The following is a 57,671-nucleotide window of genomic DNA, read 5'->3' on the forward strand; positions in this document are numbered from 1 at the left end:
GTTTTGAGAAAACCCTAAACTTGGCTCAGCAATCGTTGGTTACATCTTTGATTTCTCGCGGAGTAACTTGTGATGCTGATAATCTGTTGACTAGCAGTCTGACTCCACAAGCACCCACACGAATTGCTTGATTCAGTTGTTAAAGAGCGGTTGGTTAAGATCTTTCGTCTCAACCGAGGCGCGCATTCTACAGCAGCCTCATTTGCTGTCAAGTGGTATTTTTCAGAAGCTTTCAAAGTTTCCCTTGTAACTTCAACCACTTGCGCTTCAGATCTCTCATCAGCGGGAGGCGAATTCTACAGCGTTACACGCTGCTGTCAACACCTCTTTTTCAACTCCCTTTTGGCTTCGATGACCTGAAGCAACCTGCTGCCGAAAACTGCATAACTCATTGTTTACCAAGGAGTTTTCCGTTTCGACTGCGCCGGAAGTGGGGCGAATTATAGGCTTCTAAAATTCGCCGTCAACCCTTTATCTCAGCTTTATTCGGATTTGAGCGTAATACGCGCAAATGCCTTCTTCCCGGCCTGGCAAACATGGGTCGCGCCCAGTGCATATATAAAGGTGCGATCGACAACCTCACCATCTATACGCACACCACCGGAACCCAGGAGATCTCGCGCCACCGCCGAGTTCTTGACCAACCCTGCCTTATTAAGGACAGCAGCGATCGGCATATCCTCGGTAGCAGTCAATTCGATTTCCGGCAGATCTTCAGGCAGCTCGCCATCCTTCATACGGTTACCGGCAGCACGATGAGCACTGGCCGCAGCCTCCTCACCATGGAAGCGTGCAACGATCTCTTCAGCCAGCTTGATCTTGATATCGCGCGGATTGGCACCCGCCTCCACATCAGCGCGGAACGCATTGATCTCATCCATGGAGCGGAAGCTGAGCAACTCGAAGTAACGCCACATCAGCGCATCCGGAATGGAAACCAGCTTGCTGTACATCACACCCGGCGCTTCCTGTATACCGACGTAGTTGCCCAAGGACTTGGACATCTTCTTCACGCCATCCAGGCCTTCAAGCAGCGGCATGGTCAAAATGCACTGGGCCTCCTGACCATAACCACGCTGCAGTTCACGCCCCATCAGCAAGTTGAACTTCTGATCGGTGCCGCCGAGCTCGACGTCTGCGCGCAGGGCTACCGAGTCGTACCCTTGAACCAGCGGATAAAGGAACTCATGAATGGCGATTGGCTGATTGGTTGTGTAACGCTTGTCGAAGTCATCGCGCTCGAGCATGCGAGCCACGGTGTACTGCGAAGTCAGGCGAATGAAGTCGGCCGGCCCCATCTGATCCATCCAGGTGGAGTTGAATGCCACTTCGGTCTTTGCCGGGTCCAGAATCTTGAAGACCTGAGTCTTGTAGGTCTCGGCATTCTCGAGGACCTGCTCGCGAGTGAGCGGCGGGCGCGTAGCACTCTTGCCGCTCGGATCGCCGATCATCCCGGTGAAGTCACCTATAAGGAAGATCACCTGATGCCCCAGCTCCTGGAACTGGCGCAGCTTATTAATAAGCACGGTGTGACCCAAGTGCAGATCCGGAGCCGTTGGATCGAAGCCCGCCTTAATACGTAGCGGCTGGCCACGCTTGAGCTTTTCAATCAGCTCGGACTCGACCAACAGTTCTTCCGCACCACGTTTGATCAGCGCTAGCTGCTCTTCAACCGACTTCATAACAGACCCGCAAGGCTCAGATTCAAAGGGAACCAACCATACAAGATCGCGCGTCAAATACAAGGTTTGCCCGGCGCACGGACGCCAATCCGCAGACAGAGCGCCTGCGGACTTGCTTCAGAGATGATTTGGTTATATTTTATACAGTTATTTCATCTTCATCATGTCATTCATCTTTTCCAATTCATCTTTTTCAAAGTCAAAACCACTTATGACCACAGAATCGTCTAAAGCGCCGCCGCTTTACCCGAAGACCCACTTGCTTGCCGCAAGTGGCATCGCCGCCCTTCTCAGTCTGGCGCTCCTGGTATTCCCTTCCAGCGATGTTGAAGCCAAAAAGACAACCCTGAGTCTTGAACTGGAAAGCCCTGCTGAACAACTGACACAAGATCAAGACGCTGCTGACACCGTTCAAGCCACAAATGAGCCAGCAACCTCCCCCTTCGCGCAGATCGACAACAGCGCCGAAGACACTCAGGAAACCGCTCAAACCGAACCGGCGCCGGTCGTCGAAGAAAAGAAGCCGGCAAGCCACAGGGAAGTGATCGTCACCAAGGGTGACACCCTCTCTACACTGTTCGAGAAGGTCGGTCTCCCAGCCACCTCAGTGCATGAAATACTGGCCAGCGACAAGCAGGCCAAGCAGTTCAGCCAGCTCAAGCATGGGCAAAAACTCGAATTCGAACTGAGCCCTGACGGCCAGTTGACCAACCTGCACAGCAAGCTCAACGACCTCGAAAGCATCAGCCTGACCAAGAACGACAAGGGCTACACCTTCAACCGCATTACCGCCAAACCGAGCGTGCGCTCGGCTTACGTTCATGGCGTGATCAACAGCTCGCTGTCGCAGTCCGCGGCCCGAGCGGGCCTGTCTCACAGCCTGACCATGGACATGGCCAGTGTGTTTGGCTACGACGTGGACTTCGCCCAGGATATTCGCCAGGGCGACGAGTTCGACGTGATCTACGAGCAAAAGGTGGTCAACGGCAAGGCCGTCGGCACTGGCCCGATCCTGTCGGCGCGCTTCACCAACCGCGGCAAGACCTACACCGCCGTACGCTACACCAACAAACAAGGCAACAGCAGCTACTACACCGCTGACGGCAACAGCATGCGCAAGGCGTTCATCCGCACACCGGTGGACTTCGCCCGCATCAGCTCGAAATTTTCCATGGGCCGCAAACATCCGATCCTGAACAAGATCCGCGCCCACAAAGGCGTCGACTACGCAGCACCGCGTGGCACGCCGATCAAGGCTGCCGGTGATGGCAAGGTCTTGCTGGCCGGCCGCCGTGGTGGCTACGGCAATACCGTGGTTCTCCAGCACGGCAATACCTACACCACGCTCTACGGCCACATGCAAGGCTTCGCCAAAGGCGTGAAGACTGGCGGCACGGTGAAACAGGGCCAGGTGATTGGCTATATCGGCACCACCGGCCTCTCCACCGGGCCGCACCTGCACTACGAGTTCCAGGTCAATGGTGTGCACGTCGACCCGCTGGGCCAGAAACTGCCAATGGCCGATCCGATTGCCAAGGCCGAACGCCCACGATTCCTCGCCCAAAGCCAGCCACTGATGGCGCGCATGGAACAGGAAAAAGCCACTCTGCTAGCTTCGAGCAAGCGCTAAGTCATGGCGCTCTATATAGGTGTGATGTCCGGGACCAGCCTTGATGGCCTGGACATCGCACTGGTCGAGCAAGCCCCGGCGATCAGGCTGATCGCCTCTCACTACATCCCGATGCCCGATTCCCTGCGCGCCGAGCTGCTCGGCTTGTGTGCCAGCGGCCCGGACGAAATCGCCCGCTCCGCCATCGCCCAGCAGAACTGGGTGAAACTGGCAGCCCAAGGGATTCATGCCCTTCTCGCTCAGCAGCAACTGAAGCCTGACGACATTCGTGCGATCGGCAGCCATGGCCAGACCATCCGCCACGAACCGGCACGCGGTTTCACCGTGCAGATCGGCAACCCGGCCCTGCTGACGGAGCTGACCGGCATCACCGTGGTCAGCGACTTCCGCAGCCGTGACGTCGCTGCCGGCGGACAAGGTGCACCGCTGGTTCCTGCCTTCCACGAGACACTGTTTGAAGAACGGACCGGCAATCGTGCCGTGCTGAACGTCGGTGGATTCAGCAACCTGAGCCTGATCGAACCCGGTAAGCCTGTTGCCGGTTTCGACTGCGGCCCGGGCAATGTCCTGTTGGACGCCTGGATTCATCAGCAACGTGGCGACAACTATGACCGCGACGGCCAATGGGCCACCAGCGGCAAGGTTGAACCGGCTCTATTGAATGAGCTGCTCAGCGATCCGTTCTTCGTAACCAAAGGCCCGAAGAGTACCGGACGGGAAGTATTCAACCTACCTTGGCTGACACAGCACCTGGCACAACTGCCAGCCTTCGCCGCCGAAGATGTTCAGGCGACGCTGCTTGAGCTGACCGCGCTGACCATCATCGAATCACTGCAAAGCGCCCAGGCAGACACGCAGGAACTACTGGTCTGCGGCGGCGGGGCCCACAACACCGCGTTGATGAACCGCCTGGCCAGCCTATTGCCAAACGCCAGTGTCAGCAGCACTGCCACTTACGGCGTAGACCCCGACTGGGTCGAAGCCATGGCCTTCGCGTGGCTGGCTCATTGCTGCCTCGAAGGTATTGCGGCCAACCGCCCGAGCGTTACCGGTGCCCGCGGCTTGCGCGTACTGGGCGCCATCTACCCCGCATAAATTCTCCACACAGTAAAACGCCGCAGGGCCCTGAGGCCATGCGGCGCTTTGTAATGCAGGCGCGCTGATCAGATCGAGAACGAAGAACCGCAGCCACAAGTGGTGGTCGCATTCGGGTTCTTGATGACGAAACGCGAACCTTCCAGACCTTCCTGGTAGTCCACCTCGGCACCTGCCAGGTACTGAAAGCTCATCGGATCGACAACCAGACTCACACCTTCGCGCTCGACGATGGTGTCGTCATCGGCCACTTCTTCATCGAAGGTGAAGCCGTACTGAAAACCTGAACAACCGCCGCCCGTAACGAATACGCGCAGCTTCAAGCGATCATTCCCCTCTTCATCGACCAGGCTCTTCACCTTGTGCGCGGCACCGTGGGTGAATTGCAAAGCCGTGGGGGTGAAGGATTCGACGCTCATGCTGACTATCTCCCGGCGTTACGCCGTCATATTGCGTGATGACGCGCATTATCCGCTTCTCCTAGAAAAGCGGTCAACTATTGTTATGGTATATCAACCAATCCAATCGCCGGCCCGGAATGCAAAAAGGCCCGTCAGACGGGCCTTTTGCTGTACGCGATAAAGCTTACGGCAGCATGCCGGCGTGGGACAGGCCCAGACGCTCATCCAGCCCGAACAGAATGTTCATGTTCTGCACCGCCTGACCCGAAGCGCCTTTGACCAGGTTGTCGATCACCGACAGCACAACCACCAGATCACCATCCTGAGGGCGATGCACGGCAATACGGCAGACGTTGGCACCCCGTACGCTACGAGTCTCCGGATGGCTGCCGGCCGGCATCACATCGACGAACGGTTCGTTGGCATAACGCTTTTCAAACAGCGCCTGCAGATCCACCGAGCGATCAACAACGGTTGCGTAGAGCGTGGAATGAATGCCACGAATCATCGGAGTCAGGTGCGGAACGAAGGTCAGACCGACGTCCTTGCCTGCTGCACGACGCAGGCCCTGGCGGATTTCCGGCAAATGACGGTGCCCTTTGACCGCATAGGCCTTCATGCTTTCCGATGTCTCGGAGTACAGCGAGCCTACGGAAGCACCACGACCGGCGCCGCTGACACCGGATTTGCAGTCAGCAATCAGATGCGCAGTATCGGCCAGGCCGGCTTCGAGCAATGGCAGGAAACCCAATTGCGTTGCAGTTGGGTAGCAGCCCGGCACAGCAATCAGGCGCGCTTTTTTGATCTGCTCGCGATTGACTTCCGGCAAGCCATAGACCGCTTCGTCCAGCAACTCCGGTGCACCGTGCGGCTGGCCGTACCACTTGGCCCACTCATCCGCGTCTTGCAGACGGAAGTCCGCCGACAGGTCGATGACCTTGGTCCCGGCCGCCAGCAACTCGCCCGCCAAGGCATGGGCAACACCGTGCGGTGTGGCGAAGAACACCACATCGCAGGCACCCAGGGTCTTGATGTCCGGAACGCTGAACGCCAGGCCGTCGTAGTGGCCTCGCAGGTTCGGGTACATGTCGGCCACGGCAAGGCCAGCCTCGGATCGGGAAGTGATGACAACCACCTCAGCTTGCGGATGTTGCGCCAACAGACGCAGCAGTTCGACACCGGTGTAACCCGTGCCGCCGACGATACCGACCTTGACCATAAACCTGCCCTCAACGAACCCACTGGAAAGCCGTCGATAATAGGGGCCGCGCGCCCCTGCGACAACCGTCAAGGTGACGTGCGGAGCTTCTAGCCTCTACTATTCCCGCTACCGTGAACCTGGGAATAACTAAAAATGCTTTATCTGTGGCTCAAAGCACTTCACATCATCAGCATCGTTTGCTGGTTTGCCGGCCTGTTTTACTTGCCGCGGCTGTTCGTCTATCACGCTCAAAGCGAAGATACCGTCAGCAAGGAACGCTTCAGCGTCATGGAGCGCAAGCTGTATCGCGGCATCATGGGGCCGGCAATGATCGCTACGCTGATCTTCGGCGGCTGGCTGATCAGCCTCAACCCGAGTGCGTATTTCACTCAGGGTGGCTGGATGCACGCCAAGCTGACGCTGGTGGTGATTCTGATCGGCTACCACCACATGTGCGGTGCCCAGGTAAAACGTTTTGCCCGTGGCGAGAACACCCGCAGCCATGTCTTTTATCGCTGGTTCAATGAAGTGCCGGTTCTGATATTGCTGGCTATCGTAATTCTGGTCGTCGTTCGGCCGTTCTAAATCCACCAGGCACCACTCACCGGGGTACTTCCAATGTCGCTGCCCGCTCTGCTCGAACAACGTTTGCGTCTGCCCGTGGTGGCGGCGCCGATGTTCCTGATTTCCAATCCGCAATTGGTACTCGCCTGTTGTCGCCAGGGCGTGGTCGGCAGCTTCCCGGCGCTGAACCAGCGCGAAAGCAGCGGTTTCAAGGCCTGGCTGGAAGAAATCGAAGCCGGGCTGGCGACACTGGAAAACCCCGCGCCTTATGCCGTAAACCTGATCGTCCATAACAGCAATCCACGGTTACAGGCGGATCTTGAGATCTGTGTCGAGCACAAAGTGCCGATCGTGATCACCAGCCTCGGCGCCGTGAAAGAACTGGTCGACGCGGTCCACAGCTACGGCGGCCTGGTGTTCCATGATGTGACGACTCGTCGTCATGCCGAGAAAGCGGCCGAAGCCGGCGTGGATGGTTTGATCGCCGTGGCTGCCGGCGCCGGTGGACACGCCGGGACCTGGAGCCCGTTCTCGCTGATTGCCGAAATCCGCCAGTTCTTCGACAAGACCCTGTTGCTGGCCGGCTGCTTGAATCATGGCCACGAAATTCTTGCCGCCCAACTGCTCGGCGCGGATTTGGCCTACTTTGGCACACGATTTATCGGCACGACCGAAAGTCACGCGCCCGACGCCTACAAAGAAATGCTGCTGACATCCAAAGCGGCAGACATCATCCATACTCCAGCCGTGTCAGGTGTCCCCGCGAGTTTCATGCGCCAGAGTCTGGAAGCAGCCGGTTTCGACATGGCCGCCTTGCAAGGCAAGGGCGAGATCAACTTCGGCTCCAAGCTCAAACCCGTGAGCGATGAGGCCAAAGCCTGGAAAACCGTTTGGTCTGCCGGCCAGGGCGTGGGAGAAATCGAGGACTTGCCGAGTGTCGAGCAGTTGATTGCACGTCTCGACGCGGAGTACCGCAAGGCCCTGGAGCAGGCTGCCCAGTTGACCAAACGCTGGCCGAGCTGACAGCAAACCTTGGCCAGTCTTGCCCGGCTGGCCTTACTCTCGCCCGGGCACAACATTCTTCTTTCAACCTCTCGCGACAAGGATGCTTCGCACATGGGCGAAAATCATTTCAAGATCGTATTCGAGGGCGCCTTGCTGCCCGGTGTCGACATCACCACGGCAAAGCTCAATCTCGCCGACTTGTTCAAAAGCGATGTCACGGCCATTGAACGCTTGTTCACCGGGCGTCCGGTAGCGCTCAAACGCAACCTGTCGCAAGCCGATGCCCAGACCTATCTCCAGGCGCTGAGCAAAACCGGTATCGACGCCCGCATCGAAGCCGAAACGCCGATCGAACTGAACCTCGCCGACGTTCACGACCACCCTTCGGCCAGTAGCCAGGCTGCCCTGGCAGATCCGCAGTCCCCTTACGCTCCGCCTCGCGCGCCCGTCGGCGAAGCCGTGGCGGAATTCGCCACGCTCAAGCCCTTCAGTTTCGATGGCCGGATCGGCCGCTTGCGTTACCTCGCCTGGACGCTGGTGCTGTCAACTGTGCTTCTGGCCGTTTGCGGGGTGTTTGCCTTGGTCGCCCTGGCTCTCATCGGCGCGGATTCGACCGCCGGCCTGATATTGGGCAGCTTGCTGGCCTTGATCCTGTTCGTCGGATTTGTATTCGTCAGCATCCAGATCACTGTTCAACGCTTGCACGATGTCGGCTGGTCCGGCTGGCTGTGGCTGCTGAACCTGGTGCCGTTCGTTGGCAGTTTCTTTCCGTTCATGATCATGGTCGTACCGGGCAACGACACCGCCAACCGCTACGGCCCGCCGCCTCCGCCGAACAGTACCGCGGTCAAGGTATTGTCTTCGCTGTGGCTGATCGTTATCGCGCTGGTTCTGTTCGGCTCGCTGGCCGGTGGTCTCACGGCGATACGGGAAGAATACAAAAGCGCCGCCCAGAGCAGCTACGAAAGCAGTTCGGTCACCACCGATGAAATCGAAGTCGAGATCGAACCGGTGCCAAATTCCACCGACGATGCAGCCGAAGAGGCCCGGCCCCCTGTAGACTCTGCGAAAGAATGAACAGCGCTCCTGGCCCGTGACACCTGCGTCGCGGCGCGGAGCTGTTGCGATGGAGAACTGCATGACCCGTTACGCTCTGATCACTGGCGCCTCCAGCGGCATCGGCCTGGCAATGGCCGAAGCGCTGGCCCGGCGCGGCCGCAGCCTGATTCTGGTGGCCCGACAACGTGATCAGCTGGAAAGTATTGCGATTGAACTGACCCAAAGGTTCGGCGTGGAAGTGTTGTTCCGTGCCTGTGACCTGGGCGAACCGCTGCGCCTGTCCGGATTCCTGCTGGAGCTGGAAGAAGGCGACCGGCAGATCGATCTGTTGGTCAACTGCGCCGGTATCGGTACCTGCGGCCCGTTTCTGGCCCAGGACTGGATGACCGAGCAAGACCTGATCGAAGTGAACATCCTCGCCCTCACCCGCCTGTGCCACGCCATCGGCAACAGCATGGCCCTGCAAGGCGGCGGGCAGATTCTGAATGTGGCCTCGGTGGCGGCGTTTCAACCCGGGCCGTGGATGAGCACTTATTACGCCAGCAAGGCGTATGTGCTGCACTTTTCCGAAGGATTGCGCGTCGAGCTGAGAAAATGTGCGATCAAGGTTTCGGTGCTCTGCCCCGGGCCGACCCGCACGGCGTTTTTCCGTACCGCACAACTCGACAGCGACAAACTGGCCAACAGCAAACTGCTGATGAGCCCCGAGGAAGTGGCGCTCTACACCGTGCGCGCACTGGAAAGGAATCAAGCGATCATTATTCCCGGGCGGCGCAACCGCTGGTTCGCCTTCCTGCCGCGGCTCGGCTCGCGCTGGCTGACGCGCACCATCGCCGGCATGATCAACAAGGCGTACTGCCCGCGCTGATCCAATTCAAGGTAAAAAGCTGGGCGCTGGCATACGCCATGAGTACACTCAGGCCAGCCCAAATAACGGAGAAAACAGCTGTGGATACTCTGTTCACCAAGATCATCAACCGGGAAATCCCGGCGAAGATCATTTACGAGGACGACCAGGTATTGGCCTTCCACGACATTGCCCCACAGGCACCGGTACATTTTCTGGTGGTCCCGAAGAAACCGGTTCGCACCTTGAACGACCTGACCGAGGACGACAAGACGCTGGCCGGGCATATTCTGTTCACCGCGCAGCGCCTGGCTCTGGAGTTGGGCTGTGAAGAGGGTTTCCGGGTGGTCATGAACTGCAATGAACTGGGTGGGCAAACCGTCTACCACATTCATATGCACGTGCTGGGTCAGCGCCAGATGCACTGGCCACCGGGCTGATTGACCACCCCACCCTGTAGGAGCTGGCTTGCCAGCGAACAAAGCGACGCGGTTAACCTGATTCACCGCGCTATCGTTCTTCGCTGGCAAGCCAGCTCCTACAAGGATGACTGACCCAGCGCAAACCTTCCCCGGCCGATTGGGTTAAACTGGCCGCCGAAATTCCCCCGGAGGTCAGCATGACTACCCAACGTCACTACTCGCCAATTGACCGCCTACTGCTGCAAGCCGATGCCGCGATGCGCACCCTGCTGCCCTTCAGCGGCCAGCCGTACCGTCCGTCGCCTGCCATCGTGCAGCCGGATGCGAAAATGAGCGACGAAGACACACGCCACGTTGCCGGCCTGATGCGCATCAACCACACCGGCGAAGTCTGCGCCCAGGCGCTGTATCAGGGGCAGGCGCTGACCGCCAAACTGCCGCAAGTGCGTGCCGCGATGGAGCATGCCGCCGAAGAAGAAGTCGATCACCTGGTCTGGTGCGAACAACGCATCCATCAGCTGGGTAGCCACACCAGCATCCTCAATCCGCTGTTTTATGGCATGTCGTTCGGGATTGGCGCAGTGGCCGGCCTGATCAGCGATAAAGTCAGCCTGGGGTTCGTTGCGGCAACGGAAGACCAGGTGTGCAAACACCTGAACGAACATCTGGAACAATTGCCGGCCGAGGATGAAAAGTCCCGGGCGATTCTTGAACAGATGCGCATCGATGAAGAACAGCATGCCGAAAGTGCGCTGGAGGCTGGCGGGTTCCGCTTTCCGGCACCGGTGAAGTTCGGGATGAGTCTGATGGCCAAGGTGATGACCAAGAGTACTTATCGGATCTGATCTTTCGGTTGCCTGGCAGGGACTCTTCGCTGGCAAGTCGGATAGCCGCAACGCAGCTCCTACAGGGAATGTATCCGGCAATAAAAAAGGCGACTGCCGTGAGGGAGTCGCCTTTTTTGTGTTCGAGAGTCTTACGCCATATTGCGCGCGTAGAAGATTTCGAGCATTTCGTGTTTCACCCGCTCGGTCACCTGGGCACGTTGCTCAGAGGACAGGTTGTTGGTGGCGTCGCCGAACAGGTAGTTATCCAGTTCGAAGTTCTTCAGCAGCATCTTGGTGTGGAACAGGTTTTCCTGGTACACGTTCACGTCGGTCATCTGGTACGCGTCGTAAGTGTCATCGGAGAGGTAGTTCTGGATCGAATTGATCTCATGGTCGATGAAGTGCTTTTTGCCTTCAACGTCACGGGTGAAGCCGCGCACACGGTAGTCCACGGTCACGATGTCCGAATCGAACTGGTGAATCAGGAAGTTGAGCGCTTTAAGCGGTGAAATGACCCCGCAAGTCGACACGTCGATGTCCACACGGAAGGTTGCAATACCGCTGACCGGATGGATCTCCGGGTAGGTGTGCACCGTGATGTGGCTCTTGTCGAGGTGGGCCAGAATGATTTCGGGCAGTGGGCCCGGGGACTCTTCGATCTGACTGTCGGTCGGGGTTACGGGCTCTTCCGAGATCAGGATCGTGACGCTGGCGCCCTGCGGCTCATAGTCCTGACTGGCAATGTTCAGGATGTTGGCACCAATGATATCGACAACTTCCGTGAGGATCTGCGTCAGGCGTTTCGCGTTGTACTCTTTATTGATGTACTCGACGTAAGCCTGCTGGTCTTGCGGGGTTTCCGCGTAGCAGATGTCATAGATGTTGAAGCTCAAGGTCTTTGTCAGGTTATTGAACCCGTGGAGCTTGAGTTTGCTTTTCACCGTTAAAAACTCTCTATGTGTTTGCGGCCCGGCCGCGTGATCAAGCATGCCCGTCAAATGCGAACAACGCACCTGCGTAGGACGGTTAACACCTCTTCGCGATGGCGATTTTGGTTGTCTGCTCGGGTGCGAGGCCTGTCGGCTGACGGGCCACTACCCTGAAAAAAGTGGCGCATTATGCAGACGTCAGCTTGTGTTCGCCAGAGTCTGCACTGCTTTTATGATAGTTGAATGTCGATTCAACCGAGCTCGATGATCTCGTAGTCGTGGGTAATTGCCACGCCTGCCGCGCCGAGCATGATCGAGGCCGAGCAATACTTCTCGGCAGACAATTCGATGGCGCGCTTGACCTGGGCTTCTTTCAGCCCACGGCCCTTGACCACGAAATGCATGTGGATCCTGGTGAAAACCTTTGGATCTTCGGTCGCACGCTCGGCTTCAAGGAACGCTTCACAGCTTTCGACCGCCTGGCGGGACTTCTTGAGGATGCTGACCACATCGAAATTGCTGCAACCGCCGACACCCAGCAGCAGCATTTCCATCGGCCGGACACCCAGGTTACGTCCGCCGGCATCGGGCGGACCGTCCATGACCACGACATGACCACTACCGGATTCGCCGAGGAACATGGCTTCGCCAGCCCATTGGATGCGTGCCTTCATCGCCAAGACTCCACTGTATAAAAAAGGGTCGCCAGCTTAGCACAGGCCCCGTGACTGACGGCGCCCGGCGTCCTAGGACATATCCCACCGCCTTGTAGGTAAATGCTCGAATATTGCAGGAGGTGTCTGTTAAGCTGACGCCAAATCAATGGCGCATTGCCAGCTTTCCCCCAGCGTTCGCTATTCATAAAAAAACCAAACACACCGTGCAGTCTTTTCGGGATACAACCATGGTTGCGATTGCCCCCAACCCCAAGATCAAGAACCTCGACAAGCTGTTGATGCATTGCCAGCGCCGCCGCTATCAGGCCAAGAGCAACATCATTTGTGCCGGCGACCGTTCGGAAACGCTGTTCTACATCATCAAAGGCTCAGTCACCATCCTGATCGAAGATGACGACGGCCGGGAAATGATCATTTCCTACCTGAACACCGGGGACTTTTTCGGCGAGTTGGGTCTGTTTGAGCAAGCTGGCCTGGAGCAGGAGCGCAGCGCCTGGGTGCGGGCCAAGGCTGAATGCGAAGTCGCGGAAATCAGCTACGCGAAATTCCGCGAGTTGTCCCAGCAGGATCCAGACATTCTTTACGTCCTCAGCGGACAAATCGCACAGCGCCTGCGCAACACCACGCGCAAGGTCGGTGACCTGGCATTCTTTGATGTAACCGGTCGAGTCGCCCGCTGCCTGCTGGAGCTATGCAAACAGCCAGATGCCATGACTCACCCCGATGGCATGCAAATCAAGGTGACCCGTCAGGAGATCGGGCGGATAGTCGGTTGTTCCCGGGAGATGGTCGGTCGCGTCCTCAAGGATCTGGAAGAACGCGAACTGGTGAACGTCAAAGGCAAGACCATGGTGGTTTTCGGTACGCGATAAGCTCGAAAACCTAGCCGCTGAACATCTGCACCAGCACCAACCGGTAGAGATAGTCGAGGCGCGCCAGGGCATCGTGCGCCGCGAACTTCTCATGCAGCGCGATGTGGCTTTCGGCGCGTACGCGTTGCTCCAGACCGCAGGCCTCGTTGAAACGATTGACCGCGGCGACCATAGACTCTCGCTCGTTATCCAGCAGCAACGCCCCATGCACCAGTCCTACCGGACGCTGCCCACCCTGACTCTGGCGCCAGCGCTGGGCGGTGCCGACCATCTTGCGACCATCGAGGTTGACGTTGAAGCGACCGTCACAGAAGGCGCCTTCGATTTCACCCAGGGACGAAGTGCCACCTAACTCATCCAGCAACTGACAAATCGGATCGCACAAACGGTGGTAACCGGTTTCGATGCGATTCAGATCCCCTTCGCTGCGCGGCGGCGCATATACCAATGCGATGTTGATCGTTGAGGCCGATTGCGGCACTGGCTCGCCACCGGTTTCACGCAACAGCACTGGCCAACCGGCCGCCGCCGACACTTCACATGCCACCTCGAAACCCGCCAAGCGGTTCAAACGCCGCGGCATGACCAACGCCCGATCGCTCGGCTGCCAGAACAGCAGGCCGAACTCCGCGTCGCCGGCGCAGACCGAGGCCAACAGATCCTGCTCGGCTTGTAGGCCGGCTTCGATGGTGAGGGAGATTGGGGTCATGAGGTAATCCGTAAGACATTCAGCCTGAGGTGCATCTTATGCCGTCATCGCGAGCAGGCTCGCACACATTGGATCTTTGACATTAGCAAATCCCTTGTGGGAGCGAGCCTGCTCGCGATGGGGTCGACTCGATCTGCGAGTAATCAGTCGAGTGTCGAACCGCTGACCGGCACGCCGCGCTCAGGGAAGAACAGACGCTGCAACTCGGTACCCGGGCTTTCGGCGCGCATGAACGCTTCGCCGACCAGGAACGCGTAGACGTCGCTGATTTCCATCAGTTCGACATCGGCGCGGTTGAGAATGCCGCTCTCGGTGATGACCAGACGATCGCGCGGAATACGCGGCAACAGGTCGAGGGTGGTTTCCAGGCTGACATCGAAGGTGTGCAGATTGCGGTTGTTCACGCCAACCAGTGGAGTGTCGAGGGTTTTCAAGGCCCGCTCCAACTCGTCGCCGTCGTGGACTTCCACCAGCACATCGAGGTTGACGCTTTTGGCCACGGCCGCCAGTTCGGCCATTTTCACGTCATCCAGCGCGGAAACGATCAACAGCACGCAGTCGGCACCCAAGGCACGGGCTTCGACGATCTGGTATGGATCGATCATGAAGTCCTTGCGGATCACCGGCAGCTGGCACGCCGCGCGGGCCTGTTGCAGGTACGCATCCGCGCCCTGGAAGTAGTCGATGTCGGTGAGTACCGACAGGCAGGTCGCGCCGCCCTTCTCGTAGCTTCTGGCGATGTCGGCGGGAACGAAGTTCTCGCGGATCACACCTTTGCTCGGCGAGGCTTTTTTGATTTCGGCAATGACTGCCGGCTGCTTCAGCTTGGCCTGAGCCAGCAAGGCCTTGGCAAAACCACGGGGTGCATCGGCCGTCTTGGCCAGACTTTCCAGCTCGGCGAGGCTGACGCGAGCGCTGCGCTCGGCGACTTCCTCGACCTTGCGCGCCAGAATCTTTTGCAGAACCGTCGGTACACTCATCCCTCATTCTCCACTTTGAATACCGCGGTAAACGCACCCAGCTCCTCGAGCTTTTCCCGAGCGAGGCCGGTGTGCAGCGCATCGTGCGCAAGTGCAACTCCCTCTTTCAAACTGCTGGCATGGTCGGCTGCGTACAGCGCAGCACCGGCATTGAGCATGATCATCTCGGCCGCTTTCTGACCGTTCTCGGTCTTGCGCTTGCCCAGGGCATCGCGAATCAGTTCCAGGGACGCCGCCGGGCTATCCACCGCCAGGCCATGCAAGCTCTGGCTCTTCATGCCCAGGTCTTCCGGCTCGACCCAATACTCGGTGATCTGGTCGTTTTTCAGCTCTGCCACGAAGGTCGGTGCTGCCAGGCTGAACTCATCCAGGCCATCCTTCGAATGCACCACCAGCACATGCTTGCTGCCCAGACGCTGCAACACTTCCGCCAGCGGCCGGCACAATGCCTGGGTGAACACGCCCACCACTTGATGCTTCACACCGGCCGGATTCGTAAGCGGGCCGAGCATGTTGAACAAGGTCCGCAGACCCAGTTCGCGGCGCGGGCTTGCAGCGTATTTCATCGCAGAGTGATGGGTCTGGGCAAACATGAAACCAATACCAACGTTGTCAATGCAGCGCGCCACTTGCACCGGTGTCAGGTTCAGGTAGATACCGGCCGCCTCCAGCAGATCGGCACTGCCGCTCTTGCCCGAGACTGCACGGTTGCCGTGCTTGGCCACGGTGCAGCCAGCAGCGGAAACCACGAACGCAGCAGCGGTCGACACGTTGAAGATATTGGCGCCGTCGCCGCCGGTGCCGACCACATCGACCACACCGTCGAGTGTCTTGAGTTCGACTTTGTCCGCCAGCTCGCGCATCACCGACACCGCGCCGACGATCTCGTCGATGCTTTCGCTCTTCATGCGCATGGCCATCATGAACGCGCCGATCTGCGCGTCGGAGCATTGCCCGGTCATGATTTCGCGCATGACATCGCGCATTTCATCGGTGCTGAGGTCGAGGTGATCGACGATTCGGCTCAGGGCTGTCTTGATATTCATGAAAAGTCCTTAGCGCGTGCCGCCGGTTTGTTTGAGGAAGTTGGCGAACAGTTCGTGGCCCTGTTCGGTGAGGATCGACTCAGGGTGAAACTGCACGCCCTCGATGTTCAGCGTCTTGTGACGCAGGCCCATGATCTCGTCGACCGAGCCGTCTTCGAGCTGGGTCCAGGCGGTCAGTTCCAGACAATCTGGCAGGGTTTCGCGCTTGACGATCAATGAATGATAGCGCGTGACCGTCAGCGGACGATTCAGGCCCTCGAATACACCCTTGTCCTCGTGAAATACCGGGCTAGTCTTACCGTGCATCACTTGGCGGGCGCGCACCACATCACCACCAAAAGCCTGGCCGATGGACTGGTGGCCGAGGCAGACGCCAAGAATCGGCAGTTTGCCGGCGAAATGCTTGATCGCTTCAATCGAGATGCCGGCTTCGGTCGGCGTGCAAGGACCGGGGGACACAACGATGCGCTCAGGGTTGAGGGCTTCGATTTCAGCGATGGTCAGTTCATCGTTGCGCACGACCTTGACTTGGGAGCCGAGCTCGCCCAGGTACTGCACAACGTTGTAGGTAAAGGAGTCGTAGTTATCGATCATCAGCAACATGGCGTTTAGAACCTCTTGAATTCACTGACTTTTAAGATGGCCTTCGAATGATTTACCCGCAGAGCGCTGCGCTTTGTCTGGTGCTGGAGCAGCGCCAGCAAAGCGGCATTTCAAACAGGTAAAGAAGGCAAAGCGATACAGGTCCGGCAAGGCCGGCAAAAGAATTCAGGCGCGCCAACGCCAGCGGGCGTGTGCCTTGATGACTTGATCCAGGAGTTTACTGATGATCAACACGGGGAAGGTCTCGTTCGTACGTTCCGGCACAGTAACTTAGCTGGGCAGAGCGCGCAATATCGCCGGGGGTGCTGCCCGCGAAACTATCAAAGGCTTCGCGACAGATGGCAAAAGGCCGAAAGTTTTTGGTACTGTCGTTTCGTTCACTACAACAATAAATAAACGGACTTGCTCATGATCAAACAGTCGTTGTTTGTACCACTCGCAGGATGCTTGCTCGCGATCGCATGCGCCCAGGCGAACGCCGCACCTAATCCTTATACAAGTTTCATTGTCTTCGGGGACAGCCTCAACGACGCTGGGACCTTTGCCGACACGGGCGGGCCTGCCGGGGCGACGCAGCGCTTCACCAACCGGACGGGGCCGGTGTACCTGGATGGCAGCGGCGAAGTCCGCTCGCTCAACGCCACGCAGATTCTGGGCGGAAAACTGGGGTTTTCACCAGACCAGACGGCATCCTCTGCTTCAGCAGTTCGCGCCAACGAAGGCCTGCCTGATGGTAACAACTGGGCTGTAGGCGGCTACCGTACCGACCAGATTCTTGATTCGATTACCAGCACCTCCGCCACCGGCGAACGCACCCGGGCCGGCTATCTTCCATCCAATAACTTCCGTGCCGACCCGAACGCACTGTATTACCTGTCGGGCGGCGGTAACGACTTCCTGCAAGGTCGAGTCACCAGTCTGCCCCAGGCCAGTGCCGCCGCCGACCGCCTGGCCGACAGCGTGCAGACGCTGCAAACCGCCGGCGCCAAGTACGTCATGGTCTGGTTGCTGCCCGATATCGGCTTTACCCCGGCGTTCAACGGCACCCCGCTGCAAGCGTTCACGTCCCAACTCAGCGCCCAGTTCAACACTGAACTGGTAAGCCGACTGCAAAACATCAATGCCGAAGTCATCCCGCTCAACATTCCGGTACTGCTCAAAGAGACGTTCGCCAACCCGGCACAGTTTGGCCTGGCCACCGACCAGAACCTCATCGCCACCTGCTTCAGCGGCAACGGCTGCACCGAGAACGCCCGCTACGGCATCAACAGCGCCACGCCGGACCCGACCAAGCTGATCTACAACGACTCGGTGCACCCCACCGAAGCCGGGCAGCGCCTGATTGCCGATTACGCCTATTCCCTACTGGCGGCGCCGTGGGAGCTGACCTTGCTGCCGGAAATGGCCCAGGGCACCGTGCGTGCGCATCAGGATGAATTGCGCAATCAGTGGCTGGCCGATTGGGAAAACTGGCAAGGCGTCGGCCAATGGCGAGCCATTGTTTCCGGCGGCGGACAGCATCAGGACTTTGACGGTCAGGACAGCGTGGCAAGCGCCGACGGTAACGGAGCCAACCTGAACATTGGTGGCAGCTATCGTCTCGACGATGCCTGGCGTGTCGGCCTGGTGGCCGGTTTCTATAACCAGAAACTCGAAGCCGGCAACAACGATTCCGACTACAAGCTCAACACTTACCTGGGCACGGCATTCGCCCAGTACCAGCAAAACCGTGTGTGGGCTGATGCGGCGTTGACGGCCGGGCATCTGGATTACGATAGCCTCAAGCGTAAATTCCAGCTGGGCGTCAACGAACGCGGCGAAAAAGGCGATACCAGCGGCTACGTCGAAGCCTTCAGCGCACGCGTGGGTTACGACATTGCGCAACAAGCCAGCAGCCCCTGGCACCTGTCTCCGTTTGTCAGCGCCGACTTCTCCAAGGTACAAGTCGACGGTTACTCGGAGGACGGCAACAATTCCACGGCGCTGACTTTCGTCGATCAGGAGCGTATTTCCCGGCGTCTGGGCGCTGGCCTGCAGGGCAAATACCAGATCACCCCGCAAACCCAGGTTTTCGGCGAAGCGGCAATCGAGCGTGAGTACAACGACGACACTCAGGACGTGGGTATCAACCTCAACAGCCTGCCGAACAATCAGTTCACGCTGGAAGGCTACACCCCGCAAAGTCATTTGCAACGTGTGAACCTTGGGGTGAGCCACAACCTCACCAAGGACCTGGCATTGCGCGCCAGCTACAGTATTCGCAAGGACGACGATTTCACCCAACAGGGCATCAACCTAGGTGTTGCGCTGGACTTCTGATGTGCAGGCAATAAAAAACGCGGCACCCTCACAGGCGCCGCGTTTTTTTATGGTGGTGTAACCCCTGTAGGAGCGAGCTTGCTCGCGATAGCGGTGGGTCAGACAACATCAATGTGGCAGTGATGGCCCCATCGTCGGAACGCCGCCCGGAGCAAGCTCGCTCCTATAGGGTTTTGCGTGAAATCAGGCTTTCGGGGTTTGTTCGGCCAGGGCAACGGCGCGGAACATCGCGCGACGCTTGTTCAGGGTTTCTTCCCATTCCAGCGCCGGCACCGAGTCAGCCACAATGCCGCCACCGGCCTGCACGTGCAGTTCGCCGTTCTTGATCACCGCCGTGCGGATCGCAATGGCGGTGTCCATGTTGCCGTTCCAGGCAAAGTAACCGACCGCACCGCCGTAGACGCCACGCTTGACCGGCTCCAGTTCGTCGATGATTTCCATTGCGCGAATCTTCGGTGCGCCGGACAAGGTGCCCGCCGGCAGAATCGCTCGCAGTGCGTCCATGGCCGTCAGCCCTGCTTTCAGTTGCCCGGTGACGTTGGACACGATGTGCATCACGTTGGAGTATCGCTCGATGACCATCTTCTCGGTGAGCTTCACCGAACCGATTTCCGATACGCGACCGGTGTCGTTGCGACCGAGGTCGATCAGCATCAAGTGTTCGGCGATTTCCTTGTCGTCCGACAGCAGGTCTTTTTCCAGCGCCAGGTCGGCCTCTTCGTTGGCGCCCCGCGGACGGGTGCCGGCAATCGGGCGCACGGTGATCAGGTTGTCTTCGACCCGCACCAGCACTTCCGGAGAACTGCCGACGACGTGGAAGTCGCCGAAGTTGAAGAAGTACATGTAAGGCGTCGGGTTGAAGCAGCGCAGCGCGCGGTACAGATCGATCGGCGCCGCCTTGAAGTCGATCGACATGCGCTGGGACGGCACGACCTGCATGCAGTCACCGGCCAGAATGTATTCCTTGATGGTGTCGACGGCTTTTTCGTAATCGTCCTGGGTGAAGCTGGAGCGGAATACCGGGTCAGCCGATTGTTGTTTGCTGAAGTCCAGGCCACGGCGTGGGGTGATCGGCTGACGGAGTTTTTCCAGCAGCTCTTCCAGGCGTGCGCGACCTTGTTCGAAGGCGTCTTCCTGCGCCGGGTCGGCCAAGACGATGGCGTGCATCTTGCCGGCCAGGTTATCGAACACCACCACCGCGTCGGAGACCATCAGCAGAATGTCCGGCACGCCCAGCGGATCCGGGTTCGGGCACTTGCCCAGACGCTTTTCCACGTAACGCACGCAGTCGTAACCGAAGTAGCCCACCAGGCCGCCGTTGAAGCGCGGCAGGCCGGCAATGGTCGGCACGTTGTAGCGGGCCTTGAAGGTTTCGACGAAGGCCAGCGGGTCTTCCACATCGTGGCTTTCGGTCTCGACGCCATCGACGGTCACACTGACGTGATGATCGTGAACCCGCAGCACGGTGCGGCACGGCAAGCCGATGATCGAGTAACGGCCCCACTTCTCGCCGCCCTGTACGGACTCCAGCAAGTAGGAATTGGGCTCGTCGGCCAGCTTCAGGTAGATCGACAGCGGCGTGTCGAAGTCGGCCAGGGTTTCGCAGGCAAGCGGGATGCGGTTGTAGCCGGCAGCGGCCAAACGCAGGAATTCTTCGCGGATCATGAGGTGCCTCGTGGCTTGAGGGTCGAACAGTCAGGTATGCAAACGCGCCGGATAACCGGCCAGAATCAAGTCAGGCGCGCCAACGCCAGCGGGCCAGGGCCTTGATGACTTTCATCCAGAGTTTGCGAGTGACCACCACGATGGCGTTTCCAGAAGGGGGTTTGACAGCGTCGGCCAACGTTATCTCAGCGGCCGGATCCAGGCAACCGGGAATTAGTTTGCGCAGGTCGTCGATCACCAGCGCCGGCGACTCTTCGGCAATTGGCCGACCGTGGTTATAGCCGTAGCTCAGGGCCACGCACTTGACCCCCGCCGCTTTCGCCGCCAGCACATCGCTGCGCGAATCGCCGACAAACAACGACTGCGAAGCCGGAATGTTGGCCATTTTCATCACGAAAAACAGCGCGGCCGGATCGGGTTTTTTCTGTGGCAGGGTGTCGCCGCCGATGATCCAGCGGAAGTAACGACCGATTTTCATCTGATCCAGCAGCGGCGCGACGAAACGCTCCGGCTTGTTGGTGATCAGTGCCATCTCGACGCCCTGCTTTTGCAGCCACTTGAGGAAGTCGCGCACACCGGGATACACCACCGTCAACTCATGGCTCTCGCCATAAGCCTGCATGAAATACTCCAGCGCCCGTTCGGCCTCGTGCTTATCGACCGCCGAATGATCGATAGCGCCAGCCAGCGCACGACGCACCAATACCGGCGCGCCGTTGCCGACCCATTCGCGTACTGCTTCCAGACCGGCGGGCTTACGACCGAGTTTGAGCAGCATCTTGTCCACAGCCACTGCCAGGTCCGGGACCGAGTCGATCAAGGTACCGTCCAGATCGAACATCACCAGCCGCGGCAGTTGCCCCGGGAACAACTGCTCAAAGCCACTCATGGGCGAGCCAGCGCCAGTTCGGAACGCATCTTGTCGATGACTTCCTGATAGTTCGGCGCATTGAAGATGGCCGAGCCGGCGACGAAGGTGTCGGCACCGGCCGCTGCGATTTCGCGGATGTTGTTCACGTTCACGCCACCGTCGATTTCCAGGCGAATATCACGGCCGGAGGCATCGATCAGCGCCCGCACTTCACGCAGCTTGTCGAGGGTGCCGGGGATGAACTTCTGCCCGCCGAAGCCCGGGTTGACGCTCATCAACAGGATCATGTCGACCTTGTCCATGACGTACTTGAGCACATCCAGCGGGGTCGCCGGGTTGAACACCAGGCCCGACTTGCAGCCGCCTTCGCGGATCAATTGCAGGGAGCGGTCGATGTGCTGGGTGGCTTCCGGGTGGAAGGTGATGTAAGTAGCGCCGGCTTCGATGAAGTCGCCGACGATGCGGTCCACCGGGCTGACCATCAGGTGCGCGTCGATCGGCGCGGTCACGCCGTACTTGCGCAGTGCCGCGCAGACCATCGGGCCGATGGTCAGGTTGGGCACGTAGTGGTTGTCCATGACATCGAAGTGCACGAAGTCAGCGCCGGCGGCCAGGACATTGTCCACTTCTTCACCCAGGCGGGCGAAGTCGGCGGAGAGAATCGACGGAGCAATTACGAAGGGCTGCATGACGCACCTTTTCTGAGCAGAATCACGATGGCGCGCATTGTATACCTCATGCTTTGACGTGCGCACCGTGAGCGCGATGATTGGACCTTGCCATCATCCATCAACGGCAGAAGCCCTAATACGCCGCGCGATAGATCTTTTCGATATCGGTGGCACTCAATTTGCGCGGATTGTTGCGCATCAAGCGCTCGATCCCCGCCGCTTCCACGGCCATGGACGGGATGGCGTCCTCGGGCACACCGAAACTGCGCAGGCCCTGAGGAATTTCCACGGCTGCACACAGCTCGCTCATGGCTTGCACGGCTTTGTCGGCCGCTTCGTTGATGCTCAAATGAGCGGTCTTCACACCCATGGCCTCGGCGATATCCTGCATGCGTTCGATGCAGGCCATCTTGTTCCAGGTCATGACATGGGGCAGTAGCAAGGCATTACTGACCCCATGGGCAATGTTGAAACGCCCGCCCAGCGAATACGCCAGCGCATGCACCGCGCCGACCCCGGCATTGCCGAACGCCATCCCGGCCATCAGGCTGGCAGTGGCCATGTCTTCCCGGGCTTGCAGGTTCGACGGGTTGGCGTAGGCCTTGGGCAAAGCCTTGGCGATCAACTTGATGGCGCCGATGGCCAACGCATCGGTAATCGGCGAGGCGTTGACCGACAGATAGGACTCGATAGCGTGCACCAGCGCATCGACGCCGCTGGCCGCCGTGACGCTGCGCGGACAGGTCAGGGTCATTTGCGGACTGACCAGCGCCACATCCGGCAACAGGTAGTCGCTGACAATGCCCTTCTTCAGTTGCGCGACCTTGTCGGAAAGGATGGCGACGTTGGTCACTTCCGAGCCGGTGCCGGCGGTGGTCGGGATGGCAATCAGCGGCGGGCCCTTGCGCGGGACCTGGTCGATACCGAACAGATCCTCCAGCGCGCCGTGGTAACCGGCATAGGCCGCCACGCTCTTGGCAATGTCGATGGCACTGCCGCCGCCCAGGCCGATCAAGCCGTCATGCCCACCGTCGCGATAGGCACGCATGCAATCTTCGACGATGGCGATTTCCGGGTCTGGCAGTACCCGGTCGAAAATCTCGTAACTGCGTTCGCCCAACTGCGCCAGTGCCAGTTCTACCGTGCCGGACTTGACCAGGGCGGCGTCGGTGACGATCAGCGGGTTGTCGATGTCCAGGCGTGTCAGCTCGGCGGCCAGTTGCTCAATGGCACCTGCGCCGGTGATCAGCTTGTGAGCGATTTTGAAAGAGGAAAGACTCATGTGCGCAGCCTCTTATAGGTAGGGGAGCTGGGCACAATAGTAGCTGGGGATTGCGGGTTGTCTTCCATTCAGGTCATGAATGACCGTAGGAGCTGCCGAAGGCTGCGATCTTTTGATTTTGAAAATCAACTTCAATAGATCGCAGCCTTCGGCAGCTCCTACAATGGACCGCGTCAGACCTGCGCCGTACGCAGTTTCTCGCTACGACCGCGCAGCCATTCCAGAGTCAGCAGCAGGATCACCGAGAAGGCAATCAGCAGCGTCGCGGCGGCAGCGATGGTCGGGCTGAGGTTTTCGCGGATGCCGCTGAACATCTGCCGTGGCAGGGTCGCTTGTTCAGGGCCGGCGAGGAACAGCGTCACCACCACCTCATCGAACGAAGTCGCAAAGGCAAACAGCGCCCCCGAGATCACGCCCGGAGCGATCAGCGGCAAGGTCACCCGGCGGAACGTGGTCAACGGCGAAGCGCCCAGGCTTGCCGCGGCCCGTACCAGGTTCTGGTTGAACCCCTGCAAGGTCGCCGACACTGTGATGATCACAAACGGCACACCGAGCACGGCATGCACGACGATCAGCGAGGTGTAGCTGTTGCCAAATCCCAGTGGAGCGAAGGTCAGGTAACTGGCCACACCAATGATCACCACCGGCACCACCATCGGCGAAATCACTAGCGCCATCACCAGCGGCTTGCCCGGGAAATCGCCTCGGGTCAGGCCGATCGCCGCCAGCGTGCCGAAGATCATCGCCAGTACCGTCGCTGCCGGGGCCACGATGATGCTGTTCTTCAACGAACGCATCCATTCAGCCGAGGCAAAGAAGTCCTGGTACCAGTGCAGCGAAAAGCCTTGCAGCGGATAGACCAGAAAACTCCCCGAGTTGAACGACAGCGGAATGATCACCAGTACCGGCAGGATCAGGAACAACAGAATCAAGCCGCAGAGAATCCGCAAGCTGTAGAACCACACCCGTTCGATGGGCGACATATAAGGACTCAGCATTTCGTTCTCCCCTTAGCTCAGGCGCAGGCGGCTGGCGCCCACCAGCCAGCTGTAAATCAGATAAAGCACCACAGTCGCCAGCAGCAACAATCCACCGAGTGCGGTCGCCATGCCCCAGTTGATGCTGGTGTTGGTGTAGAAGGCGACGAAATAGCTGACCATCTGATCGTTCGGGCTGCCCAGCAATGCCGGGGTGATGTAGTAGCCGATGGCGAGGATGAACACCAACAGGCATCCGGCGCCGACACCGGCATAGGTCTGCGGGAAGTACACCCGCCAGAAACTGGCGAACGGATGGCAGCCGAGGGAAATCGCGGCACGCATATAGGTCGGCGAGATGCCTTTCATCACGCTGTAGATCGGCAGGATCATGAACGGCAGCAGGATGTGCACCATCGAGATGTAGACACCGACGCGGTTGAACACCAGCTCGATCGGCTTATCGATGATGCCCATGGCCATCAGGCCGCTGTTGATCAGGCCACCCGATTGCAGCAATACGATCCACGCCGCGACCCGCACCAGGATCGAGGTCCAGAACGGCAACAGCACCAGAATCATCAGCAGGTTGCTCTGCCGTGACGGCAGGTTCGCCAGCAGGTAAGCCAAGGGGTATGCCAGCACCAGGCAGATCACGGTGATGATCAGGCCCATCCAGAAGGTGCGGGCGAAGATGTCGAGGTAGATCGCCTGATCCGGGGTGGCCGGAGCGATTTCGCCGAGGTCGTCGATGCGATGATCGACGGCCGCCAGCAGGTAATACGGGGTGATGCTGCTGGTGTTGCGGCGTACCGCTTGCCAGTAGGCCGGGTCGCCCCAACGTTCATCGAGACCTTCCAGCGCTTCTTTATAAGAAGCCGGCTCAGTGGCGAGCGGCAAGGCGCGGGCGGTTTTGGTCAGCAGGCTGCGGTAGCCGGCCAGTTCCATGTTCAGGCGCTTGGACAAATCGCCCAGGGTCTGGTTCTTGCGAGCGTCGGCGAGATCTTCGGCCGCCGCTTTGTAAACTGGTTCAGCGGGCAGGCCGCGGCCGTCCCAACTGGCGATGGCGGTCACGGTGCGCGGCATGCCGCCGACCACTTCCGGGTTGCCAACGCTTTTGTAGAGCAGCGCCACGATCGGCACCAGGAACACCAGCAACAGAAACAGCACCAGCGGCGCGATCAACGCCTGGGCCTTCCAGCGGTTGACCCGCTCGGCGTGCTTGAGCCGCTGCTTCAAGGTGGGGCTGGTGCCCTCGTTCAGGGGAACGGCGATAGCCATGACGTACTCCGGGAATCTTTGATCGTTACAGAGGCGGCGAACCGCCCCTGTTGTGTTGAAACACCGCAACTTGTAGGAGCGAGCTTGCTCGCGATGAGGCCATCACATTCAACATCCATGTTGATTGATCCACCGCTTTCGCGAGCAAGCTCGCTCCTACAGCGTAAGCCCGCGGTGCGGTCTTACTTGGCAGCCCAGGCGTTGAAGCGCTGTTCCAGTTGCTCGCCGTTGTCAGCCCAGAAGCTGACGTCGATCTGCACCTGGTTGGCGATGTTTTCCGGGGTGGTCGGCATGTCTTTCAGGACATCCTTGGACAGCAACGGTACGGCTTGGATGTTGGCCGGGCCGTAGGCGATGTTTTCCGAGTAGGTCTTCTGCTGTTGTGGCATCACCGAGTAAGCGATGAACTTCTTCGCCGCTTCGGCACGCGCCTTGTCCAGGCCTTTTGGAATGGCCCATGCGTCGAAGTCGTAGATGCCGCCGTTCCACACCACTTTCAGGTTGCTTTCTTTCTGCACGGCAGCGATCCGGCCGTTGTAGGCCGAGCTCATGACCACGTCACCGGAAGCGAGGTATTGCGGCGGTTGTGCGCCGGCTTCCCACCACTGGATGTTCGGCTTGAGCTCATCGAGCTTCTTGAACGCGCGGTCCTGACCGTCTTTACCGGCCAGCACTTTGTAGACGTCTTTCGGCGCAACGCCGTCGGCCATCAGTGCGAATTCCAGGGTGTACTTGGCGCCTTTACGCAGGCCACGCTTGCCCGGGAACTGCTTGGTGTCCCAGAAATCCACCCAACTGGTCGGTGCGCTTTTCAGCTTGTCGGCGTTGTAGGCCAGCACGGTCGACCACACGAAGAAACCCACGCCGCAAGGCTGGATGGCGCCCTTGACGTAGTCTTCGTTCTTGCCGAACAACTTCGGATCGAGCTGCTCGAACATGTCTTCGTCGCAACCACGGGACAGTTCCGGCGACTCAACCTCTACCAGATCCCAGGACACGCTTTTGGTGTCGACCATGGCCTTGACCTTGGCCATTTCGCCGTTGTACTCGCCGGCCACGATCTTGCCGTTGCCTGCCGCTTCCCACGGTGCGTAGAAGGCTTTGACCTGAGCCGCCTTGTTCGCGCCGCCAAAGGACACCACGGTCAGGTCCGGGCCGGCCGCCATTGCGTGTGCCGCGCCCATCATGCCCAGTGCCAAAGCGGTGAATTTCAGGGATCTCAACATTTATTGTTCTCTCCACGTGCAGGGTTGGTGTTGGTATTGCGGGGCGATCAATTCGCCTCTAGAAGAGGGTCGAGCGCGCGAACGTGTTCGACCTGCCAGCCAAGCGGTACCACGTCACCGACGGCGAGCGATGGATCAAGCTCGGCAATCGGCTGTTTCACGAAGAAGTCGGTCTTGCCGCAGACTTCCATGCGCACCCGGACGTGGTCGCCCAGATAGATGAATTCTTCGACTCGCCCGGAGAAGCGGTTGACGCATTGGTCGCTGGAGCCATTGAGGCTCACTCGCTCCGGACGAATGGACAGGGTCACCGGCTCACCGGTCTGGCCGACGTTAACCGCCAGGGCTTCGACCTTTTCACCGCGTCCGAGCTCGACAATGCAACGGTCGCCGGTTTGGCTGTGCAGGCGGCCATTGAGGCGGTTGTTCTCGCCGATGAAGTTGGCGACGAAGGTGTTCTTTGGCTCTTCGTAGAGGGTGCGCGGCGGCGCGATCTGCTGGATTTCGCCCTGGTGGAACACCGCCACACGGTCGGACATGGTCAAGGCTTCGCCCTGATCGTGGGTCACGTAGACCACGGTGACGCCCAGGCGCTGGTGCAGGTGCTTGATCTCCATCTGCATGTGTTCACGCAGTTGTTTGTCGAGTGCGCCGAGGGGTTCGTCCATCAGCACCAATTGCGGCTCGAACACCAGTGCGCGGGCCAATGCCACACGCTGTTGCTGACCACCGGAGAGCTGCGCCGGGTAGCGTTGGGCGAAGGCATCGAGCTGGACCATGCTCAGGACCCGCTTGACCCGGGCACTGACGTCGCTCTTGTTCATGCCGCGTACGGTCAGCGGGAACGCCAGGTTCTCGGCCACCGTCATGTGCGGGAACAATGCGTAGTTCTGGAACACCATGCCGATGTCGCGCTTGTGCGGCGGCACGTTGTTGATGGCGCGCCCGGCCAACAGGATTTCGCCCGCGGTCGGCGTTTCGAAACCGGCGAGCATCATCAGGCTGGTGGTCTTGCCGGAACCGGACGGCCCGAGCAACGTGAGGAATTCGCCTTTGCGAATGTCCAGGTTGAGGTCTTTGACGATCAGGTTCTCGCCGTCGTAGCTCTTCTGCACTCCACGAAAGCTGACCAGAACATCATTGGCCCCTGCGCTTGAATCGACCTGGCTCATACCCACACCTTTGTTATTGATGACTGCTGTGGGAATAAGCCTAGTGGACACTGGGGACCACGCAAATCGGGGGGCAAGAGAGATTCGCCTCAGCAGGATGGAAGGCTTTGGGTAGGGATTGCCCTACAAGGATGGCGCAAATGGACAAGGCAGCTACAAGTGTCGAGCTGCAAGCCGTAAAAACTAGCAAAACGGCTGTCGCTATTGGATATGCCAGCCATCCCAAACCAGACGGAGATCCCTTGTAGGAGTGAGCCTGCTTGCGATGGCGTCCTGTCAGTCAACATTGCATTGACTGATCCACCGCGATCGCGAGCAGGCTCACTCCTACAGTTTTGATTGCGGTGTTGTTTAGAGGAGTTTGTGCTCCATCGCATACTTCACCAGTTCCGCCAACGAGGTGATGTTGAGTTTCTGCATCAGCCGCGCCTTGTGGGTGCTGATGGTTTTGCTGCTCAGCGCCAGTTGCTGAGCGATATCGTTGACGTTGGCGCCCTGGGCCAAGCGTTCGAACACAGAAAATTCGCGCTCGGAGAGCAGCGAATGCAAAGGACGCGAGTCGGTCAGGCCGACCTCGAAGACCATGCGGTCTGCCAGTTCCGGGTCGATATAACGCCCGCCCGACGCCACTTTGCGAATGGCCGTCAGCAACAGCGCCGGGTCGCTGTCCTTGGTCGCATAACCGGCAGCGCCTACCTTCAACGCACGGGCGGCCATTTGCGCTTCATCGTGCATCGACAACACCAGGATCGCCGGCGGATTATTCAGGGCGCGAATCCGCGGAATCGCTTCCAGACCGTTGACACCTGGCATGGAGATGTCCAGCAACACCACTTCGCAGGGCACATGACGCAAGGTGTCGAGCAACTGCTCGCCATTGCTCGCCTCCCCCACCACCAGCAAGTCCTTGGCCAGGCCGATCAACTGCTTGATGCCTTCGCGAACGATGGTGTGGTCTTCGGCTACCAGTACACGAATCACTTGCCCCTCCTCATTGATTACGACTGTCGGCGGTCCAGCGGCACGCGCACACTCAGGGTCGTGCCTTCACCCGGTTCACTCTCAAGGGATAACTCACCACCCATGATCAATACCCGCTCACGCATTCCGACGATCCCAAAGGACGCTGGCCTGCCAAGCGCGGCGACAAATCCTACACCGTCATCGCTGACCGTCAGACACAACTCGTCGCCTTCCAGCGCCAGCGTCAGTTCAACAGTATGCGCCTGGGCGTGGCGCATGACATTGGTCAGCGCTTCCTGAAGGATCCGGAACAGGCCGATAGCCTTGGCGTCGCTGAGCACCGGAAGATTGTCCGGCACTTGCACCAGACACGGGATCTGCGTGCGCGCCTCAAACCGTCGGGCCTGCCATTCGATGGCCGAGGCAATACCCGCATCGAGAATCGGTGGGCGCAATGCAGTCGCCACGTCGCGAACCAATTGGAAGAGTTGAGCGATCAGGCGCTTCATGCTGCCCAGGCGCTCATTAAGGCCTGGATCGAGTTGCGCGTAAGCCAGTTCACACATGGAGGTTTCCAGCTTGAGCACGGTCAGCATCTGACCCAGCTCATCGTGAACTTCCCGGGCGATGCGCGCCTTTTCTTCTTCGCGCACGCTTTCCAGGTGCGCGGACAACTCACGCAGTTGTTCCCGGGAGCTGGCCAGTTCAAGCTCGATGCGCTTGCTCTCGCTGATGTCCCAGACGATACCGTCCCAGACATAGGCTCCGTCTTCCAGCCGGCGGGTGATGGCCTTGATTTCTGCCCAGCGCTGTTCGCCCTGGCGCGTGAGAATTCGACCTTGCCACGACCAGTCGCTGTCGGTATCCAGCGCATGATCCTGGGTCTGGTGATAGCTGGCCTTGTCATCCGGATGCACGAGGCTGCGCAGGCCTTTGTCGCGATGCGCCAGCGTGGCCGGCGAATAACCCACCAGGCTTTCGCTGCCTTCGCTGATGTAGGCAAAGTCGATCTGACCGGTCACCGGCGCCCGCTCCAGGCGGAATACCAGCCCCGGAACATTGGCGGCGATGCCTTGCAGCCGCGCCTCGCTTTCCTGCAAGGCGGCCAGGGCGCGGCGCCGCTCGGTGACGTCGTTGAGGTAAACCACCAGGTATTCGCCATCGCGAAAGCGCAGAAAGCTCAACGAGACATCGGCCGGCAGGATGCTGCCATCGGCCCGCACGCAATTGGATTCGAAACTTTGCGGGCCGTCTTCACTGGCCCGGGCGCGCTTCCACAGGTTCAGCCAACGGTCCATGTGCAGGCCAGGCTCGAAGTCGATCAGGGGTCGATCGATGATCCCTCCGGCCGGATAGCCCAGCATGCTTTCCGCCGCGCGGTTGGCGTAGCGCACGTGGCTGTCCCAGTTGACCCAGAGGATGCCGACAGTGCTCTGGTCGATGGAAAACTGGGTGAGCTGTAACGCCTCTTCGCTGGCGGCGCGCAAGGCGATGTCTTCCTGCGCGGCCAGCAGGCGTTGTTCCAGGTTGTGTTGCTGGCGACGCTGCCAGAACACGATGGCCATGCAGCTTAACGTCAGCACAGCCAGTAACAGGCAGAGGTTCTGCCAAAAGCCCGGAGACTCGGAGAGCCGCGGATACTTGGGCTGCAGCCATTGATTGTGCAGTTGCTCCAGATCCTTGGCCGGGATCGCCCGCAATGCGCTTTCGACGATGCCCGCCAGTTCCGGCTTGTCGCGGCGCGTGGCCACCCGCAGCAGCTGCGGCAGGCCGACATCCCCCACCACCACCAACCCCGCGAACTCCGTCTCGACCGACAAGCGTCCCAATTGCGCCTCATCAACCACCGCATAACCCGCCTGCTGGCCAGTCAGTAATTGCAATGCCTGACGCTCCATCGGGACGCCTTGCAGATTCAGGTGCGGATAGTTGCTACGCAGGTAATCGGCGATGGCGCTGGGCATGCGCACGGCGACGCGGGTCTGGCTATCGAGCTTTTCCAGCTCGACAGCGCCGGCGCTTTTCTGGTCGCTGACCACCAGTTGCGGCACTCGCATGTAAGGGTCGGAAAACTGCCAGAGGCGTAATCCGCCAGGGGTTTGGGTCAGCCCCGGGGCGATGTCGATTTCGCCCTCGCGTGCAGCCGCCTCCAGTTGTTCAAGGTCGGGAAAGTTACGCCAGCTCAGTTCGACGTTGAGGGTCTTTGCCAGCCACTTCATCAAGTCGACATTCACCCCGGACAGGCGCTGCAAGCGGCGATCATATTGCGCATAGGGCGCCTGCAACACCACGCCGACCCGCAACTCGTCCTGCTGCGCCAGCCAGTGTTGTTGTTTCGGGGTCAACTGGGCAACGTGCTCCGGGGGCATGGCCGCCGCCCAACCCATCAAGGGAAACCACAAACAGCCGATAACCCACAGGCAGCGTAAACGCATCATTGAACTCTCACACACTGACAAATACTGACCAACCCATTAGGCTGCCGGAACAACTTCTGGCCTGGAATATCCAATGCCCCCTGTCTACCGCCTGGCACTGCCAGCATTGTGCCTGTCGCTGATCCTGCCATGCGTTTTTTCCGTCGAGGCGGCCGACCCGGCGCCTGCAGCAGCAGAAAAAACCGCCGAAGAAAAACCACTCGAGCGTCAGCCGTTGCCTGAGCGTAGTAAGGAAGAAGCGACTGCACTTGAGCGAAAAATCCCGGCTCAGGAACAGCAACAACTGCAAGTGGGCACCGACACGTTTCTGGCATTGTGGAAACCTGCCAATACCGCCGGCCCCAAAGGTACGGTGATTATCATCCCCGGCACCGGCGAAACCGTTGACTGGCCGCAAGCGGTTGGCCCTTTACGGCGCAAACTGCCGGACACCGAGTGGAGCAGCCTGAGTATCACCTTGCCGGACCTGCAAAGCGATGCCATTGCGCCACGAGTCGTGGAAGCAGCGCCGGCTCCCAAGGCCCCCGAAACCGGCAGCAAAGACTCGACCACCGCGGCCCCCATCGAACAAGTGGCCGGTGGCGAGGCCGACGTGGCCGACAAGGCCATTGCCGAGACCACTGAGGAACAGTCCAAGGCAGATGCCGAGCGCATCTTCGCCCGGATCGACGCCGCGATCGCCTTCGCCGAACAGCAAAGCGCCCGCAGTATCGTGGTGTTGGGGCATGGTTCCGGCGCCTATTGGGCCACGCGTTACCTGAGCGAGAAGCAGCCGTCGCAAGTCGAAAAACTGGTAATGGTTGCCGCCCGGACACCTGTGGCAGCCACACCCGGGCTGGCAGAGCTGACCCCGTCCCTGAAACTGCCGACCGCGGATATTTTCTACAAGGACAAAGCGCTGGATCGCGACGCAGCACTGGAGCGCCTGCAGGCCAGCAAACGCCTGAAGTCATCGGCATTCAACCAGGTCGCACTCAAGGCGTTACCGGATACCAAGGCTGAACAGGAGCAATTGTTCCGTCGGGTGCGGGGTTGGTTGAATCCGCAGAACCCGGTTGACTGATAGACCGAGGCGCCTTCATCGCGAGCAGGCTCGCTCCCACATCAGATCTCCAGCGTTAGAAGATCCCCTGTGGGAGCGAGCCTGCTCGCGATGGGGCCGCCACAAACAACGCAAACCTTCCTTACTAGCGAAAATCCCGCCGCTCCCGAATCAGCGTGTAGGCGTTATGCAGCTCACGCGTTCGCTCGGTAGCCTCACGCACCTGCAACGCCGTCGCGCCACTGCCGGCAATCTTGTCCGGATGATGGCGACTGAGCAGACGCCGATAGGCACGCTTGATCTGCGCCGGTTCAGTGGTGGCCGACACCCCCAAAAGCCTTAACGCTTCCTGATAACTTGGCACGCTGCTGCCCAATGGCCGCTTCTGCGGCTCATAGTCATGGGCCAACGCCTGTACCTGGCGCGGCGTCCAGCCCAGCCACTGGCCCCATTGGCCGATCAACTCACGCTCACTGCTGCCGGCACGACCATCGGCCCAGACCATTCGCCAGCAGGCGCGCAACACGCCTTCCGCCGCATGGGGCTGGGCACTCAGGCGACGCAGATAACCACGTAGCTGGTCGCGGCCTGACTTGCCGCGATTGAACGCGGCTATCGCACGACGCCGGGCCGGCTCGGACATGTCCAGCGCACGCATTTCCGCTCGGGCCTGATCGATGTGCCCGGCCATCACCTGGCCGTCGCACTTGGCCAGGCGCCCCAACAGGACAAATAGCAATTCATCGTTACGCAACACCGGGCGACCGCCCAGCTTTTCCCACAAATGCCCCCAGCTCTGCAGGTGCAAGCGCCGGTCCAGCGCCTGCCCCAACAACGCGCCAAGCAAGGCCCCCGGAATACTGGCTATGGCAAAGCCTGCTCCGGCTCCAATCAGAGTCCCTGGCCACAACATGTCAGCGGCTCGCTTCGATTAATGTTTCAACTTCGGCCAGACGCTCGTGAGTGCCGACATCGACCCAGTGCCCATTCAGCTGTTCGCCAGTCACTTGACCGTCAGCCATGGCCTTGCGCAACAGCGGCGCGAGCTTGAAGGCCCCCGCGGTGCAACCGTCGAACAACTGCGGATGCAACACGGCGATGCCGCTGTAAGTCAGGGTGGCTGATTCCGGCTGACGGTCGTGCACCAGAGTTTCGACCAGGCAGAAGTCCCCGGCCGGATGATGGGGCGGGTTGCTGACCAGCACCAGGTGCGCCAGGCCGTTGATGGGTTGATGCAGCACGCTGAAGTCGTAATCGGTCCAGATGTCACCATTGACCACCACAAACGCTTCATCCCCCAGCAACGGCAATGCGCGGAAAATCCCGCCGCCGGTTTCCAGGGGCTCACCTTCCGCCGAGTACTGGATGCTCACGCCATAATTCGAACCATCGCCCAGATAGTCTTCGATCTGCTGACCGAGCCAGGCGTGATTGATCACGATGTCGGTGAACCCGGCCGCGGCCAGTGCTCGCAGGTGATATTCGATCAGCGGCACGCCGCCTGCACGAACCAGAGGTTTTGGCGTGGCCAGGGTCAGCGGGCGCATGCGCTCGCCTTTGCCCGCTGCCAGAATCATTGCCTTCATGCTTTCACTCCGGCGCGCAGACTGGCCAGCAACACATCCAGCTCGGCCAGTTCAGGACGGCGAGCAATCACCGCTTCTATGTACGCAAAGAAACGTGGCACATCGCCCAGATAACGCGGTTTGCCGTCGCGATGGCAGATGCGCGCAAAAATGCCGATGACTTTCAGATGGCGTTGCACACCCATCAAATCGCTGGCCCGCAGGAAGTCCTCGAACTCGGGTTGCACCGCAATGCCGAGGGCGCTTGCTTGCTGCCAGTAGTTTTCAAGCCAGCCGTTCACGCGCGCCTCGGGCCAGCTGAGAAACGCATCCTTGAACAGGCAGGTCACATCGTAGGTCACCGGGCCGTACACCGCATCCTGGAAATCCAGCACACCGGGATTGGGCTCGCTGAGCATCAGGTTGCGCGGCATGTAGTCACGATGCACCAGGACTTTTGGCTGTGCCAGGGCACTGTCGATCAACAGTTCGCTGACCTGCTGCCAGAGCACTTGCTGCGCCGCGTCGAATTCTATGCCCAATTCGCGCTTCACGTACCACTCAGGGAACAGTTCCAGCTCACGACGCAGCAAGGCCACGTCATAGCTCGGCAATGGCGCAACCATCGGCAACTGCTGGAAAGCCAGCAACGCCTGCAGGGCATCCTTGAACAAATCGTCGGCGTTTTCGTTGTCGATGACGTCCAGATAGGTCTTGTTGCCCAGGTCATTGAGCAAAAGAAAACCGCGCTCGAGGTCTTCGGCATAAATTTTCGGCACATTTATTCCGGATTTGGCCAGCAAAAAGGCGATATCCACGAAGGGTTTGCAGTTTTCCTGGGGCGGCGGCGCGTCCATCACAATGAAACTTTTGCCACCGCCTTCCCAGCGAAAATACCGCCGAAAGCTCGCGTCGCTGCTGGCCGCAGTCAACGTGGCCGGGGGGACGGCGCCCCAGCCCTGCTCGGCAAAAAGGGTCGCCAATTGTTCATCGAGCCAAACATTCAGGTGTTGCAAGCGTACATCTTGATCAGGCATTGCAAGGGTCTCCGACGGCGCTAGCCGTCAAGCGGGTCATGCTTTATTATCCAGCATCTTTTTCAGACCATCGAGAGGCGTGCGGCCCACACCGCGGGCAGATGGCACGCAGGAAGCCCGGACTAATAAGATGGCATTGAAATCCCCCGCGTTTCGTAAAAAATTTCCGTTGTTGGTTACCGGCAGTTTGCTGGCGCTGCAACCCCTTGCCACTTCCTACGTGGTCGCCGCGGAACAGTTTGACTGCTCAGTCTCTGCTTCGGGTTCCTGGGACTGTGCACCAAAGTCGCCGGCGGCTGCATTGCCACCGCGTCCCGTTCATGATGGCAGCGCAGTTTCCGCCACCGGCGAAGCCCCGGCCGAGAACGGTTCCAGCCAAGACACTGGCGCCAAGCCGGTGCTGGTCACCGAGTCCAAAGGCCGTGGCCTGAAGTCGCGTAGCGCAGACTACAGTCACCTCGACTGGGTTCCCCGCGAGCAGCTCACCGCCGCACAATTGGCCGAAACCGGTCCTTATTGCTCTGGTTCCTATATCGAACCGATTCGTCCTGGCATGGATGACAAGACGGATAAAAGTGACGCTCCAACCTTTATCGGCGCAAAAGCCTCCCGCTATAAGCAGGATGAGCAGGTCGCGACCCTGGCCGGCGACGTTGTCATGCGCCAGGGCAGCATGCAGGTCGAAGCCGACGAAGCCAACCTGTACCAGGCCGAGAGCCGTGGCGACCTGAACGGCAACGTGCGCATTCGCGACAACGGCGCACTGATCGTCGGCGACCACGCCGACGTGCAGCTCGACACCGGTGAAGCCAAGGTCGACAACGCCGAATACGTGATGCACAAATCCCGTATCCGCGGTAATGCGCTGTACGCCAAACGTGCCGAGAACGCGATCATCCGCCTCAAGGATGGTACGTACACCACGTGCGAACCGAACAGCAACGCCTGGCAGCTCAAGGGCAACAACATCACCCTGAACCCGGCCACCGGTTTCGGTACGGCGACCAACGTGACGCTGCGGGTCAAGGACATTCCGGTCCTGTACACGCCGTACATCTATTTCCCGATCGACGACCGTCGCCAGTCCGGCTTCCTGCCGCCGACCATTGGCACCGGCAGCGATACCGGCTTCATGCTGGTCACCCCGTACTACTTCAACCTGGCGCCGAACTACGATGCCACGTTGTACCCGCGCTACATGGAAAAGCACGGCTTGTTGATGGAAGGCGAATTCCGCTACCTGACCAAGTCCAGCGAAGGCCAGTTCGGCGCGGCGTACCTCAACGACGAAAGCGACGAGCGCGACAAACAGTCAGACGCCGAAAAAACCCGCTACATGTACAACTGGCAGCACAAGGGTGGTCTCGACTCGCGAGTGCTCACGCAAGTCGACTACACCAAGATCAGCGATCCGTATTACTTCCAGGATCTGCAGACCGACCAGATTGGCGTGAAAAGCCAGGACTACGTGAACCAGCAGGGCTCTGTCACCTATCGCGGCGACAGCTATACCGCTCGCGTAAATGCCCAGGCCTTTCAGCTGGCGACCGTTTCGAACATTACGCCGTACGACCGCCTGCCGCAGATAACCCTCGACGGTATGCTGCCTTATCATCCGGAAGGCCTGGATTTCACGTACAACACCGAAGTCGTACGGTTTGACCGGGATCTGCAGAACGGGGAATACTTTGACGAAGACGGCGTCGGCTCTCCCCGTCTTGATAACAACATTCAAGGTCTGGCTCGCGCCAATGGCGACCGACTCAACCTGGCTCCGGCTGTCAGCCTGCCATTGAACTGGACCTACGGCTTCCTGAAACCGACGCTCAAGTACCAGTACACCCAGTACCAACTGGATCTGGACAACACCGGTAAGGCGCAGATCGCCGCGCAAAGCGCAGAGCAGGACAAGCTCAGCGGGACCTTCGACAGCAACCAGAACCGCGGCGTGCCGATCGCCAGCATCGACAGCGGCCTATACTTCGATCGCAATACCCAGTATTTCGGCAAGAACTACCGCCAGACCCTCGAGCCGCGCCTGTTCTACCTGTACGTGCCTGAAGTCGACCAGGAAGACATCCCGGTATTCGACACCAGCGAAAACACCTTCAACTTTGCATCGCTGTTCCGTGACAACCGCTTCTCCGGTTCCGACCGTGTCGGCGACGAGAACAAATTGTCCCTGGGTGTGACCAGCCGCTGGATCGAAGACAACGGTTTCGAGCGTCAACGCATCAGTGTCGGCCAGGCCTTGTACTTCAAGGACCGTGAAGTCCAGTTGCCAGGCGTGAACTTCAACGACCGTGACGACGCCAAAGCCAGCGTTTCCCCATATGCACTGGAATACGAGTATCGCTGGAACCGCGACTGGCGTACCACGGCCGACTACAACTGGGACCCGGACAGCCGCAGCCCTCGTTCGGGCAGCGCGATGTTCCACTACCAGCCTGAAGACAACCCGAACAAGGTCGTCAACGTTGGCTATCGCTATCGTAACGACCAGGTGATCTATAACCAGAACACCGGTAAATGGCAGTTCGGCGGTGACTACGGCACCCCTGGCCAGCCTGGCTTCGTGAAGGATTACTACAAGATCCAGCAGCACGACTTCTCGGTGATCTGGCCGATCGTGCCGCAATGGAGCGCTATCAGCCGTTGGCAGTATGACTACAACCGCAACCGTACCCTGGAAGCCTTCGGTGGTTTCGAGTACGACAGTTGCTGCTGGAAACTGCGCCTGATCAACCGCTACTTCGTTGATTATGACGAGTTCAGCCAGCAAGCACCGCAAAACGAAAAAGGCGACCATGGCGTCTTCCTCCAAATTGTTCTGAAGGGACTCGGCGGCCTCACCGGCGCCAAGGCAGAGAGCTTCCTCGACAAAGGCATTCAAGGTTATCGTGAACGTGAAGACCAAGCTTTCTGATTGTCTGCGCCCGCTGATGCTGGGCGCGCTGTTCCTGAGCACGGCGGCCAGTGCCGCCGTACAGTCCATCGATAAGGTGGTGGCCATCGTCGACAACGACGTGGTCATGCAGAGCCAACTGGACCAGCGCGTTCATGACGTTCAGCAAACCATTGCCAAGCGTGGCTCTGCCGTGCCGCCGGCCAGTGTGCTGGAGCAGCAGGTACTTGAGCGCCTGATCGTCGAAAACCTGCAATTGCAGATCGGCGATCGCTCTGGCATCCGCATTACCGATGAAGAGTTGAACCAGGCTGTCGGCACCATTGCCCAGCGCAACAACATGTCAGTCGAGCAGTTCCGCGCCGCCCTGACTCGCGACGGCCTGTCCTACGACGACGCGCGTGAGCAGATTCGCCGCGAAATGGTCATCAGCCGTGTGCGCCAGCGTCGGGTTGCCGAACGCATTCAGGTCTCCGAGCAGGAAGTGAAGAACTTCCTGGCGTCCGACTTGGGCAAAATGCAGCTGTCCGAAGAGTTCCACCTGGCCAACATCCTGATTCCTACGCCGGAAAGCGCCAACTCCGACGCGATTCAGAATGCAGCCAAACAGGCCAATGCGATTTACCAGCAACTCAAGCAAGGCGCTGACTTCGGTCAGTTGGCCATCGCCAAGTCCGCCAGCGAAACCGCACTGGAAGGTGGCGACATGGGCTGGCGTAAGGCCGCTCAACTGCCTCCGCCGTTCGATCGGCTGCTGAGCACCATGCCGGTGGGTGATGTCACCCAGCCAATGCGCACCCCGGGTGGTTTCATCATCCTGAAGATTCTCGACAAGCGTGGCGGCGAGACCCAGATGCGCGATGAAGTGCATGTGCGCCACATCCTGGTCAAACCGAGCCCGATCCGCGACGAAGCGAAAACCAAGGCCCTGGCCGAGTCGCTCTACAGCCGTATCGCGGCTGGTGAAGACTTCGGTGAGCTGGCGAAAAGCTACTCGGAAGACCCGGGTTCCGCCCTCAACGGCGGCGACCTGAACTGGATCGACCCGAACGCGCTGGTGCCCGAGTTCCGCGCAGTGATGGCCAAGACCCCGCAAGGTCAGCTGTCCAGGCCGTTCCAGACTCAATACGGCTGGCACGTCCTGGAAGTCCTTGGCCGTCGCGCCACCGACAGCACCTCACAGGCCCGCGAGCAACAGGCAATGACCGTTTTGCGTAACCGCAAATACGACGAAGAGCTGCAAACCTGGCTGCGTCAGATCCGTGATGAAGCGTACGTGGAAATCAAACTCCCTGGCGCCGACCAGGCAGCGCAGTGAAAACCCAACGTTTCGCGCTGACACCCGGTGAACCAGCCGGCATAGGTCCTGACCTGTGCCTGCTGCTCGCCTCCCAAGCCCAGCCCCACCCCCTGATTGCCATTACCAGCCGCGACCTGCTCACTGAGCGGGCCGCGCAACTGGGCGTGGCTGTCGACTTGCTGCCGGTAAAACCGGACAACTGGCCGGATGTACCCGCGCCAGCCAACAGCCTGTATGTCTGGGATACACCGCTCAATGCCAAGGTCGTCACCGGGCAACTGGACAAGGCCAACGCTGCCTTCGTTCTGGAAACCCTGACCCGTGCCGGCCAGGGCTGCCTGAGCGGGGATTTTGCCGGCATGATCACCGCGCCGGTGCACAAAGGCGTGATCAACGAATCCGGCATCGCCTTTTCCGGGCACACGGAATTCCTCGCCGACCTGACCCACACCGCGCAAGTGGTGATGATGCTGGCCACACGTGGCTTGCGCGTGGCCCTGGTGACCACTCACCTGCCCCTTCGCGAGATTGCCGATGCAATCACGCCGGAGCGCCTGGAACGCGTCACGCGAATCCTGCACGCCGACCTGCAAAACAAATTCGGCATCGCCCAGCCACGTATCCTGGTCTGCGGGCTCAACCCCCATGCCGGCGAAGGCGGACACCTGGGCCATGAAGAAATCGATATCATCGAACCCACATTAGAGCGCTTGCGCGGCGAGGGCATGGACCTTCGCGGCCCCCTGCCCGCCGACACTCTGTTTACCCCCAAATATCTGGAGCACTGCGATGCGGTGCTGGCGATGTACCACGACCAGGGCCTGCCGGTGCTGAAGTACAAAGGCTTTGGCGCAGCAGTCAACGTGACCCTCGGCTTGCCGATCATCCGCACCTCGGTCGACCACGGCACTGCCCTGGACCTGGCCGGCAGTGGAAAGATCGACACCGGCAGCCTGCAAGTCGCCCTGGAAACCGCCTACCAGATGGCCGAGACCCGTTTATGACCGAGCAATACCAACACAAGGCGCGCAAACGCTTTGGCCAGAACTTCCTGCACGATGCCGGCGTTATCGACCGTATCCTGCGTTCCATTCATGCCAAGGCAGAAGACCGCCTGCTGGAAATCGGCCCGGGCCAGGGCGCACTGACGCAAGGCCTGCTCAGCAGCGGCGCGCAACTCGACGTGGTGGAACTGGACAAGGACCTGATCCCGATCCTCAACCAGCAGTTTGCCGGCAGGAGCAACTTCAATCTGCATCAGGGCGATGCACTGAAGTTCGACTTCAACAGCCTGAATGCCGCGCCAGGTAGCCTGCGCGTGGTCGGCAACCTGCCGTACAACATCTCCACGCCACTGATTTTTCACCTGTTGCACAACTCGCACCTGATCCGCGACATGCACTTCATGCTGCAAAAGGAAGTGGTCGAGCGCCTGGCTGCCGGTCCTGGTGGAGGTGACTGGGGCCGCCTGTCGATCATGGTTCAGTACCACTGTAGGGTCGAGCACCTGTTCAACGTTGGCCCAGGCGCGTTCAACCCGCCACCGAAAGTCGACTCGGCCATCGTGCGCCTGGTGCCCCACGCGGTATTGCCGCACCCGGCCAAGGATCACCGCTTGCTGGAGCGCGTCGTGCGCGAAGCGTTCAACCAGCGCCGCAAAACCCTGCGCAACACCCTCAAGCTGCTGCTGAGCAATGCCGAAATCGAAGCCGCCGGCGTCGATGGCAGCCTGCGTCCCGAGCAACTCGACCTGGCCGCCTTCGTGCGTCTGGCCGACAAGCTCAGCGAGCAAGCGCCACAAACGCCAGTTGCAGTCTGACAGGCGATAAGCGCTATCGGGTAGGACACCACTCTGGTCTACTACCCGATACTTGGCCTAGACTGAACCCATCAGCTACGCCCCGCGTCCCGCTTCGTTTTTAAGGCCCCTTGCATGTCCGATCCTCGTTATCAGGTCGACGTCAGCGTCGTCACCCGCTATCTGGCAGAACAATCGCAACCCGAGCACGACCGCTTTGCCTTCGCCTACACCATCACCGTGCAAAACAACGGCGAAATGCCCGCCAAACTGCTTTCACGGCACTGGGTCATCACCGATGGTGACGGGCATGTCGAAGAAGTGCGCGGCGCAGGCGTAGTAGGTCAGCAGCCGTTGATCGACCCCGGCAAGAGCCACACCTACAGCAGCGGCACGGTCATGACCACCAAGGTCGGCACCATGCAAGGCACCTATCAGATGCTTTCCGACGACGGCAAACATTTCGATGCCATCATCGCGCCCTTCCGCCTGGCGGTGCCCGGAGCCCTGCACTGATGGCGACGTACGCGGTTGGTGACCTGCAAGGCTGCCTTCAAGCCCTGCAATGCCTGCTCAAACAAGTGGCGTTCGACCCACAACGGGATCGTCTGTGGCTGGTGGGCGACCTGGTCAACCGCGGCCCGCAGTCTCTGGAAACCTTGCGCTTCCTCTACGGCATTCGCGAATCGCTGGTGTGCGTGCTCGGCAACCACGACCTGCACCTGCTGGCGGCCGGACGCAACATCGAGCGCCTGAAGAAGGCCGATACCCTGCGCGAGATCGTTGAAGCGCCGGATTGCGCCGAACTGCTCGAATGGCTGCGCCAGCAAAAGCTCATGCACTACGACGAACAGCGCAACATTGCACTGGTCCATGCCGGCATTCCACCCCAGTGGTCGCTGCGCAAAGCCTTGAAGTGTGCTGCCGAAGTCGAGACTGCCTTGCGTGACGACAACCTGTTGCCGCCTTACCTCGATGGCATGTACGGCAACGATCCGGCGAAATGGGACAACGACCTCAAAGGCGTGACGCGCCTGCGGGCGATCACCAACTATTTCACGCGCATGCGTTTTTGCACCGCCGAAGGCAAACTCGACCTCAAGAGCAAGGAAGGCCTCGATACCGCGCCCGCCGGCTACAAGCCCTGGTTCCAGCACAAGGAGCGCAAGACCAGGGATGTGAAAATCATCTTCGGTCACTGGGCAGCACTGGAAGGCAAGTGCGACGAGCCGGGCATCTCGGCCCTCGACACCGGTTGCGTCTGGGGCGGCGCCCTGACCCTGATGAACGTCGACAGCGGTGAGCGCCTTTCGTGCAAATGCGACGAACACGGTCATGTCGTGCCGCCAGTCGCCTTATCCATTCCCCAAACATCGTCAGCCGGCGCCCCGCGCTAGACTGCCCATTCAGCCGAGCCACAGGAGCCCGCCATGAGCGAATTCAAACGTATCCCCCCGGAACAGGCCCAGGCCCTGCGCGAACAAGGCGCGGTGGTGGTCGACGTCCGAGACCCGGTCACTTTTGCCGCCCTGCACATCGCAGGCTCCAAGCATCTGGACAATCATTCCCTGCACGCTTTCATCCAGGGTGCCGACCTCGACGCACCGACCGTGGTGGTCTGCTATCACGGCAATTCCAGCCAGGGCGCGGCCGCCTACCTGATCAGCCAGGGCTTCTCCGACGTCTACAGCATGGATGGCGGATTTGAGTTGTGGCGTACGACGTATCCAGCAGAAACCGCACAAGGCACCTCCGAATAATTTTTTTGTAACGTTGCAGGCCCCGGCTCCCGCGGGCTGGCGCGGTGGCAGACGAACGGTCTGCCACAAACAATTTCGTATCTCGCCTTTACCTGCCGAATTCCCAACTATCCTTAAGCGCAGGCCATCCAAAACAGGGGAGAGCCGGTACACCGGCGCACGGGTCATCGGGAGTAGCTTTCGGGGCGGTAAGCCTTGAGGGAGTTCTGGGGGGTAAACAGCAACCGCCTGTTCGGTTGCTGCCAGCATCGACTGAGTGATCCGGCGTCGGCTCCACGTATCGAGCGAGGTGACGTCATGAGTATCTTTAGCCACTTCCAACAACGCTTCGAGTCCACACGCCAGGAAGAACTCTCTCTGCAAGAGTACCTGGAGCTGTGCAAAAAGGACCGCAGCGCCTACGTTTCCGCCGCCGAGCGTCTGCTGCTGGCCATCGGAGAACCGGAGCTGCTCGACACCTCGACCAACTCGAGACTGTCGCGAATCTTTTCCAACAAGGTGATCCGCCGCTATCCGGCCTTTGAAGACTTCCACGGGATGGAAGAATGCATCGACCAGATCGTATCGTATTTCCGCCACGCCGCTCAGGGCCTGGAAGAGAAGAAACAGATCCTCTACCTGCTTGGCCCCGTCGGTGGCGGTAAATCGTCCCTGGCCGAGAAGCTCAAGCAACTGATGGAAAAAATACCCTTCTATGCGATCAAGGGCTCGCCGGTTTTCGAATCACCCCTGGGTCTGTTCAACGCCACCGAAGATGGCGCGATCCTCGAGGAAGACTTCGGCATTCCACGGCGCTACCTCAACACCATCATGTCGCCATGGGCCACCAAACGCCTGGCCGAATTCGGTGGCGACATCAGCCAGTTCCGCGTGGTCAAACTCTATCCGTCGATCCTCAACCAGATCGCCGTGGCCAAGACCGAACCGGGCGATGAAAACAACCAGGACATCTCGGCACTGGTGGGTAAGGTCGATATCCGCAAACTGGAGGAATTCCCACAGAACGACGCCGATGCCTACAGCTACTCGGGCGCACTGTGCCGGTCCAACCAGGGTCTGATGGAATTCGTCGAAATGTTCAAGGCACCGATCAAGGTGCTGCACCCATTGCTGACGGCTACCCAGGAAGGCAACTACAACAGCACCGAAGGTCTTGGTGCGATTCCGTTCACCGGGATCCTGCTGGCCCACTCCAACGAATCGGAATGGCATACCTTCCGCAACAACAAGAACAACGAAGCCTTCATCGACCGGATCTACATCGTCAAAGTGCCGTACTGCCTGCGGGTCAGTGACGAAGTGAAGATCTACGACAAGCTGCTGTTCAACAGCTCGCTGGCCAAGGCTCATTGCGCGCCGGATACCCTGAAGATGCTGGCCCAGTTCACCGTGCTCTCGCGCCTCAAGGAGCCGGAAAACTCCAACATCTACTCGAAGATGCGCGTGTACGACGGCGAGAACCTCAAGGACACCGATCCGAAAGCCAAGTCGATCCAGGAATACCGCGACAACGCCGGTGTCGACGAAGGCATGAACGGTCTCTCCACCCGGTTCGCGTTCAAGATCCTGTCGAAGGTGTTCAACTTCGATCCGCACGAAATCGCCGCCAACCCGGTGCACTTGCTCTACGTGCTGGAACAACAGATCGAACAGGAACAGTTCCAGGCGGAGACCCGCGAACGCTATCTGCGCTTCCTCAAGGAGTACCTGGCACCGCGCTATATCGAATTCATCGGCAAGGAGATCCAGACCGCCTACCTCGAGTCCTACAGCGAGTACGGCCAGAACATCTTCGATCGCTATGTGCTGTACGCCGACTTCTGGATCCAGGACCAGGAATACCGCGACCCGGAAACCGGCGAGATCCTCAACCGCGTAGCGTTGAACGAAGAACTGGAGAAAATCGAAAAACCGGCCGGCATCAGCAATCCGAAGGACTTCCGCAACGAAATCGTCAACTTCGTCCTGCGCGCCCGGGCCAACAACAACGGCAAGAACCCGACCTGGCTCAGCTACGAAAAACTGCGGGTGGTCATCGAGAAGAAAATGTTCTCCAACACCGAGGACTTGCTGCCAGTCATCAGCTTCAATGCCAAGGCCAGCAAAGAGGACCAGCAGAAACACAACGACTTCGTCACACGGATGGTCGAGCGGGGCTACACAGACAAACAGGTGCGACTGCTGTCCGAGTGGTACCTGCGGGTCAGAAAATCACAATAAACCGCTGCCGGTCAGACCGGTTGTCGTCAGCCAGAGGCCTGTGTATGCATTTTCTGTTACACAAGCCTCTGGAAGGTGTTCGAAAGTCGGTAGCGAGTTCAAGCAGCATCCACAGCGCTTGGGGGAGCGTCGTACATCCCTTGGCTCTCAGTCCCTTGCTGCATCACCGCTCGCCCCTTTCAGGACAGCTTCTAAGGAGCAGTCATGAGCTATGTGATCGACCGACGTCTCAATGGCAAGAACAAGAGCACGGTGAACCGCCAGCGGTTTCTGCGGCGCTACCGTGATCACATCAAAAAGGCTGTCGAAGAGGCGGTCAGCCGGCGCTCCATTACCGATATGGAACACGGCGAACAAATCAGCATTCCCGGCCGCGACATCGACGAGCCGGTGCTCCACCACGGTCGCGGCGGCAAGCAAACGGTCGTGCACCCGGGCAACAAGGAATTCACCAGCGGCGAACATATCGCCCGCCCACCGGGAGGCGGTGGCGGTAGAGGCCCCGGCAAGGCCGGTAATTCCGGCGAAGGGATGGACGAATTCGTCTTCCAGATCACCCAGGAAGAATTCCTCGAATTCATGTTCGAGGATCTCGAACTGCCCAACCTGGTCAAGCGCAACCTGACCGGCACCGATACCTTCAAGACCGTGCGGGCCGGGATCAGCAACGAGGGCAACCCGTCGCGGATCAACATCATCCGCACCCTGCGTTCAGCCCACGCCCGGCGAATCGCCCTGTCCGGCAGCAGCCGGGCAAAACTGCGCGAAGCCAAGGAAGAACTTCTGCGACTCAAGCAGGAAGAACCAGACAACTTCGGCGATATTCAGGAAATAGAAGCTGAAATCGAAAAACTCAGCGCGCGCATCCACCGCATACCATTTCTCGACACATTCGACCTCAAATACAACCTGCTCATCAAGCAACCCAACCCCAGTTCCAAGGCCGTGATGTTCTGCCTGATGGACGTGTCCGGCTCGATGACCCAGGCGACCAAGGACATCGCCAAGCGCTTCTTTATCCTGCTGTACCTGTTTCTCAAGCGGAACTACGAAAAGATCGACGTCGTGTTCATCCGCCATCACACCAGCGCCCGCGAAGTGGATGAAGAGGAATTTTTCTACTCCCGGGAAACCGGCGGCACCATCGTCTCCAGCGCCCTGAAACTGATGCAGGAGATCATGGCCGAGCGTTATCCGAGCAACGAGTGGAACATCTACGCCGCCCAGGCTTCCGACGGTGATAACTGGAACGACGACTCTCCGATCTGCCGCGACATCCTGATCAACCAGATCATGCCATTCGTGCAGTACTACACTTACGTTGAGATCACCCCGCGCGAACACCAGGCCCTGTGGTTCGAGTACGAGCGCATCGCCGAAGCCTTTTCCGACACTTTTGCCCAGCAACAACTGGTCTCGGCCGGGGATATCTATCCGGTCTTCCGTGAACTCTTCCAGCGCAGGTTAGTGACATGACCGCCAAAGAGCAGAAACGCCAACCCATTTCCACCGGCTCCGAATGGACGTTCGAGCTGATCCAGGCCTACGACCGCGAAATCAGTCGTATTGCGGCTGGCTATGCACTCGATACGTACCCCAACCAGATCGAAGTGATCACCGCCGAGCAAATGATGGACGCCTACGCCTCGGTCGGTATGCCACTGGGTTATCACCACTGGTCCTACGGCAAGCACTTCCTCAGCACCGAAAAGTCCTACACACGCGGCCAGATGGGCCTGGCGTACGAGATCGTGATCAACTCCGACCCGTGCATCGCCTACCTGATGGAAGAAAACACCATCTGCATGCAGGCGCTGGTGGTGGCCCATGCCTGCTACGGGCACAACAGCTTTTTCAAAGGCAATTACCTGTTCCGCACCTGGACCGACGCCAGTTCGATCATCGATTACCTGGTGTTTGCCAAGCAGTACATCATGCAATGCGAAGAGCGCCACGGTATCGACGCGGTCGAGGACCTGCTCGACTCCTGCCATGCACTGATGAACTATGGTGTCGACCGCTACAAACGCCCCTATCCGATCTCCGCGGAAGAAGAACGTCGCCGGCAAAAGGACCGGGAAGAACATCTACAGAAACAGATCAACGATCTGTGGCGCACCATTCCCAAGGGCGCGGACAAGTACAGCGACAAGGACAACGCACGCTTTCCCGCCGAACCTCAGGAAAACATCCTGTACTTCATCGAAAAACACGCGCCGCTGCTGGAGCCATGGCAGCGGGAAATCGTGCGCATCGTGCGCAAGATCGCCCAGTATTTTTATCCACAGCGTCAGACCCAGGTGATGAATGAAGGTTGGGCCACGTTCTGGCACTACACCCTGATGAACGACCTGTACGACGAGGGCCTGGTCACCGACGGCTTCATGATGGAGTTCCTGACATCCCACACCAGCGTGGTCTTTCAGCCGGGCTTCGACAGCCCTTACTACAGCGGAATCAACCCCTACACTCTCGGGTTTGCCATGTACCGGGACATCCGGCGCATGTGCGAAGAACCCACTGAGGAAGATCGCCACTGGTTCCCGGAAATTGCTGGCACAGATTGGCTGGCAGCCATCAAGTTCGCCATGAGCAGCTTCAAGGATGAGAGCTTCATCCTGCAGTACCTGTCGCCCAAGGTGATCCGCGACCTGAAGCTGTTCAGCATTCTCGATGACGACCAGAAGGACGACCTGCTGGTGCCCGCCATTCACGACGAAGGAGGCTACCGCATCATCCGTGAAACTCTCGCGGCACAGTACAACCTGGGCAATCGCGAGCCCAACGTGCAGATCTATAGCATCGACCGGCGTGGTGACCGTTCTCTGACCTTGCGCCACCAACAGCACGACCGCAAACCGCTGGGAGAGTCCACCGAGGAAGTGCTCAAGCACTTGCACCGCCTCTGGGGTTTCGACATTCACCTGGAAACCCTGCAGGGCGATCAGGTCATGAAAACCCATCATGTGCCGCCCAGAAGCGAGCACAGCGAAGGCGATTACGGCCGCCTGGACCTGGCCGTCATCCATCTTTGATCCGGTTTGTGCCTCCGAAAGCTCGATGCAACGGTTATCCTGTCGAGCTAACGGAGGTTTTTTATGCGGATTTATAAAGTCGGTGGTGCGGTACGCGATCGCCTGCTGGGCAAACCGGTTACCGATATCGACTGGGTCGTGGTCGGCGCGACGACCGAAGAGATGCTCGCCAAGGGCTTTCGCCCGGTGGGCGCGGATTTCCCGGTGTTCCTTCATCCCAAAAGCGGTGAGGAATACGCCCTCGCCCGCACCGAGCGCAAAAGCGGGCGCGGATACGGCGGGTTCACTTTTCACGCCAGCCCTGAAGTCACCCTCGAAGAAGACCTGATCCGTCGCGACCTGACCATCAATGCCATGGCTGAAGACGATCAGCAGAACCTGACCGACCCGTACCACGGCCAGCGCGATCTCGAAGCACGCCTGCTTCGCCACGTTTCCCCGGCATTTGCCGAAGACCCGCTCCGGGTCCTGCGTGTTGCCCGCTTCGCGGCGCGCTACGCGACGCTGGGTTTTACCGTCGCCCCGGAAACCCTGGCGCTGATGCGCCAACTCAGCGAATCAGGCGAGCTTGAGGCGCTGACCCCGGAGCGCAGCTGGAAGGAAATTTCCCGCGCCCTGATGGAAGATCAGCCACAAGTGTTTGTTGAGGTTTTGCGCGCATGCGGCGCACTCAAGGTACTGATGCCCGAGGTCGACGCGCTGTTCGGCGTACCACAACCCCCGGCCCATCACCCGGAAATCGATACAGGCGCGCATACCCTGAGCGTGTTGCAGCAAGCGGCGTTGTACAAACAGCCGCTGACCGTGCGCTGGGCCTCCCTGCTGCATGACCTGGGCAAAGGCCTGACGCCAGAGAAAGAATGGCCGCGACACATTGCCCACGAGTGCAAAGGCCTGAAGCTGATCAAAGCGATCAACGAACGCTTCAAGGTGCCGAGAGACTGCCAGGAACTGGCGCTGCTGGTGGGCGAGTATCACACCCACGGGCATCGCGCCCTTGAGCTGAAGCCATCGACATTGCTGGACTTGCTGCAAAGCTTCGACATTTACCGTCGGCCACAGCGGTTCGAGGAGTTCATCGCGGCATGCGAGATGGATGCGCGGGGGCGCAAAGGGCTGGAAGAAAGAAGTTATCCACAGGCGGATTATTTGCGCGGCGCGGCAACTGCGGCTCGTAGCGTGGCGGTCCAGCCGCTGCTGGAAAAGGGATTCAAGGGACCGGAACTCGGTGAGGCGATCAAGCGCGAGCGCCTGAAGGCGCTGAAGGCTTACAAGGAAAGTGCATCGACCTGAAAAGCTTCGCGGGCAAGTCGGAGCGGCGGTGCGGCGGTGCGGCGGTGCGGCGATCCGACTTGCCCGCGATGGCGTCAAAACTGTCACAACAAATTTGAAGGCGTCAGCTGCTCACCACGCCATTCGAAAGCCACTGGCGCCAACACCTGATCAATCTGCGCTTCAGCCCACAAGGTCGCAAAGCTCTTGCCTGCGCCCGGATGCACGCGATCCGGCGCTATCAACGACAACGGCCACAGAACGAACGCATTTTTCAGAATTTCTGCCCGCGGCAAGATCAGCCCATCGAAGTTGCCCACCAGATCACCGAACAACAACACGTCGATATCCAGCGGCAAACCTCGGCGATCCGGTGCGTAACGACCGTTATCCGCCTCGATGAACTTCAGTCGACGATCAAGCTCCATCAGCGGCAGATCGGTATACGCCGACACCACGAAATTGAAGAACGGCCCGCTCTTGATGCCCACCGGCTGGCTTTCGAACACCGCCGAACAGCGGATATCGACAAGGAATGTCGCCAATGCATCGAGCCCCGCCCGCAAATGGGCTTCACGCTCGATATTGCTACCGAGCCCGAGGTACACCTGAGTCAGCGACATCCGCGCTCGATCTCCACGCCCACGCCGCCGGTGGCGGCAGGAATCGCACCTGGCTTGGTCAGCTTGATGCGCATCCAGGTGATCTTGAATTCGCTCATCAGCACTTCAACCAGGCGCTCGGCAAAGGTTTCCACCAGCTGGAATTGCGCCTGCTCGGCAAACGCCTGGATGCGCGAGGAAACACTGGCGTAGTCGAGCGCCAGGGTCAGGTCATCACCGGCTGCGGCCGGGCGATTATCCCAGGCGAAGCTCAGGTCAAGACGCAAGCACTGTCGGATGCCTCGTTCCCAATCGTAGGCACCAATCACCGTGTCGACTTCCAGGCCTTCGATAAACACTCTGTCCAAGCACTTCTCTCCGCTACACGACAAGGGCGCAATGCGCCGTTAGAATCAGGGCTTCCTCGCCCGGAATAGTTAGCATGTTTTGGTTATTGGCGATCCTCGCCTACCTGCTCGGCTCTCTGTCCTTTGCCATTTTGCTCAGCCGCCTGACCGGCAACCCCGATCCGCGAATGAGTGGCTCGGGCAATGCCGGCGCCACCAACATGTTGCGCCTGGCCGGCAAGAAACTCGCCATCCTGACCCTGCTCGGCGACCTTTGCAAAGGCCTGCTGCCGGTACTGATTGCGCGCCTTGCGGGCCTTTCGCAGCAGGAACAGGCCTGGATCGGCGTCTATGCCGTCATCGGCCATCTGTTTCCGTTGTACTTCCGCTTTCGCGGCGGCAAGGGTGTCGCCACCGCTGCGGGCATGTTGCTGGGACTGTACCCGCCCGCTGCCCTTCTGGCGGTCTGCGCCTGGCTCTTGACGTTCTACCTGACCCGCACCAGCTCCCTGGCCGCCCTCATCGCCACACCGCTGAGCCTGCCGTTGCTGGCCTGGCAAGAACCGGCCGCCCTGCTGCCCATGAGCGCGCTCACCGGGCTGATCGTCTGGCGTCATCGCGGCAATCTACGCGACCTGTTTGCCGGGCGCGAACGGCATTTCTAGCAGCCGGACATGAGCGCCGCTCATCACAATGCGGACAACTGCTCCATCGGCCAGCGTGCCTGCACGCTGATCGCCAGGCTTTCCTGCTGACCGGCCTGCAAGCGCTGGCAGCCAGCAAAGGCGATCATCGCGCCGTTATCGGTGCAAAACTGCGGACGGGCATAAAACACATCACCCTTCATGTCGCCAAGCATTTTCTCCAGGGAAGTGCGCAACGCCTTGTTGGCACTGACGCCCCCTGCAATCACCAGGCGCTTCATGCCGGCGGCCTTCAGGGCACGCTTGCACTTGATGGTCAAAGTCTCCACCACGGCCTGCTGGAATGCCAGCGCGATGTCGCAACGGGTTTGTTCGCTGTCGTCCCCGGCGCTGACGCACTGTTGCCAAGTATTCAGTGCGAAGGTTTTCAAGCCACTGAAGCTGAAATCCAGGCCCGGGCGGTCGCACATTGGACGCGGGAAGACGAAACGTCCTGCAACACCCAGTTCTGCAAGGCGAGCGATCTCCGGTCCGCCGGGATAATTGAGGCCCATCATCTTGGCCGTCTTGTCGAAGGCCTCGCCAGCGGCGTCATCCAGGGTCTCGCCCAAGAGCGTGTACTGACCAATTCCGTCGACCTGAACCAGTTGCGTATGACCACCCGACACCAACAAAGCGACGAACGGAAACTCCGGCGGTTGCGGCTCCAGCATCGGCGCCAGCAAATGGCCTTCCATGTGATGCACGCCAAGAGCCGGAATGCCCCAGGCAAAGGCCAGCGCCTGAGCGCAGGAAGCCCCTACCAACAAGGCACCGACCAGGCCAGGACCCGCGGTGTAGGCGATCGCATCGATCTCGGTCGGCACGCAGTCGGCCTCAGCCAGCACCTGACGAATCAAGGGCAGCATGCGTTTGACGTGATCGCGCGAAGCCAGCTCCGGCACCACGCCACCATAGGCGCGGTGCAGGTCGATCTGACTGAACAATGCGTCGGCCAGCAGGCCGCGTTCACTGTCATATAATGCGACACCGGTTTCGTCGCAGGAGGTTTCTAATCCCAGTACTAGCATGGGTTTGCGCCTTGTTTAGGCTGAATTCGAAGGCGCGCATAATAGTCGTCGCGTGATGCCCCGACCAGCGGTTTTCGATCAGAGGCTTTGCATTCCGAGCGTTGAGGGGTTAACATCCGCAACCCTTAAAAACCGACGTCTTCAAGTGCTCTTTTGCCGCGAGGATGTTGACCCCGGTAATGAATGAAGGTAGCTCTGGATGCCAGCCGTCAAAGTAAAAGAGAACGAACCCTTCGACGTAGCTCTGCGTCGTTTCAAGCGCTCCTGCGAAAAAGCCGGTGTACTGGCTGAAGTTCGTAGCCGCGAATTTTACGAGAAGCCAACTTCTGAGCGTAAGCGCAAAGCAGCAGCCGCTGTTAAGCGTCACGCCAAGAAAGTTCAGCGCGAACAGCGCCGCGCCGTTCGTCTGTACTAATACACAGACGATCGTAGCAAGCTTCTGCCAAGCCCGGCCCTCAGCCGGGCTTATGGCATTTGCGTAAAACGCTTGATGCTTCACTGTCAAAGCCGCAGACGCGACCGAGACAAATCTGCTTCACCGCGTCAGACCTGGCTCTTTTGCCAGCGGTGCACGTCTTTTCTGACGAGCCTTTCAAGGCTACTGACGAGCACACCCACTGATTCCTCTCACGACGATCAGCCCAAGGCACCTGCTTGCGTGCCAGATGATGAGCTATCCGGGGCCTATGATTGGCCACAGCGGATTCAGCGCAACACATTCAAACAGTCGAATACTGATTAGCATTAACGTCAGTGGATTTTCGGCAGATACACTTCCCGACAGCGATTACGCAGACGACACTGGTCGAGCCGCACACTTTGCGCGCCTCAAACAATGACCGCGTTCGATCGCCGCACGTTTCGGGTTCCTTTCAGCGCAGATGACGAGAACGCCATGGCCGGGTTAATTCCCCAGAGCTTCATTGACGACCTTCTGAACCGCACCGACATCGTCGATGTGGTCAGCTCGCGCCTGCAATTGAAAAAGGCCGGCAAGAACCACACCGCCTGCTGCCCGTTCCACAAGGAAAAGACTCCATCGTTCAGCGTCAGCCCCGACAAGCAGTTCTATTACTGCTTCGGTTGCGGCGCTGGCGGCAACGCCCTCGGCTTCATCATGGACCACGACAACCTGGATTTCGTCCAGGCCGTCGAAGAGCTGGCCAAAGCCGCCGGCATGGAAATCCCCCGCGAAGAAAGCGGCCGCCCGCACAAACCGCGACAGCCGACCGATTCGCCGCTGTATCCACTACTCAGCGCCGCTGCCGACTTTTATCGCCAGGCCCTGAAAAGTCATCCATCGCGCAAGGCCGCCGTGGATTACCTGAAAGGTCGCGGGCTGACCGGCGAAATCGCCCGGGACTTCGGCCTCGGCTTTGCTCCACCCGGCTGGGACAACCTGTTCAAGCACTTGAGCAGCGATACCCTGCAACAAAAAGCCATGATCGATGCCGGCCTGCTGATCGAAAACGCCGAAAGCGGTAAACGTTACGACCGCTTCCGCGACCGCGTGATGTTTCCGATCCGCGACAGTCGCGGGCGCGTCATCGCCTTCGGCGGCCGGGTATTGGGCGACGACAAGCCGAAGTACCTGAACTCCCCGGAAACCCCTGTTTTCCATAAAGGCCAGGAACTCTACGGCCTGTACGAAGCGCGCAAGACCAACCGCAACCTCGACGAGATCATCGTCGTCGAGGGTTACATGGACGTCATAGCCCTGGCCCAGCAAGGCCTGCGCAATGCCGTTGCGACCCTGGGCACCGCTACCAGCGAGGAACACCTCAAGCGGCTGTTTCGCGTCGTGCCCAGCGTGCTGTTCTGCTTCGACGGCGATCAGGCCGGCCGCAATGCGGCATGGCGGGCGCTGGAGGCGACACTTTCGAGCCTGCAGGACGGTCGTCGCGCACGCTTTCTGTTCCTGCCCGAAGGCGAAGACCCGGACACCCTGGTCCGCTCCGAAGGCACCGATGCCTTCCGCGCACGGATCAACCAGCACGCGCAGCCTCTGGCCGATTATTTCTTCCAGCAGCTGACGGAAGAAGCCGACCCGCGCTCGCTCGAGGGCAAGGCCCACATGGCCACCCTCGCCGCGCCACTGATCGACAAAGTCCCCGGTGCCAACCTGCGCACCTTGATGCGTCAGCGCCTGAGCGAAATCACCGGCCTTAGCGGCGAAGCGGTGAGCCAGCTGGCACAAAGCGCCCCGCAAGAAGCACCGCCGGCCTACGACCCGGGCATCGATTACGACGCAATGCCCGATTACAGCGACTATCATCAGCCGCAGGCACAGGAAATGTATGTGCCGCAGCAAGAATGGACGCCGAAGAAGCCCGGTGCAGGAGGCAAGAAATGGGACAAGAAACCATGGGACAAGAATGGCAAGCGAGGCGGTGATCGCGATCAACCCCGCGCGCCACGGGTGCCCGCCGCCGTAGAACCGCCAACCCTCGCCGCCTTGCGCACGTTGCTGCATCACCCGCAACTGGCGGAAAAAGTCGAGGATGCCGGGCACTTCGCCGCCGAAGATCACACCAACACACAATTGCTGGTGGCGCTGCTCGAAGCCGTGCAGAAGAATCCCAAGCTAAACTCAATTCAACTGATTGCGCGTTGGCACGGCACAGAACAAGGCCGTTTGCTCAGGGCGCTGGCCGAAAAGGAATGGCTGATTGACGGAGATAACCTTGAACAACAGTTTTTCGACACCATTACTAGCTTGTCAGCCCGCCAACGCGAGCGAAACCTGGAACAACTTCTGCGAAAAGCGCGTCAAAGCGAATTGACCAGCGAAGAGAAAAATCAACTGCGCGATCTCTTGAGTCGCAATGTTTCCGCAACAAACCCGACCTCAACTGGCGCGTGAGGTCATAGCTCAGGTATAATCCTCGGCTTGTTTTTTGCCCGCCAAGACCTTCAGTGGATAGGGTGTTATGTCCGGAAAAGCGCAACAGCAGTCTCGTATCAAAGAGTTGATCACACTTGGTCGTGAGCAGGGCTACCTGACTTACGCGGAGGTCAACGACCACCTGCCGGAGGATATTTCAGATCCGGAACAGGTGGAAGACATCATCCGCATGATCAACGACATGGGGATCAACGTGTTCGAGGTTGCGCCAGATAAGGATTCCCTTATGCTGGCCGACGCCGATACCGACGAAGCCGCAGCCGAAGAGGCCGCTGCAGCGTTGGCTGCGGTCGAGACCGACATTGGTCGCACTACCGACCCGGTGCGCATGTACATGCGCGAAATGGGCACGGTGGAGCTCCTCACACGTGAAGGCGAAATCGAAATCGCCAAGCGTATTGAAGAGGGCATCCGTGAGGTGATGAGCGCAATCGCGCACTTCCCTGGCACGGTTGATCATATTCTCTCCGAGTACACCCGCGTCACCACCGAAGGTGGCCGCCTGTCCGACGTCCTGAGCGGTTATATCGACCCGGACGACGGTATCGCGCCGCCTGCGGCAGAAGTGCCGCCGCCAATTGACGCGAAAGCCGTCAAGGCGGATGACGATTCCGACGACGAAGACGGTGAAGCCTCGGATGACGAGGAAGAAGCCGAAAGCGGTCCGGATCCGGTCATCGCTGCACAGCGCTTTGGCGCTGTGGCCGATCAGATGGAAATCACCCGCAAGGCGCTGAAAAAGCACGGTCGCAACAACAAGGCAGCAATTGCCGAGCTGTTGGCCCTGGCCGAGCTGTTCATGCCGATCAAATTGGTGCCGAAGCAATTCGAAGGCCTGGTCGAGCGTGTTCGCAGTGCCCTGGATCGCCTGCGTCAGCAAGAGCGCGCAATCATGCAGCTCTGCGTTCGTGATGCACGCATGCCGCGTGCCGACTTCCTGCGCCAGTTCCCGGGCAACGAAGTCGACGAAAGCTGGAGTGACGCCCTGGCCAAAGGCAAAGGCAAATACGCTGAAGCCATTGGTCGTCTGCAGCCGGATATCATCCGTTGCCAGCAGAAGCTGACCGCGCTGGAAACCGAAACCGGTTTGACCATCGCCGAGATCAAGGACATCAACCGTCGCATGTCGATCGGTGAGGCCAAGGCCCGCCGCGCGAAGAAAGAGATGGTTGAAGCCAACTTGCGTCTGGTGATCTCCATCGCCAAGAAGTACACCAACCGCGGCCTGCAATTCCTCGATCTGATCCAGGAAGGCAACATCGGCTTGATGAAAGCAGTAGACAAGTTCGAATACCGTCGCGGCTACAAGTTCTCGACTTATGCCACCTGGTGGATCCGTCAGGCGATCACTCGCTCGATCGCCGACCAGGCCCGCACCATCCGTATTCCGGTGCACATGATCGAGACGATCAACAAGCTCAACCGTATTTCCCGGCAGATGCTGCAGGAAATGGGTCGCGAACCGACCCCGGAAGAGCTGGGCGAACGCATGGAAATGCCTGAGGACAAGATCCGCAAGGTATTGAAGATCGCTAAAGAGCCGATCTCCATGGAAACCCCGATCGGTGATGACGAAGATTCTCATCTGGGTGACTTCATCGAAGACTCGACCATGCAGTCGCCAATCGATGTCGCCACTGTTGAGAGCCTTAAAGAAGCGACTCGCGAAGTCCTGTCCGGCCTCACTGCCCGTGAAGCCAAGGTTCTGCGCATGCGCTTCGGTATCGACATGAATACCGACCACACCCTCGAGGAGGTTGGTAAGCAGTTCGACGTGACCCGTGAACGGATTCGTCAGATCGAAGCCAAGGCGCTGCGCAAGCTGCGCCACCCGACGAGAAGCGAGCATCTGCGCTCCTTCCTCGACGAGTGATCACAGAACCCCCGGCCCAGGCCGGGGGTTTTGCTTTGTACAGATTAAATCTCCCCGCTTCCCCCCTCCTCCCTGTAGCCGTCTACACTCGAAACATTCCCCCGAGCCATAACGAGACCGTTATGCCCAGACTGCCGACCGTGTTTTTTTTGCTGTCGCTGATGACCTGGACCGCAACGGCTGGCGCGCTGACTCTCACTGACGATGAACGTAGCTGGCTGGCGGCTCACCCGGAATTGCGCCTGGGTGTCGATGCGTCGTGGCCGCCCTTCGAGTTTCGTGACGATGGGGGCCGCTACCAGGGCCTTGCCGCGGATTACATCGAGGTCATCCGCAAAAGGCTGGCAACCCGGCTCACGCCCATCGAGCCGGTGAGCTGGACCGCTGTCCTGGAACAAGCCAAAAAGGGCAAACTGGACCTGCTGCCGGGCATCATGTCGACCCCGGAACGCCAGAAATACCTGTCGTTCACTCGCCCCTATCTGGATTTTCCGATTGTCATCCTGGCCCATGTCGGGGGCCCCCAGCCACATAACCTGCAAGACCTGTACGGCCTGAAAATCGCCGTGGTGGAAAACTACGCCCCCCACGAGCTGCTGCGCAGCCACCATCCCGACTTGAACCTGGTGGCGGTGCCCAACGTCAGCTCGGCGCTACAGGCGCTGGCCACCGACGAAGTGGACGCCGTGGTGGGCGATCTGGCTTCCAGCGTCTGGGGACTGCGCCAACTCAAGCTCGATGGGTTGTATGTCAGCGGTGAAACCCCCTATCGCTATCAACTGGCCATGGCTGTACCCCGCGACAACAAGATGCTGGTCGGCATTCTCGACAAAGTCCTGGCAGACATGAGCCCTGCTGAAATCAGCGCCATTCAGGAGCATT

General features: G+C 59.5%; 52 protein-coding genes (1 of these 52 running past the window's edge). 27 read left to right on the top strand and 25 right to left on the bottom strand.

Features of this window, described 5'->3' with window-relative positions; genetic code table 11:
• Positions 1 to 482: 482 nt before the first annotated feature.
• Positions 483 to 1,682 (bottom strand): tyrosine--tRNA ligase, encoded by a 1,200-nt coding sequence (gene tyrS / locus AC1D19_RS07340; protein WP_477763139.1) that lies wholly within the window; start codon positions 1,680 to 1,682, stop codon positions 483 to 485.
• 211 nt (positions 1,683 to 1,893) lie between these two features.
• Here tyrS and AC1D19_RS07345 point away from each other — a divergent pair, with 211 nt between their 5' ends.
• Together AC1D19_RS07345 and AC1D19_RS07350 are read left to right on the top strand one after the other, a co-directional pair.
• Positions 1,894 to 3,312 (top strand): peptidoglycan DD-metalloendopeptidase family protein, encoded by a 1,419-nt coding sequence (locus tag AC1D19_RS07345; protein ID WP_477762828.1) that lies wholly within the window; start codon positions 1,894 to 1,896, stop codon positions 3,310 to 3,312.
• A 3-nt stretch (positions 3,313 to 3,315) separates the two neighbouring features.
• On the top strand, positions 3,316 to 4,407 hold the full coding sequence (locus AC1D19_RS07350) for an anhydro-N-acetylmuramic acid kinase (RefSeq protein WP_477759774.1): 1,092 nt from the start codon (positions 3,316 to 3,318) through the stop codon (positions 4,405 to 4,407).
• Between the two features lie 68 nt (positions 4,408 to 4,475).
• Here the strand turns inward: AC1D19_RS07350 and erpA are convergent, their stop codons facing one another.
• Both erpA and argC read right to left on the bottom strand, forming a co-directional pair.
• Positions 4,476 to 4,826 (bottom strand): iron-sulfur cluster insertion protein ErpA, encoded by a 351-nt coding sequence (erpA, locus tag AC1D19_RS07355; RefSeq protein WP_007906865.1) that lies wholly within the window; start codon positions 4,824 to 4,826, stop codon positions 4,476 to 4,478.
• A gap of 166 nt (positions 4,827 to 4,992) precedes the next feature.
• Complete coding sequence (argC, locus tag AC1D19_RS07360; protein WP_008051660.1) at positions 4,993 to 6,027, bottom strand: N-acetyl-gamma-glutamyl-phosphate reductase; 1,035 nt, start codon at positions 6,025 to 6,027, stop codon at positions 4,993 to 4,995.
• A 135-nt stretch (positions 6,028 to 6,162) separates the two neighbouring features.
• Between argC and hemJ the strand changes: the two genes are divergently transcribed.
• The 6 genes from hemJ to coq7 all read left to right on the top strand — a co-directional run bounded on the left by hemJ (position 6,163) and on the right by coq7 (position 10,751).
• Entirely contained in the window at positions 6,163 to 6,594 is a 432-nt protein-coding gene (hemJ, locus tag AC1D19_RS07365; RefSeq protein ID WP_477759775.1) for a protoporphyrinogen oxidase HemJ, read from the top strand.
• Positions 6,595 to 6,627: 33 nt separating this feature from the next.
• On the top strand, positions 6,628 to 7,596 hold the full coding sequence (locus tag AC1D19_RS07370; protein ID WP_477762829.1) for an NAD(P)H-dependent flavin oxidoreductase: 969 nt from the start codon (positions 6,628 to 6,630) through the stop codon (positions 7,594 to 7,596).
• A 93-nt stretch (positions 7,597 to 7,689) separates the two neighbouring features.
• Positions 7,690 to 8,655 (top strand): DUF805 domain-containing protein, encoded by a 966-nt coding sequence (locus AC1D19_RS07375; RefSeq protein ID WP_477762830.1) that lies wholly within the window; start codon positions 7,690 to 7,692, stop codon positions 8,653 to 8,655.
• A 61-nt stretch (positions 8,656 to 8,716) separates the two neighbouring features.
• Positions 8,717 to 9,505, top strand: coding sequence for an SDR family NAD(P)-dependent oxidoreductase (locus AC1D19_RS07380; RefSeq protein ID WP_477762831.1), 789 nt, complete (start codon positions 8,717 to 8,719; stop codon positions 9,503 to 9,505).
• A gap of 80 nt (positions 9,506 to 9,585) precedes the next feature.
• Positions 9,586 to 9,924: a histidine triad nucleotide-binding protein gene (locus tag AC1D19_RS07385; RefSeq protein ID WP_477762832.1), complete on the top strand. Its 339-nt coding sequence runs from the start codon at positions 9,586 to 9,588 to the stop codon at positions 9,922 to 9,924.
• A gap of 179 nt (positions 9,925 to 10,103) precedes the next feature.
• The gene (coq7, locus tag AC1D19_RS07390) at positions 10,104 to 10,751 is read left to right on the top strand and encodes a 2-polyprenyl-3-methyl-6-methoxy-1,4-benzoquinone monooxygenase (RefSeq protein ID WP_223460272.1); all 648 of its coding nucleotides are present in this window, start codon (positions 10,104 to 10,106) and stop codon (positions 10,749 to 10,751) included.
• A gap of 131 nt (positions 10,752 to 10,882) precedes the next feature.
• On the opposite strand, the gene speD is transcribed toward coq7, so the two are convergent.
• Positions 10,883 to 11,674 (bottom strand): adenosylmethionine decarboxylase, encoded by a 792-nt coding sequence (gene speD, locus AC1D19_RS07395; RefSeq protein WP_477756209.1) that lies wholly within the window; start codon positions 11,672 to 11,674, stop codon positions 10,883 to 10,885.
• 239 nt (positions 11,675 to 11,913) lie between these two features.
• The gene (locus AC1D19_RS07400; protein ID WP_007994936.1) at positions 11,914 to 12,336 is read right to left on the bottom strand and encodes an OsmC family protein; all 423 of its coding nucleotides are present in this window, start codon (positions 12,334 to 12,336) and stop codon (positions 11,914 to 11,916) included.
• 230 nt (positions 12,337 to 12,566) lie between these two features.
• On the opposite strand from AC1D19_RS07400, the gene crp reads away from it, so the two are divergent.
• The gene (gene crp, locus AC1D19_RS07405) at positions 12,567 to 13,211 is read left to right on the top strand and encodes a cAMP-activated global transcriptional regulator CRP (RefSeq protein WP_477756210.1); all 645 of its coding nucleotides are present in this window, start codon (positions 12,567 to 12,569) and stop codon (positions 13,209 to 13,211) included.
• Between the two features lie 10 nt (positions 13,212 to 13,221).
• Here the strand turns inward: crp and AC1D19_RS07410 are convergent, their stop codons facing one another.
• The 4 genes from AC1D19_RS07410 to AC1D19_RS07425 form a co-directional block, all read right to left on the bottom strand.
• On the bottom strand, positions 13,222 to 13,920 hold the full coding sequence (locus AC1D19_RS07410) for a lipoate--protein ligase family protein (protein WP_477762833.1): 699 nt from the start codon (positions 13,918 to 13,920) through the stop codon (positions 13,222 to 13,224).
• 143 nt (positions 13,921 to 14,063) lie between these two features.
• Complete coding sequence (gene trpC / locus AC1D19_RS07415; RefSeq protein WP_477759778.1) at positions 14,064 to 14,900, bottom strand: indole-3-glycerol phosphate synthase TrpC; 837 nt, start codon at positions 14,898 to 14,900, stop codon at positions 14,064 to 14,066.
• Positions 14,897 to 15,946 (bottom strand): anthranilate phosphoribosyltransferase, encoded by a 1,050-nt coding sequence (gene trpD / locus AC1D19_RS07420; protein ID WP_223548332.1) that lies wholly within the window; start codon positions 15,944 to 15,946, stop codon positions 14,897 to 14,899. The genes trpC and trpD overlap by 4 nt, the downstream gene beginning before the upstream one ends.
• Before the next feature lie 9 nt (positions 15,947 to 15,955).
• Positions 15,956 to 16,549, bottom strand: coding sequence for an aminodeoxychorismate/anthranilate synthase component II (locus AC1D19_RS07425; protein WP_007906885.1), 594 nt, complete (start codon positions 16,547 to 16,549; stop codon positions 15,956 to 15,958).
• Positions 16,550 to 16,957: 408 nt separating this feature from the next.
• Here AC1D19_RS07425 and estP point away from each other — a divergent pair, with 408 nt between their 5' ends.
• A complete protein-coding gene (gene estP, locus AC1D19_RS07430) occupies positions 16,958 to 18,868 on the top strand; it encodes an esterase EstP (RefSeq protein WP_477762834.1) in 1,911 nt (636 codons plus the stop codon).
• A 183-nt stretch (positions 18,869 to 19,051) separates the two neighbouring features.
• Here estP and trpE read toward each other — a convergent pair whose 3' ends face one another.
• From trpE to AC1D19_RS07480, 10 genes are all read right to left on the bottom strand, one after another.
• Entirely contained in the window at positions 19,052 to 20,533 is a 1,482-nt protein-coding gene (gene trpE / locus AC1D19_RS07435; protein WP_477762835.1) for an anthranilate synthase component I, read from the bottom strand.
• Positions 20,534 to 20,603: 70 nt separating this feature from the next.
• On the bottom strand, positions 20,604 to 21,422 hold the full coding sequence (locus AC1D19_RS07440; RefSeq protein WP_477762836.1) for a phosphoglycolate phosphatase: 819 nt from the start codon (positions 21,420 to 21,422) through the stop codon (positions 20,604 to 20,606).
• Positions 21,419 to 22,093 (bottom strand): ribulose-phosphate 3-epimerase, encoded by a 675-nt coding sequence (rpe, locus tag AC1D19_RS07445; RefSeq protein ID WP_477755507.1) that lies wholly within the window; start codon positions 22,091 to 22,093, stop codon positions 21,419 to 21,421. Before rpe ends, AC1D19_RS07440 begins: the two co-directional genes overlap by 4 nt.
• A gap of 115 nt (positions 22,094 to 22,208) precedes the next feature.
• Positions 22,209 to 23,357, bottom strand: a complete 1,149-nt coding sequence (locus AC1D19_RS07450; protein WP_477762837.1) for an iron-containing alcohol dehydrogenase — start codon at positions 23,355 to 23,357, stop codon at positions 22,209 to 22,211.
• A gap of 173 nt (positions 23,358 to 23,530) precedes the next feature.
• Positions 23,531 to 24,355: an ABC transporter permease gene (locus AC1D19_RS07455; protein ID WP_046039496.1), complete on the bottom strand. Its 825-nt coding sequence runs from the start codon at positions 24,353 to 24,355 to the stop codon at positions 23,531 to 23,533.
• Between the two features lie 12 nt (positions 24,356 to 24,367).
• On the bottom strand, positions 24,368 to 25,615 hold the full coding sequence (locus AC1D19_RS07460; protein ID WP_108216892.1) for an ABC transporter permease: 1,248 nt from the start codon (positions 25,613 to 25,615) through the stop codon (positions 24,368 to 24,370).
• 182 nt (positions 25,616 to 25,797) lie between these two features.
• On the bottom strand, positions 25,798 to 26,841 hold the full coding sequence (locus AC1D19_RS07465) for an ABC transporter substrate-binding protein (RefSeq protein ID WP_477762838.1): 1,044 nt from the start codon (positions 26,839 to 26,841) through the stop codon (positions 25,798 to 25,800).
• Positions 26,842 to 26,888: 47 nt separating this feature from the next.
• A complete protein-coding gene (locus AC1D19_RS07470) occupies positions 26,889 to 28,013 on the bottom strand; it encodes an ABC transporter ATP-binding protein (RefSeq protein WP_008051639.1) in 1,125 nt (374 codons plus the stop codon).
• A gap of 351 nt (positions 28,014 to 28,364) precedes the next feature.
• The gene (locus tag AC1D19_RS07475; RefSeq protein ID WP_008051638.1) at positions 28,365 to 28,994 is read right to left on the bottom strand and encodes a response regulator; all 630 of its coding nucleotides are present in this window, start codon (positions 28,992 to 28,994) and stop codon (positions 28,365 to 28,367) included.
• 17 nt (positions 28,995 to 29,011) lie between these two features.
• On the bottom strand, positions 29,012 to 31,414 hold the full coding sequence (locus tag AC1D19_RS07480) for a PAS domain-containing sensor histidine kinase (RefSeq protein ID WP_477759781.1): 2,403 nt from the start codon (positions 31,412 to 31,414) through the stop codon (positions 29,012 to 29,014).
• A 73-nt stretch (positions 31,415 to 31,487) separates the two neighbouring features.
• Here AC1D19_RS07480 and AC1D19_RS07485 point away from each other — a divergent pair, with 73 nt between their 5' ends.
• Complete coding sequence (locus AC1D19_RS07485) at positions 31,488 to 32,477, top strand: alpha/beta hydrolase family protein (RefSeq protein WP_477762839.1); 990 nt, start codon at positions 31,488 to 31,490, stop codon at positions 32,475 to 32,477.
• A 124-nt stretch (positions 32,478 to 32,601) separates the two neighbouring features.
• On the opposite strand, the gene AC1D19_RS07490 is transcribed toward AC1D19_RS07485, so the two are convergent.
• From AC1D19_RS07490 to AC1D19_RS07500, 3 genes are read right to left on the bottom strand one after another with little or no spacing between them, the layout of a single operon-like run.
• Positions 32,602 to 33,369 (bottom strand): TerB family tellurite resistance protein, encoded by a 768-nt coding sequence (locus tag AC1D19_RS07490; protein WP_477762840.1) that lies wholly within the window; start codon positions 33,367 to 33,369, stop codon positions 32,602 to 32,604.
• Between the two features lies 1 nt (position 33,370).
• A complete protein-coding gene (gene murU, locus AC1D19_RS07495; protein ID WP_477762841.1) occupies positions 33,371 to 34,042 on the bottom strand; it encodes an N-acetylmuramate alpha-1-phosphate uridylyltransferase MurU in 672 nt (223 codons plus the stop codon).
• A complete protein-coding gene (locus AC1D19_RS07500; RefSeq protein ID WP_477756437.1) occupies positions 34,039 to 35,058 on the bottom strand; it encodes an aminoglycoside phosphotransferase family protein in 1,020 nt (339 codons plus the stop codon). The genes murU and AC1D19_RS07500 overlap by 4 nt, the downstream gene beginning before the upstream one ends.
• 130 nt (positions 35,059 to 35,188) lie before the next feature.
• Here AC1D19_RS07500 and AC1D19_RS07505 point away from each other — a divergent pair, with 130 nt between their 5' ends.
• The 11 genes from AC1D19_RS07505 to AC1D19_RS07555 all read left to right on the top strand — a co-directional run bounded on the left by AC1D19_RS07505 (position 35,189) and on the right by AC1D19_RS07555 (position 49,369).
• The gene (locus tag AC1D19_RS07505; protein WP_477762842.1) at positions 35,189 to 37,984 is read left to right on the top strand and encodes an LPS-assembly protein LptD; all 2,796 of its coding nucleotides are present in this window, start codon (positions 35,189 to 35,191) and stop codon (positions 37,982 to 37,984) included.
• Positions 37,965 to 39,281, top strand: coding sequence for a peptidylprolyl isomerase SurA (gene surA, locus AC1D19_RS07510; protein ID WP_477755974.1), 1,317 nt, complete (start codon positions 37,965 to 37,967; stop codon positions 39,279 to 39,281). The genes AC1D19_RS07505 and surA overlap by 20 nt, the downstream gene beginning before the upstream one ends.
• Positions 39,278 to 40,267, top strand: coding sequence for a 4-hydroxythreonine-4-phosphate dehydrogenase PdxA (gene pdxA, locus AC1D19_RS07515; RefSeq protein WP_477762843.1), 990 nt, complete (start codon positions 39,278 to 39,280; stop codon positions 40,265 to 40,267). Before surA ends, pdxA begins: the two co-directional genes overlap by 4 nt.
• Positions 40,264 to 41,082, top strand: coding sequence for a 16S rRNA (adenine(1518)-N(6)/adenine(1519)-N(6))-dimethyltransferase RsmA (gene rsmA / locus AC1D19_RS07520; RefSeq protein ID WP_477755972.1), 819 nt, complete (start codon positions 40,264 to 40,266; stop codon positions 41,080 to 41,082). The genes pdxA and rsmA overlap by 4 nt, the downstream gene beginning before the upstream one ends.
• Positions 41,083 to 41,196: 114 nt before the next feature.
• Entirely contained in the window at positions 41,197 to 41,577 is a 381-nt protein-coding gene (gene apaG / locus AC1D19_RS07525; protein WP_007980214.1) for a Co2+/Mg2+ efflux protein ApaG, read from the top strand.
• Positions 41,577 to 42,458, top strand: coding sequence for a symmetrical bis(5'-nucleosyl)-tetraphosphatase (locus AC1D19_RS07530; protein WP_477755970.1), 882 nt, complete (start codon positions 41,577 to 41,579; stop codon positions 42,456 to 42,458). Before apaG ends, AC1D19_RS07530 begins: the two co-directional genes overlap by 1 nt.
• A 33-nt stretch (positions 42,459 to 42,491) precedes the next feature.
• On the top strand, positions 42,492 to 42,821 hold the full coding sequence (gene glpE, locus AC1D19_RS07535; protein WP_477762844.1) for a thiosulfate sulfurtransferase GlpE: 330 nt from the start codon (positions 42,492 to 42,494) through the stop codon (positions 42,819 to 42,821).
• A 297-nt stretch (positions 42,822 to 43,118) separates the two neighbouring features.
• Positions 43,119 to 45,041: a PrkA family serine protein kinase gene (locus AC1D19_RS07540; protein ID WP_108216905.1), complete on the top strand. Its 1,923-nt coding sequence runs from the start codon at positions 43,119 to 43,121 to the stop codon at positions 45,039 to 45,041.
• Between the two features lie 204 nt (positions 45,042 to 45,245).
• Positions 45,246 to 46,517 carry a YeaH/YhbH family protein gene (locus AC1D19_RS07545; RefSeq protein WP_007993202.1) on the top strand — a complete coding sequence of 424 codons (1,272 nt, stop codon included), beginning with the start codon at positions 45,246 to 45,248 and terminating at the stop codon, positions 46,515 to 46,517.
• A complete protein-coding gene (locus AC1D19_RS07550; protein ID WP_477754890.1) occupies positions 46,514 to 48,076 on the top strand; it encodes a SpoVR family protein in 1,563 nt (520 codons plus the stop codon). The genes AC1D19_RS07545 and AC1D19_RS07550 overlap by 4 nt, the downstream gene beginning before the upstream one ends.
• A gap of 63 nt (positions 48,077 to 48,139) precedes the next feature.
• On the top strand, positions 48,140 to 49,369 hold the full coding sequence (locus tag AC1D19_RS07555; RefSeq protein WP_477762845.1) for a multifunctional CCA addition/repair protein: 1,230 nt from the start codon (positions 48,140 to 48,142) through the stop codon (positions 49,367 to 49,369).
• An 83-nt stretch (positions 49,370 to 49,452) separates the two neighbouring features.
• Here the strand turns inward: AC1D19_RS07555 and folK are convergent, their stop codons facing one another.
• On the bottom strand, positions 49,453 to 49,971 hold the full coding sequence (gene folK / locus AC1D19_RS07560; RefSeq protein WP_477762846.1) for a 2-amino-4-hydroxy-6-hydroxymethyldihydropteridine diphosphokinase: 519 nt from the start codon (positions 49,969 to 49,971) through the stop codon (positions 49,453 to 49,455).
• Positions 49,962 to 50,318, bottom strand: a complete 357-nt coding sequence (gene folB / locus AC1D19_RS07565; RefSeq protein WP_477754893.1) for a dihydroneopterin aldolase — start codon at positions 50,316 to 50,318, stop codon at positions 49,962 to 49,964. The genes folK and folB overlap by 10 nt, the downstream gene beginning before the upstream one ends.
• 74 nt (positions 50,319 to 50,392) lie before the next feature.
• On the opposite strand from folB, the gene plsY reads away from it, so the two are divergent.
• Positions 50,393 to 50,962: a glycerol-3-phosphate 1-O-acyltransferase PlsY gene (gene plsY, locus AC1D19_RS07570; protein WP_477754894.1), complete on the top strand. Its 570-nt coding sequence runs from the start codon at positions 50,393 to 50,395 to the stop codon at positions 50,960 to 50,962.
• 23 nt (positions 50,963 to 50,985) lie between these two features.
• On the opposite strand, the gene tsaD is transcribed toward plsY, so the two are convergent.
• Complete coding sequence (gene tsaD, locus AC1D19_RS07575; RefSeq protein ID WP_477754895.1) at positions 50,986 to 52,011, bottom strand: tRNA (adenosine(37)-N6)-threonylcarbamoyltransferase complex transferase subunit TsaD; 1,026 nt, start codon at positions 52,009 to 52,011, stop codon at positions 50,986 to 50,988.
• Between the two features lie 199 nt (positions 52,012 to 52,210).
• Here tsaD and rpsU point away from each other — a divergent pair, with 199 nt between their 5' ends.
• The 4 genes from rpsU to AC1D19_RS07595 all read left to right on the top strand — a co-directional run.
• Positions 52,211 to 52,426, top strand: a complete 216-nt coding sequence (rpsU, locus tag AC1D19_RS07580) for a 30S ribosomal protein S21 (RefSeq protein WP_002551877.1) — start codon at positions 52,211 to 52,213, stop codon at positions 52,424 to 52,426.
• 480 nt (positions 52,427 to 52,906) lie between these two features.
• Positions 52,907 to 54,874 (top strand): DNA primase, encoded by a 1,968-nt coding sequence (gene dnaG, locus AC1D19_RS07585; RefSeq protein ID WP_223460320.1) that lies wholly within the window; start codon positions 52,907 to 52,909, stop codon positions 54,872 to 54,874.
• A gap of 67 nt (positions 54,875 to 54,941) precedes the next feature.
• A complete protein-coding gene (gene rpoD / locus AC1D19_RS07590; RefSeq protein ID WP_477754896.1) occupies positions 54,942 to 56,789 on the top strand; it encodes an RNA polymerase sigma factor RpoD in 1,848 nt (615 codons plus the stop codon).
• Between the two features lie 122 nt (positions 56,790 to 56,911).
• A protein-coding gene (locus tag AC1D19_RS07595; RefSeq protein WP_477759785.1) for a bifunctional diguanylate cyclase/phosphodiesterase crosses the window boundary here: on the top strand, positions 56,912 to 57,671 show its 5' end (the start). Its footprint extends 2,987 nt past the window's final position; 760 of the gene's 3,747 nt are visible here — the first part of the coding sequence; it begins with the start codon at positions 56,912 to 56,914; its stop codon lies off the right edge, out of view.

The organism is Pseudomonas sp. P1_C12 (genome assembly GCF_056406435.1).

Bases quoted from the DNA above. Each gene is read 5' to 3' on its own strand.
- tsaD (WP_477754895.1), bottom strand. From the start codon at position 52,011: ATGCTAGTACTGGGATTAGAAACCTCCTGCGACGAAACCGGTGTCGCA.
- trpE (WP_477762835.1), bottom strand. From the start codon at position 20,533: ATGATCCGCGAAGAATTCCTGCGTTTGGCCGCTGCCGGCTACAACCGC.
- apaG (WP_007980214.1), top strand. From the start codon at position 41,197: ATGTCCGATCCTCGTTATCAGGTCGACGTCAGCGTCGTCACCCGCTAT.
- AC1D19_RS07480 (WP_477759781.1), bottom strand. From the start codon at position 31,414: ATGATGCGTTTACGCTGCCTGTGGGTTATCGGCTGTTTGTGGTTTCCC.
- AC1D19_RS07550 (WP_477754890.1), top strand. From the start codon at position 46,514: ATGACCGCCAAAGAGCAGAAACGCCAACCCATTTCCACCGGCTCCGAA.
- plsY (WP_477754894.1), top strand. From the start codon at position 50,393: ATGTTTTGGTTATTGGCGATCCTCGCCTACCTGCTCGGCTCTCTGTCC.
- trpD (WP_223548332.1), bottom strand. From the start codon at position 15,946: ATGAATATCAAGACAGCCCTGAGCCGAATCGTCGATCACCTCGACCTC.
- murU (WP_477762841.1), bottom strand. From the start codon at position 34,042: ATGAAGGCAATGATTCTGGCAGCGGGCAAAGGCGAGCGCATGCGCCCG.
- crp (WP_477756210.1), top strand. From the start codon at position 12,567: ATGGTTGCGATTGCCCCCAACCCCAAGATCAAGAACCTCGACAAGCTG.
- AC1D19_RS07555 (WP_477762845.1), top strand. From the start codon at position 48,140: ATGCGGATTTATAAAGTCGGTGGTGCGGTACGCGATCGCCTGCTGGGC.
- AC1D19_RS07410 (WP_477762833.1), bottom strand. From the start codon at position 13,920: ATGACCCCAATCTCCCTCACCATCGAAGCCGGCCTACAAGCCGAGCAG.
- folK (WP_477762846.1), bottom strand. From the start codon at position 49,971: ATGTCGCTGACTCAGGTGTACCTCGGGCTCGGTAGCAATATCGAGCGT.
- AC1D19_RS07470 (WP_008051639.1), bottom strand. From the start codon at position 28,013: ATGAGCCAGGTCGATTCAAGCGCAGGGGCCAATGATGTTCTGGTCAGC.
- AC1D19_RS07345 (WP_477762828.1), top strand. From the start codon at position 1,894: ATGACCACAGAATCGTCTAAAGCGCCGCCGCTTTACCCGAAGACCCAC.
- coq7 (WP_223460272.1), top strand. From the start codon at position 10,104: ATGACTACCCAACGTCACTACTCGCCAATTGACCGCCTACTGCTGCAA.
- rpe (WP_477755507.1), bottom strand. From the start codon at position 22,093: ATGCAGCCCTTCGTAATTGCTCCGTCGATTCTCTCCGCCGACTTCGCC.
- AC1D19_RS07350 (WP_477759774.1), top strand. From the start codon at position 3,316: ATGGCGCTCTATATAGGTGTGATGTCCGGGACCAGCCTTGATGGCCTG.
- hemJ (WP_477759775.1), top strand. From the start codon at position 6,163: ATGCTTTATCTGTGGCTCAAAGCACTTCACATCATCAGCATCGTTTGC.
- AC1D19_RS07380 (WP_477762831.1), top strand. From the start codon at position 8,717: ATGACCCGTTACGCTCTGATCACTGGCGCCTCCAGCGGCATCGGCCTG.
- rsmA (WP_477755972.1), top strand. From the start codon at position 40,264: ATGACCGAGCAATACCAACACAAGGCGCGCAAACGCTTTGGCCAGAAC.
- rpoD (WP_477754896.1), top strand. From the start codon at position 54,942: ATGTCCGGAAAAGCGCAACAGCAGTCTCGTATCAAAGAGTTGATCACA.
- AC1D19_RS07370 (WP_477762829.1), top strand. From the start codon at position 6,628: ATGTCGCTGCCCGCTCTGCTCGAACAACGTTTGCGTCTGCCCGTGGTG.
- AC1D19_RS07465 (WP_477762838.1), bottom strand. From the start codon at position 26,841: ATGTTGAGATCCCTGAAATTCACCGCTTTGGCACTGGGCATGATGGGC.
- rpsU (WP_002551877.1), top strand. From the start codon at position 52,211: ATGCCAGCCGTCAAAGTAAAAGAGAACGAACCCTTCGACGTAGCTCTG.
- estP (WP_477762834.1), top strand. From the start codon at position 16,958: ATGATCAAACAGTCGTTGTTTGTACCACTCGCAGGATGCTTGCTCGCG.
- AC1D19_RS07530 (WP_477755970.1), top strand. From the start codon at position 41,577: ATGGCGACGTACGCGGTTGGTGACCTGCAAGGCTGCCTTCAAGCCCTG.
- AC1D19_RS07485 (WP_477762839.1), top strand. From the start codon at position 31,488: ATGCCCCCTGTCTACCGCCTGGCACTGCCAGCATTGTGCCTGTCGCTG.
- AC1D19_RS07505 (WP_477762842.1), top strand. From the start codon at position 35,189: ATGGCATTGAAATCCCCCGCGTTTCGTAAAAAATTTCCGTTGTTGGTT.
- AC1D19_RS07450 (WP_477762837.1), bottom strand. From the start codon at position 23,357: ATGAGTCTTTCCTCTTTCAAAATCGCTCACAAGCTGATCACCGGCGCA.
- AC1D19_RS07440 (WP_477762836.1), bottom strand. From the start codon at position 21,422: ATGAGTGGCTTTGAGCAGTTGTTCCCGGGGCAACTGCCGCGGCTGGTG.
- glpE (WP_477762844.1), top strand. From the start codon at position 42,492: ATGAGCGAATTCAAACGTATCCCCCCGGAACAGGCCCAGGCCCTGCGC.
- erpA (WP_007906865.1), bottom strand. From the start codon at position 4,826: ATGAGCGTCGAATCCTTCACCCCCACGGCTTTGCAATTCACCCACGGT.
- AC1D19_RS07500 (WP_477756437.1), bottom strand. From the start codon at position 35,058: ATGCCTGATCAAGATGTACGCTTGCAACACCTGAATGTTTGGCTCGAT.
- tyrS (WP_477763139.1), bottom strand. From the start codon at position 1,682: ATGAAGTCGGTTGAAGAGCAGCTAGCGCTGATCAAACGTGGTGCGGAA.
- argC (WP_008051660.1), bottom strand. From the start codon at position 6,027: ATGGTCAAGGTCGGTATCGTCGGCGGCACGGGTTACACCGGTGTCGAA.
- AC1D19_RS07375 (WP_477762830.1), top strand. From the start codon at position 7,690: ATGGGCGAAAATCATTTCAAGATCGTATTCGAGGGCGCCTTGCTGCCC.
- AC1D19_RS07540 (WP_108216905.1), top strand. From the start codon at position 43,119: ATGAGTATCTTTAGCCACTTCCAACAACGCTTCGAGTCCACACGCCAG.
- AC1D19_RS07400 (WP_007994936.1), bottom strand. From the start codon at position 12,336: ATGAAGGCACGCATCCAATGGGCTGGCGAAGCCATGTTCCTCGGCGAA.
- AC1D19_RS07460 (WP_108216892.1), bottom strand. From the start codon at position 25,615: ATGGCTATCGCCGTTCCCCTGAACGAGGGCACCAGCCCCACCTTGAAG.
- AC1D19_RS07425 (WP_007906885.1), bottom strand. From the start codon at position 16,549: ATGTTGCTGATGATCGATAACTACGACTCCTTTACCTACAACGTTGTG.
- AC1D19_RS07490 (WP_477762840.1), bottom strand. From the start codon at position 33,369: ATGTTGTGGCCAGGGACTCTGATTGGAGCCGGAGCAGGCTTTGCCATA.
- dnaG (WP_223460320.1), top strand. From the start codon at position 52,907: ATGGCCGGGTTAATTCCCCAGAGCTTCATTGACGACCTTCTGAACCGC.
- AC1D19_RS07545 (WP_007993202.1), top strand. From the start codon at position 45,246: ATGAGCTATGTGATCGACCGACGTCTCAATGGCAAGAACAAGAGCACG.
- trpC (WP_477759778.1), bottom strand. From the start codon at position 14,900: ATGAGTGTACCGACGGTTCTGCAAAAGATTCTGGCGCGCAAGGTCGAG.
- AC1D19_RS07455 (WP_046039496.1), bottom strand. From the start codon at position 24,355: ATGCTGAGTCCTTATATGTCGCCCATCGAACGGGTGTGGTTCTACAGC.